This window comes from Streptomyces sp. ISL-43, from assembly GCF_018614195.1.
GTDB lineage: Bacteria > Actinomycetota > Actinomycetes > Streptomycetales > Streptomycetaceae > Streptomyces.
Map to the genome: position 1 here is coordinate 112,798 of NZ_JAGGOT010000010.1, position 57,671 is coordinate 170,468.

Consider the following 57,671-nt stretch of genomic DNA (forward strand, 5'->3'; position numbering starts at 1 on the left):
GCTGGCCGTGTTCGTCCGCGTCGAGCTGCGCAGCAAGATGCCGAGCTTCGATCCCCGGCTGCTCGCCCAGCGCGCGTTCGGCGGCAGCAACGTGGCGCTCGGACTGCTCCTGTTCGCCATGTCCGCGGTGACCTTCTACAACGCGTTCTACCTCCAGGGCGCGCGCGGCTTCTCACCGATCGAGGCGGGCCTGGCCGGCCTCCCGACCGCGCTCGGCGCGATCTTCGGCGCGCCCGTCGGCGCCCGCCTGGTGCACCGCTGGTCGCTGCGGCTCGTCGCCGTGCCGGCGCTGACCGTGGCGGCGCTGACGATGGGCGCGTACGGGCTCTTCGGGCTGGGCACGCCCCTCGTCGGGATCGAGATCGTGCTGCTGGTCCAGGGCCTGTCCATCGGCATGGTGATCGGCCCGGTGACCGCGGCGCTGATCAGCACGCTGCCGCTGGAGCGGGCCGGTGCCGGGGCGGCCGTCACCAACACCGTGCGCCAGACCGGCAGCGTGATCGGTATCGCCGTCGGCGGCACGATCATGTCGATCGTGTACCGGCGCGCGATCGAACCCTCGCTGGACAGTGTGCCCGGACCGGTGCGGGAGCAGGCGCGGGTCTCCGCCGAACAGGCGCGGCACGCCGCCACCACGTCCCACCTGCCCGCGCTCGGGCACGCCGCCGACGACGCGTTCGTCCACGCCATGCATGTCGGCGCGGTCTGGATCATGTTCATCGCGCTCTTCGGCGCGGCCGTGCTCCTGGTCGCCCTGCGCTCGGTCCGCAAGCCCGCGGCCGCCGGCGGCGAGCCGGAGCCCGCGCGGGTCGGCGGCCCGGCCACGGACGAGGCGGCCCCCCGGGCCGGTGCCGAGAGCCGGCCCGCCCGCGAGGGCGACGACGTGGGCACCCGCTGACGCCATGGGAAGCAGCCGGAAGAAACTCCCCGAGGCGCGGTCGGACAGTCAGGCCACGTACCTGCCCGACCGGCACATGTTCGCCCTGTGGACCTGGGCCGACGGCGCCGTGGGGGCGGCCCCGCCGGTCGGTGACGTCGAGACCGTTCCCCTGGTCGTCCCGACGCCGGACCTCGGCAGGCTCAAGGTGTCCGACGTCGACTGCGTGCTGATCGAGCCGGACCGGCTCGTGTCCGTGCCCCTCGATTGGCCCGGCCGGTCGGTGGACGTGTGGCGGTCGTGGATCGCGGGCGGCGAGTCGGCGCTGCCGATCGCCGCGCACGCGGTTCCCGACGCCACGGGTGTCGCCGTGACGACGGCGGAGCACGCGGGAGGCGTCTTCCGCCGCACCACGTCGGTGGGGGCCGAGATGCGCACGGCACTCAACGCCAAGCTGCGGCCGTATCAGGTGCGCGGGGTGAGCTGGCTGCGCGAGACCATCGACACGCACGGCGGCGCGGTACTGGCCGACGAGATGGGACTCGGCAAGACCCTGCAGACCATCGGCTGTGTCGCCGGACGCGCCGAGAAACTGCCGCAACTGGTGGTGTGTCCCACGTCGTTGGTGGGGAACTGGGCGCACGAGATCGCGCGGTTCGCACCCGCCCTGCGGACCATGATCTGGCGCGGCGGGCCGCTGCCCGCGGTGGAGAGCGGCACGGTGGTGCTCACCGGCTACCCCACGCTGCGCACGCACAGCCAGGCCATGGCGGGGATCCACTGGAGCACCGCGGTCTTCGACGAGGCACAGGTCCTGAAGAACCCCCGCACGCTGGTGTCGAAGGCCGCGCGCACCATCGCGGCCGACGCGCGGATCGCCCTGACCGGAACCCCCGTCGAGAATCACCTCGAGGAGCTGTGGGCCCTGCTCAATCTGGTCGCACCGCACCTGTTCGGGAACCGGACGCAGTTCCGCCGTCGCTTCGTCCGGCCGATCGCGGACGGCTCCCCGGCCGCTTCCGCCCGGCTGCGCGGGGCCATCGAGCCGGTCGTACTGATGCGGAAGAAGTCCCAGGTCGCGGGGTCACTCCCACCCAAGATCCACGCCGATCTCCTCTGCGACCTCACCGAGGAGCAGGAGCAGCTGTACGACCGGCTGCTGGAGCAGGTCATCGACGACGGCTTCGGCAGCGGCGCCCAGCGGCAGACCAGGGTGCTCGCGGTCCTGACCTCGCTCAAGCAGGTCTGCAACCATCCGGGCCTGGTCACTGACGACCTCGGTGAGCTGCCGGGCAGGTCGGGAAAGCTCGACCTGTGCACCGACATCGTGGCCAACAACCTGGAGAACGACTCTCCGACCCTCGTCTTCACCCAGTACCGGCGGACCGGTGAGCTGCTGGTCCGGCACTTCGCCGAACAGTTCGGGGTGAGTACGCCGTTCTTCCACGGCGGCCTGAACCAGGAGCAACGGGCCGACATCGTCCGCCGGTTCCAGTCCGACGACGGTCCGAAGGTGCTCATCCTCAGCCTGAAGGCCGGGGGCACCGGGCTCACGCTCACGCGCGCGGCCGACGTCATCCACTTCGACCGGTGGTGGAACCCGGCCGTGGAGGCCCAGGCGTCCGACCGGGTCCACCGGATCGGTCAGACTCGCACGGTCACCGTCACCACCCTGACCACGGGGACCACCGTCGAGGAGCACATCGCGGCCATGCACAACCGTAAGTCCGCGCTGTCGGACATCGCCGACATGTCCAGCGTCGCCGAGCTGACCCGCCTGGACGACGACCGTCTCATCGGGGTCCTGCGCCGGAAGCGAGTCAACTGACCATGGCCGACCGCGACTACGGTTACACGAAGTGGGGCAAGGACTGGGTCCGGTTCGCCGAGTCGTTGCAGCAGACCCGTCCCGATTCCCAGCTGCCGAGCGCGCGGCGCATGGCGCGCGACGGGAAGGTGCAGATCACGTTCGACGACCGGACCGTACGCGCCGTCGTGCACCGAGGCCGCGGCACCTCGGTGGTCACGATCGAGGTCGCGCCGATGTCCTCGGGGGCGACGGCCGAGATCTCCCGCCGGCTGAGCGGCATCCAGCCCCTGCTCACCGACGATCTGTACCGCGCGATCGCCGACGCGGGCCATCCGCCCGCGCCGGCCCTCGACAGCGTCGACTGCTCCTGCCCGGCCGCCACCCCGCGGTGCGTCCACGAGCTGGCCGTCTACTACGACATGGCGCGGCGCATCGACGACGATCCCCGCATCGCTCTCGACGTGCAGGGCTTCTTCCGCGCTTCGGCGGGCGGCGGCCAGGCGCCCGCCGAGGCGACGGAGCGGCGCTGGATCGCGCTCAACTCCCTTGACCAGGCCGCCTACTTCACGGCGGCCGAGTGACAGGGTCGGCCTGAGGGGGAGCGGTGCGTGCCCGCCTGGCGGGCACGCACCCTCACCACCGGCTGAGCCCGCGGACGCCTCCGCATCCTCCAGCCGTCACGGCCCCGCTCTCCCGCTCCGCCCGCGCCGTGGCGTCGACCGGAAGTCCTTCGAGAAAGGACGTGATCTCGCCGTACACCTGCTCGGTCTGTTGCGTGTGGCAGAAATGGTCGGAATCTTGTTGGCGCTCATGTCCGCACCTGCCGTCGACAGGTATATCTCGCACACGGCCATCATCGCTTGAGGGCCCGCACGGTCGTAGAACTTCCCGGCGATGTGGTCGAGGATCTCCGGATCGATGCTCTTCATCCGCTCCAGTACCGACAGTCCGGATCGTATGGAGTCCGCCCGGTAGTACGGGGAGACGAGAACGATCGCGTCGACGTCCCGGTCCACGTCGGCCACGAGCCACCGCAGCACCGCGGCGGCGCCCATGGAATGGGCCATGACGACGGAGACCCGGCTCGGCACCGCTTCGATCACCCGGTCGACCCACTGAGCCGCCGTGGCGGCCAGGCCCCACCGATAGTCGTTCCCCGCGTGCCAGGGCAGCCGGGGAATATGACAGCGATAGTCGTCGCCCATCATCTTCGCCAGCGGCGCCCAGTGTTCGCGACGCCACGGTTCCCGACGGGTACACGGCCGCCGTCACCCTGTTCGGTGACCCCTCTCTCACGTCCGCAGCAGCGCGGTCCCGTTGAGCTGGCTCCTGGGCCCTGAGCCGCCCAATCCACCCTGTGCCAGCCCGTCCGCTCACGGAGCGCTCACGCATGCGATCGACATCCGTGGGCGGCGACAACGGTCTGTGAGCACACGCCCGGGCTGATCACTCTTCACAGTGGACTGCGCTCCGGGGCAGAACCCCGAGCCTACAAAAGGAGTTCCTGCCTGTAGAGATACTCCGCCAGAAGGGGACACGAACGGGCAAGCGTCTCACACCGCGAATCATCGCCGCTCTCGCCACGACAGCCACGTTCGCCGTCTTACCCCCCGCCCAAGCACATGCCGGCGCCATCGGCTCGACACCCGTGGCGACCTTCGACTACCAGGTCGGGGGTGTGACCATGAAGATCCCGACAGGCTGCATGTTCACCCACATCATCCGCGGCGAGGGCAAGAACATCACCTACCAGAACGCGGGCGTCGACTGCGGCTTCGTAGGGGCCCTCAACGCCGGCTTCTGCAACTGGCGCATCGACTTCACCTACGCGGACACCGACAACAAGATCTACCGAACGTCCCGCGGCAAGACCCACACCGAGTGCAAGATCAACCCGATGCGGGACAACGCACCTCAGCAACTCCCCCGCTACGGCAGGGCGTGCGCACAGATCCACGTCAATGGTGTCCAGCGAGCCAGCCAGTGCCACCACATCACGAAGTGAGCCGCACATGAGCCCCGAGAGCATGCCCGAAGACCGCGCCTGGGACACCAGACTCCGCCGCGCCGGCATCAGCGCCTTCCTCACGGGCACCGCTGCGGGCCTCGCCTTCTTCGCCTTCTTCCCCGGGCTGCCCCACGTCATCGACTGGGGCGCGATCCTCACCTCCCTGGCCGTCGGCGCCCTCGCCCGCTGGGCCTGGCGGTCCCGAATCAGGAAGAAGTACGCCGGCCTCGGGTAGCGCCCCTACCGACGCGACGCGACGCGTCCCGGGTCCGGGGACGGCCGTCCGGACACCGCGCTCACCCGCCAGAATCTGTTTCGATTATTTCGATTGCTGCGGTGCCGACTTCGCGGCCCGGGCACTGAAGCCGGTGAAGAGGTCCCTTGCCCGCTCCCCGCGTACCGAGCGGATCCGGTTCCGGATCGAGGACGGAAATGCCGATCTCGAGTTGCCCCGCGAAGCCGTGGAACTGCTGGCGACCGTACTGAGCCACATTGCAGCCGGCCGTGCCGTCTCCATCGTTCCCGAGCACGCGGAGCTGACCACACAGCAGGCCGCCGACATGCTGAACGTCTCGCGGCCGTTCCTGATCGGACTGCGCGCCAGGACGATCAGAAGCGACGGGCAGCAGCGGACGAGCTCACTGCCCTGAACCAGGAGATGGGGCTGATCTGACCCCGTGGCGTTCACCGTCGTCTGCGACGCCTGCGTCCTGTACCCGAGCACGCTGCGCGACCTACGGATCCGCATAGCCCAGGCAGGGCTCGTGCAGGCGAAGTGGACCGATCGAATCCGGGACTTCCCCAACGCGACACTGGAGGCATGGAACGTCGAAGCCGTCTCCGCCGACGACTTCGTTCTCGCCCAGATCGATCTCGATCGACAACGAGTCTTCGCCGCCGTCCAGCAGATCGCCGACTCCTGGCGGAGTCCTCCCGGCACCACCGGCGATGTGCTTGACCGCTTGGAGCGAGACGGCCTCCTGGCAAAACCCCCAGGTCACGGCGAGTGAGTCCTGGGGGTTCTACAGAGCCGCCTTCGGGATTCGAACCCGAGACCTACGCATTACGAGGCCCCACAAGATCATCCCAGTTGGTGCCGGGCGGTGTCACCGAATCCTGTTTCCCCAGGTCAGGAACGTACGGCCCGGCCCCCGCATGCCGCCCAATCCGCCCCGTGCCACCCCGTCCGCTCACGCACCGCTCACGCAGAACGGGTGGCCCTCAGACAAAGAGAACCGACATGCGGTGGCGCCCTGGCATGAGGTCAGATCTGGTGGAGGTCGACCTCCACCGGGAAGGGGGCCGAGACCTTGACGACACCGGTGAACACGTCCCCATCCCGGTAAAGCCTGGTCGCGGGGTCGAGAACATAGGTGTATACGAGGGGGGCGCCGGTCACGGCGTGCTCCACCCGCCAGTAGAAGGCAATGCCGGACTTGGCGTACTGGTCCGTCTTCACGATCCGATCGGTCGTCTCCGATCCCGGTGAGACAACCTCCACGACCAGCAGTACGTGCTCGGGACGGGTGGGAGTGATGTCGATCGTGTCCGCGCGATACACAACGACATCCGGACGGCGGTTGGTGAGCGGGACGTCCTGAAGCCGGACGTCGAAGTCGGTATCGGCGTTCCAGTCCGGTCCCGCGGCGACCTCCAAGGCATTCGCCAAGATCCGAGCCAGTCGATTGTGGCGCTTGGACGCGCTGGGACTCACGACGACCATCCCGTCCACGATCTCGATTCCCGCACACTGCTCCTCGGACCAGGAGTCGTACTGCTCCGCCGTGATCTGCTCGTGCATCCACGCAGGGGCTGCGGTCTCGGCAGTCATGACGCACCTCCTGGACACCATGCGGGCGGGCCCGATCCCGCTGAGTTCAGCGTACTGTCCTTGCGCGTCCGGCACGCTGGGCTCGACACCTGTGGTGACCTTCAACTACCGGGGCCCGGCTTCGCCGGCACGCTGCCGGTACCACGCGCATCAGCCGAGGTCCGAGAGGAGTTCGGTCAGCAGTCGTTCCTCCATGACGGCCTGGCCCGACGCCCTCAGGGCGGAAGCGAGGGCGGGGTCCCAGGGGCTGGCGGCGGGCGGTCCGGTCAGCGGAGTCGTCTCGCCTCCCGCCAGGGCGCTGCGGTAGTCGGCGGTGCTCATGCGCCAGGGCCGGGCGCCGTGGCGCTCCACTGCGGCGGCGGTGATCCGCAGGCCGGTCCAGTCGAAGTCGGCGCGCCAGTGCAGGCGGGCGCCGGACCGGGCAGCGTCGGCGAGGAGCTTGTGGCAGGCGGCCGACGGGATGCCTTCGGTGCAGACCAGGGCGGCGGCGCGGTCTGCGAGTTCGGCGGCGGCCGCACGCAGCACGGCGGGGTTCTCGCAGACGTGGATCTCACGGGCGGCGGGGACGACGTCGGCAGCCGTCAGCTGGTGGAGGGTGAGGCGGAAGGGGATGCCGAAGCCGGTGGCGTCGCGCAGCCAGTCGCACACCACGTCTTCGCCGCGGGCACCGATGTTGAGGACGAGGACCTGACTGGCGAGGTCGTCGGCGACGGCTCCGGCGCTCTCCCACAGGGCGCGGCGGCCGGCCCGGTCGCGAGGAACGGCCCGGACCGGCTGCCCGTCGCCTGCCGCGGCGCGCTGGGCGAGGGCACGCAGGACGAGCTGTTCGAGCCGGCCGCCCGGCAGCAGTGCCTTGGTGTCGCCGGTGGCCCACTCGGCGAGGACCGGCAGCGGCAGGGGGCTCCGGCCCCCGTCGCCCCGTACCCCGGGGAGTTTCTCCAGGACGCGGACGGCGGCCTGGAGCAGGGCCGCGTCGCCGCGTCGCAGGAGACGGGTGAGGGTGCCGTCGGCGGCGATCTGTTCCAGCCAGGCCGGGTACCAGTCCAGGGCGGCGAGGGGTGAGGCGTGAGCGGCTTCGAGGGCCTGAGCGCGGGCGGACACCTCGTCGGCGCGCTCGGCCGGCCGGTCGCGCAGGGGTCCGTGCAGCCGGCCCAGGGTCTTGAGCAGGCCGGTTCCGTAGCGTCCGTGAAGGTAGGCGTCGAGGTCGGCGAGGGGGACGGTGAGGCGTTTCACGGTTTCGGGTCGATAGCGGCCGGTGACGCCGATGACGGTGCGGCGTTCGGCTTCGGTGGGGGCGGTGAGGCCGATGTCGCCGTGGAGGGTTCCGCCGGTGCGCTCCAGGCGGCGGCGGGCAGCGGCCAGGAGGCGCGGCCAGCCCTCGTCGTGGAGTTCGGTGTACGGCGGCGGGGACGGCTGGTCAGTCGACAAGTTGGGCCTCCTGTTCCCGCCGGTCCAGCCGTCGTACGGAGCGGGTGCCCGGTGAGCCGAGCAGGCTGCTCAGGGTGCCGGTGCCGTCGGCGTGCAGGCGTTCGCCGTCCCACAGGAGCAGCAGCGCGGAGACGGTGTGCTCGACGGCGGAGTGCGCGAGGTCGTAGTGGGCGGCGGCACGCACCGCGCCGTGCACGGCCCACAGGTCGTACCCGGTCATGAACAGGTCGAGGTCGAACTGGGCAGCCAGTGACATGAGTTCGCCGCGCCCCGTGTCGTCGACACCGGCGAACGCCTCGTCGAGGGCGAGCAGACGCGGGGCGTCGGGGTGCGCGGAGTTGAGCATGGCGTGGGCGGCGGCGAACAGCGGCAGGTGCAGGGAGACGGACTGCTCGCCGCCGGAGAGGCGGCTGTGCCGGGCCCGGGTGAGGCGTTCCTCGTCGCCGCCGGGGCGTACCAGCTGGAAGGCGAACTGGCGCCAGCGCCGGTAGTCCAGGACCTCGGCGAGCAGCTGCCGGTAGGGGGTCTCGCGCTGCCGGGCGCGGGCGTTCTTGATCTGCGCGGCGAAGTGCGTGCGCATGCGGGCCAGCTTCTCGGGGCCGAGGCGGGCGGCGTCGGCGTCCAGGAGGGCGCAGACGGCGCGCTGTTCGTCGTCGAGGCCGTCGGCGAGCAGCCAGCTGACACCGACCGTGGTGCCCGAGGACATGCGGCGCTCGCGCATGTCGGTGTTCATGCGCCGGATCAGGTCGCGGGCGTCGACGGTGCGGTCGTGGATCTGCTGGGCGAGGCGAGTGAGCAGGGCGTCCTCAAGAATGCGCTGCTCGGAGTCGGAGAGAAGTTCGGCCTGGTCACGGCGGTGGGAGGCGATCTTCTCGGCGAAGGAGGCGATGGGAAGCGGGCCCTGTTCGTCAGCGACGGTGACGGTGATGACGCCGCTGGAGCTGTCCCAGGCGGGCTGGTAGTCCTGCCCGGCGGCGGCGAGATGGGCGTGCAGGTCCTCCAGGGCCGTGGTGAGGCGGGTGACGGACTGCTTGACACTCGACTCGGTGGGCGCGAGTTCACGGGTGGCCGTCAGGATCGCCTCGTGGACGGTGACGGCGGCGGGCGGCAGACGCTCGCCCGTCCAGTCGGCCTCCTGAGCGGGCCAGGCCAGGCCGTGCGGGCAGCGCAGCAGGTCGAGGAGTTCGCGGGCCGCGTACGGGGCCAGGCCGCGGGCGGTGTCCTTCTCCTCGGTGACGGCGACCCGCAGCGCTTCGGCGGCGGCGGTGCGGCGGGCCTCGGCGGCGGCCAGACAGCCGATCGCCTCATCCTTGGCACCGCGGGCGGCGTCCGTCTCCCGCGCGGCGGCCTCCAGGCTGCTCTCGGTGTCCTCGACGCGGGCCATGACCTGCTGCGCCTCGGCGCCGACGGCCTCGCGCAGCGCCTGGAGCCCGGCGGCCTCCTCGGCGTGGCGGCGGCGGGCAGCGCGTTCCGCCTCGGCAGCGGCCTCCTCGTCCTCGGCCGCGGCCGTGAGCCGGTCCGCGGCGGCGGTGGCGGTCTCGGTCTGCCGGGTGTGCTCCCGACGCCGGGTGGCCAGTTCGCCCGCCTCCCGTTCGAAGGCGCGCGTGGCGGACTCGATGTCGTCAGCGTCCTGGGCGGTGACACCGTGCTCGGACTCGGCGCGGTGCAGGGCGCGTGCCGCGACCGCGCAGGCGGCCTGCGTCTCGTCGTAGACGGACTGGGCGGCATCGGCGGCCGTGCGGGTGGCGCGCAGGGCGGCGACAGCGCGGTCCAGGGCGCGCAGGTACGGGGCGAGGGCGGCGGTGCGGGGCAGAGCGGCGCGGGCGGTGTCGTACTCCTGAAGGCTCTGCTCACAGCCGGACCCGGCCCTCGCCACCTCCTCCAGTTGGACGGTCAGTTCGGAGATGAGGGCATCGCAGGCGGCGATGCGTGCGGCGCGGCGGCGCATCCGGGCGGTGGCGCCGACGTACTCGGCGTGCGGTTTGCAGTGGGAGCCGACGAGGATTCCGGCGGCGTAACGGCCGTCCGGGCAGACGGTGGTGGCCACGCCCACTGTGTCGGCGACGGAGACCGACCTGAGTACGGCGGTGATCCGCGCGGCCGGGATGGCCGTACCGGTCTCGGGTCGCAGCAGGTCGGCGAGGCTGGGGCCGTCGACGGGGGCGGTGGCGCGCAGGTATCCGTCGCCGTCACCGGTGGGGGGCTCCTCGGCGGTGACGAGCGCGTCGAGCAGGCCGGAGGCCTCCAGGGCCGCCTCCACGCCGGCGCGTTCCGTGTCGTCGAGGTCATCGGCGAAGTCGACCAGCCGCCACAGCGGGAGAGCGCCTTCCAGGCTGTCACGGTCGGCGGTGCGGCCGCGGGCGGCAGGCGGTGCGTCGTCGCGTTCGGCGGCGATCCGAGTCCGTTCGGCCTCGGTCTCGGCCTGCCGGTCCTCCAGCGCGCCGCGCTCGCCGCGCAGGGCGGCGAGCCGGTCGCGCAGGCCCTGCACGGCGGGGGCGGTGGCCTCGGTGAACAGGTCGGCGAGTACGGGGGCGCCGGCTTCCGGGCCGTCCGGTCCGGCGGCGGCGTCGAGGGCCCGCGCGAGCGGCTCGGACGCGCCTTCGGGCAGCAGCTGCCCGTACTGGTCCTGCCACCGTGCGAGTTCCTCCCGGGTCCGCGTGTGGGCGGCACCGAGCGCGTCCTGGGCCGCTCGCTCCTCCGTCTCGGCGGCCCGGGCCGCCTCCTGGGCGCGCTCTTGCCCGGCGCGGGCCGCGTCCCGGCCGCGCTCGGCGTCCCGCAGGTGTACAGCGGCGGCCCGTACCGCCCGTACGCCTTCGTGGCGGGCGGCGGAGCGGGCCGAGGCGCGGACGGCAAGAGCGGAGGGGACAGCGTCGGCAGGGGTCCAGGGGATGCCGGCGCGGTGCGCGTGATCGGCGAGGGCGGCGGCCGAGCCGCTGACGGCGGTGGCGAGTTCGGCGCCCAGCTGCCCGGCGCGTTCGGCCTCGGCGCGGGCCCGGCCGGTGGCGGCGGTGCGTCGTTCGCGCTCGGCGGTGGCCTGGCGGGCGGTCTGTTCGCAGGTACGCACCAGGCGTTCCAGATCAGCGAGTTGCTCGACGGCCTGGTAGGCAGTCGAGGAACGCAGCTGCTCCAGGCGGGCGCGCAGCGCGGCGAGCGCGGTCTCGGCCTCGCCGGCCCGTGCTCCGGCCGCCGCGCGCTGCTCGCGGGCTTCGTCGAACTCCGTTTCCGACGTCGCGAGGGCGCGTTCACGCTCGCCGCTCTCGGCCCGCCGGGCGCTGAGCCGGTCGGCGGCGACGCGGGCGTTGACCCGCAGGTACGTCGAGTACGCGGCGAGGAAGGACCGGGTGGCCTCGTCGGCGGCGACCAGGCCCTCCAGGGTGCGCTGCACGGACTCCATGTCGTCGAAGGAGCGGGCGGCCTCACCGATCAGGTCCTCGTCCAGCGGGCGCAGGCCTTCGGTGAGGGTGTCGGAGAGCTTGCCCGGGTCGAGGTTCTTGGCGAGCTGCGGGCGGCGCAGCGTGAGGATGAGGGTGAGCAGCTGTTCGTAGCGCTCCCGGCCGAGGCCGAACAGACGCTGGTCGACGGCGGTGCGGTAGTCCGTGGCGGAGGCGATCACCTCGGCGCTCAGCGGGGCGAGTTCGGCTGTCAGCTGCTTCTTCGTCAGCGGCCGGTCGTCGTCGGTGAGCAGGGAGAAGTCCTCGCCGATGCGGCCGTCGGCGACGAAGTGCCAGCGGGCCGGGGTGTCCCGGTGTTTCTGGGCGTGCAGGCCGACGCCGCAGGTGACGGCCTGCCCGGTGGTGCGGTGGGTGAATTCGATCCATACGTAGCCGAGCGCGCCTTCCTGCCCGCGAAAGAGCAGGTTGGACTTCATGGTGCGGTCCTCGGCCGCGAACGGGTTGAGCCGCTTGGGGTCGATCCGCCCGTCCAGAACGAACGGGAAGAGCACTTCGAGGGCCTTGGTCTTGCCGGACCCGTTGGGGCCGCGCAGCACCAGCCAGCCGCCGGCGAAGGAGAACTCCTCGTCGCGGTAGTCCCACAGGTTGATGATCCCGGCGCGGGTGGGCACGAACCGGGGCTGGAGGTCGGTCGGCGGGGTGCTCACTTGGCGGGGTCCTTCACGTCGTCTGCGGGGAACAGGGCGTCGGGGGCCCCTGCTTCGGGGCCCCCGGTGCTCCCGGGGCTTTGGGTGGTACGAATGCGCGGGCGCGCCTTCACCTCGGCCGTCACACCGCGGTAGCGGGCCAGCAGCGGCAGCGCGAGAACCCCGCCCGCGACCCGCACGACGAGCGACATGGCAGCCAGCAGGTCCAAGGCCTGGTCGAGGAGCCGGTCGGGGTCGCCGCGCAGGTCGGCTGCGAACCCGGCACCGTACCGCTCGGTGATCTCCTTGGTCCGGGCGCGCAGCCAGGAGGTGGTGACGAAGGGATAGCGGACCTCCGGGGCGGCCGGCGCCTCGTTCTCCCCCTCCGCCTCTTCCTCCGTGGCCTCCTGGTCTGCCGTGGCCTGTTCGAACACACCCTGCGCGGGGAGAGCAAGGTCGATCCGGCCGGCCCGGTCCGCGAGGCGCTCGGCGGCAGTCGGCGCGGGCAGCAGCTCGGCCGCGCGGCGCCCGGTGCGCGCCGCGGCCTCGCTGATCCGCGCGCCGAGCAGCAGCGCGGCCTGCGCGACGGTGCCGCCGCCGGGGAACCGCGTATCGGAGAGGCGGCCCGAGGTGTCCACCAGGGCGATGCCCTCCGCGCGCCGCTCGATGGTGAGGCCGGTGAGGCGGGTGAGGTCCTCGGCGAGCGCGGGGGCCCGCAGCTGGCCGGTCAGCTCCGGGTCGGCGTCGGCGTAGTAGGCGACCGGATGCTCCAGGACCAGGCGCCTCGCCCGCCGGGACGCGGAAAGCCGCTGGGCCCGGCGCCCCTCGGACAGACTCCGCGCACCCGCCGAGTCGAGGAGCGCGGTCACCGACGTGACGTGCTGGAGGACGCGGGTGGGCTGGTGGACGGCGGTGAGCACCTCCCGGTCGATGTCGTACAGAGCCTCGGCCCGCTCCGGATCGGAGGCCCAGGAGGCGGCGGAGCCGTCGGCCAGGCGCAGTGCGCCACGTTCGGTGAGCCAGCTGACGGCGTCGACGAAGGCGTCCCGGTCGTGCTTGCGGCCGGTGTCCAGGCCGAGCCCGTCGATTCTGGCGGCGTCCGCGGCGATGGCGTCGGCGAGTTCGCCGAGCGCGACCTGCGCGCCGTGCCGGCCCAGCGTGGCCAGGGTGAGGGCGAGGTAGGCGTAACGGCGCCGGTCGAAGGGGCGACCGGACCGGCTCAGCGCCGGCCGGGTGGGGTCCAACTGGTCCTGGGCGCGCTGGAGGCGGGCGGTGTCGGCGGTGGTGATCAGCCGGTAGCCGAGCACCTCCATCAGATCGGTGCGCAACTGCTCGGCCCAGCGCCGCACGGTCGCCAGCGCGCCGCCGTCCGGGTACACCGGCGTGATCAGCGGATGCCGCAGCACGAGACGTACGGCCTTCTGATAGTCGGCCAGTTCCAGAGCCGATACGTTCTCGGCGACGCGGGTGCTCATCCGGTGACCTCCAGGCACAGTCCGTCCAGGTGCAGATCGCCCCGCACGGTGCGCACCGTGGTGAACGCCTCGCCGGGCCCCGTCGGGACGAGGGTGAGCCGCACCCCGTGCGCCGAACCGGAGGCCATCGGCCCCGCGACACCCCGGGTGACCGGCACCCGCGCGGCCAGCGCCACGTCCATCAGGGACAGCAGTGCCCGGGTCTCGGCCTCGTCCAGGACCCTGCCGTACGCGCCGTCGCGGGCCAGCGCGAGCGCCGCCCCCCGGCGCTCGGCCTGCTCCTTGATCTGCGCGGCCCGCAGCCCGGCCCGCTCGGCGTCGTTGCGCTCGATCCGTCCCGGCCCCTTGAGGGCAGGGGTGCGGCCGGACTGCACCAGGGTGCGGGCCAGCTCCACCGGCTCGGCCTCCCACCACGAGGTACGCCCGGAAATCAGCTCGGGGTCCGGATAGGGAACGGCGATGTGCCGGGGCGCACCGAGCCCGAACACCGCCTGGAACAGGGCATGCGCGTCGTCGTCGCTGACACATGAGGTGAACCACTGGGCGAGGTGGCGCAGCTGGCTCTCCCGGCTGACTCCGCCGCGCCGCGCTTCGGTGACCCGCCGCAGCAGCGCGAGGACCGAGCGGATCGCGGTGACCGTGGCGTCCTGCAGCCGCTCGGCCTCGCTGTGCTCACGCTCCCCGAACCAGTGCACGATGCCGCCCCACCGCTGCCGCCAGTCGTCCAGACGGGCGGCCGGGGTACGGAAGAGCCGCTCGTCGGCCTCCGCGGCGTACTCGACCATCCGGTCCACGCCGCTTGCCGCGGCCTTCTCCACCGCCTCGGCGAGCAGCGGAGCGTAGCGCCCCAGTTCGGCGGTGAACTCCCGCATGTGCCCGAGCAGCGCGTCCTTGTGCGCGAGGAACACCTCGGGCCGGGTGTCGTTGGTCCGCGCCAGGTCGCCGAGCATCAGATAGAAGCGGGCAGCCCGCTGCGCCATCTCGTTCAGCACGGAGTCCAGGCGGCCCAGCTTCCGATAGACCTCCTCGGCGTCGCCCGCGGCGTTCGCCTCTGCAAGCGCGGCCAGGTCGGCGAGGATGTCGGGGAAGACGAGCCGGGAGAGCTGCGCGTCCTCCAGGGAGGCACCGAGCACGTCCTCCACTGCGCGGTAGGCCCGGTATCCGGCCTGGGTGAACTGGTACACGTAGTGCCGGTTGCGGTACTCCGCCAGGTTCGCCGCCCGCGTCCCGTCGTAACTGCGGTCCAGGACACGCCACTCGGCGAGCGCGTCCAGCAGCGGCTGCACGTCGCCCACGGCCGCCCCTGGATGGTCCGCGACCAGCCTGCCCACCAGGGCGGCCGCGTCGGAAGCATGCAGCAGCACCTGGTAGTTGGCCCGGCCCCTCTCGAAGGCACGCAGCAGCCACAGGTACTCGTGACGCTTCTCGGCAGCCGCGAAGTGGAAAAGCCGCAGCCGGTCGTCGAGGGTGAAGGCATCGATCCCGAAAGCATCCGCGTCTCCGCCCTCCGAGGGCGTGGGGCCCGGGGACACAGAGCCTGTCGGCGCAGCCGGGGGCGGGGTCAGGGAATCGTCACTCACGGGCGTCAGCGGCTTCCTCGTACGACGGGACAGGACCAGTTCTCACCTCAGTCTGCCGCCTGGCCACCAGAGTGGGAAACCCCGCCCAATGCATCCATCAGCGCAGGTAAACTGCGCGCCCGTGCAGATCCATCCCCGCGCCGCGGAACGGCTTGACCGCCTGGTGCGAGACAGCCTCCTGGAGCCGGCCGCCGCTCTTCGCGCCGTTGATCCCGACACAGTTCCCCGCATCCGGCCCTCAGGCGCGCTCACGCACGGGGTCCCGAACCCCGGCCACCGCATGCCCGCATGGGTAAGGGGCATGAAAAAGCCCCAGGTCACGGCGAGTGAGTCCTGGGGCTAATCCGAGCCGCCTTCGGGATTCGAACCCGAGACCTACGCATTACGAGGCCCCACAAGATCATCCCATCCACTGCCGGGCCGTGCCACCGAATCCTGATTCCCCAGGCCAGGGCGGTGCGGCCCGGCCCCGACATGCCGCCCAATCCACCCTGTGCCACCTCGTCCGCTCACGCACCGCTCACGCAAGCCAGGCCGCCCGCCCGGGGCGCCATGAGGGGCTCAAGCGCGCCGTGGGGTCAAATCTGACCAAGGTCGACCTCCACCAAGGAGGGAGCGGAGCCGCCTGGCCAGCTTCGACGCCGCCTCCATTTATGACGAGACCTGCGACCAAAACGATATCTCTCACGGCAAACAAATGCTATCGTTTCGTTGGCAAGGGCATCTGTGGAGGGACCATCAACATGGCCAGAACTGTCATCGACCTCGACGAAGACATGGTCACCGAGGCCATGCGCATCTTCGGCACCAAAACGAAGGCCAAAGCCGTCCGCCTCGCCATGGAGGACGCCGTCAAGAGGCACCTGCGGCAGGAGTTCTTCGACGCCATGGACGCCGGCGAACTCGACTTCAGCGAGATCGTCGAGAACACCGGCCCCCGCAACACCGACGGAACGCTCAAGCGCGACGGCGGCCGGGCCGCCTGATGCAGGACCGCTACCTGATCGACAAGTCCGCCCTCGCCCGCTGGACGAAACCCAGCGTCAGAGAGGTACTCAAGCCGCTCCACGAGCGGTACCTCCTCGCCGTCTGCCAACCCACCGAGTACGAGATGATCCACTCGGCCCGGGACAACGCGGAGGCGACACGCATCAGCACCTGGCTCCACGCCTTCGACTACCTGCACGGCGGCGACGACACCTTCACTCGCGCACTGGAAATCCAGCGCCACGCCCTCAACGCAGGTTTCCACCGCGCCCTGTCGCTCCCCGACCTTCTCATCGCCGCCACAGCGGAACTGAACCGGCGAACGGTCCTCCACTACGACGGAGACTTCGACATGATCGCCTCCCTCACCGGCCAGCCCACCGAATGGGTCGTCCCGCCCGGCAGCGCCGACCGATGAGAATGCCGATCCTCCCCAACCCCGACGAGTCGTCTGGTGTCCCCCATCGAGTGGTCGCGGGGGTGCAGCTGGCCTGCGGCAGCGCACTCGTCGCCCTGTAGAGCCTGGCTCTGCGCGGATCCCTGCAGGTCCTGGGCGGGGCCGACGGAGGCACCGCCTCGAATTGACCCTCGCCGTCTTCCTCCTGATTCCGATCGCAAACACCCCTCGACCCTCTCTTCCTGCTCGGGACAGCGACGGGGCCGCGTCGCCGGCATGCCGCTCCATAGCGCGATAAGGCCGCTGAGCCGGGAATCCGCAGTCATCCGTTCCGCGGCGGCATCAGCCATGCCAGGTCCGCCGCGGCCTGGCGGCGGACCGTCCGCTCACGGGTGAACAGGTCCTCTGTCTTCGTCAGCACCAGCGTGTACGGGCATCCCTGCCGCCTGGTCTGGTGAAACACCGGCAGCTCGGCCGAGTCGATCCCCGTGTGCACATGGCGTCGCCCCTCCTTCGCCAGCGGCCATTCCAGGACCCGCCGCGACCGGGAGCCGAGGAATGCACCGAGGGCACCGCACAGCTCGCAGCCGCACCCGGTCCAGGCCACGGACCAGTCGTCAGCAGCGCGCGGCGCCCGCTCGCACACCACGCGGAGCCGGTCCGCGCAGTCCCGCGCGATCACGTCGAGACCCGCTGCGCCCCACTCGGCCGCCGGCAACGCCTCCTCGGCGCTGCGCAGCATCGGCATCAGGCACTCGAGCACCGTGTCCCGGTACTCGCGCAGTGCTGCCGCGATCCCGTCCCGCTGCTCTGCGTCGGCCGCCGCCAGGACGCATCGCAGCGGCAGGGCCAGCTGCCGCAGCTGCGCACGGCGGATGTCGGCCGACCTGGTCGTGGTCCACAGCCGCAGGTCTCGGTCCACCGCAGCCCAGACCCCGTCGGCCAGCAGCCGCGCCACCGCTGGCGCGCGACGGGCACGCAGCGCGGTACACAGCTCCGGCAACCGCTCCGTCCACTGGTAATGCTGCGAGTCGAGGCGGTGGGCCGACGCGAACCAGACCTCGACGACCCGGCGCGTCCACGCGGTTCCGTACCGCTCGGCTGCCGCCGACAGTGCGCCCGCGCACTCCGGGCCGAGCGCGCTTGCTTGGAACGGCTCCAGCAGCATCGCCGCGGTCTCGGCCGCCTCCAGGCCCGCAGCCACCTGCAGCGCGCAGCCCAGCAACTCACGTTGCGGACGGGTGTGCTTCCAGAACGGGGCGAGGGACAGGGCCCGCTCACGCGCCCGGTGCAGGTCGCCCCGGGCGATGCCGACGCGCAGTTTCTCCAGTGCCCACCCCGATCCGGCCTCGCCGCGTGCCACGAAGGCCCGCTCACGCGGCCACACGACGACCGCGGCCCGCCGGTACCACCGGTCCAGCGTGTTGCCGTAGTTGCCCATGTAACCCTCGTACTGGGAGTCGTAGGGCGTCAGGTCCGCGCTCGCGGTACTCGCGCACACCTCGTAGTCGTCAACCCGCAAGGAGATCTGCTCGCCGCCGGTGCCGTCCGGACCGGTCCACCAGCCCAGGGTGATCTCGTCGTCGACCAGCTCTTGGAGAACGTAGTCCCCGTCCGCGCCCGCGTCACCGCCCTCACCGTCGTCGTCGTACCCGTAGTCGTCCCAGGGATCGTCCCCTTCGGGATAGGCATCCCAGGTCTCCTTCACCTCGGCCAGGGCGAGCACCGACTCGCACCCGGCCTGCTCGGCAGCGGCGCGCAGCAGCGCTGCACGTCCCGCGTCTGCGCCCTTGAGCCGTTCCCAGCTCAGACCCCGCTGGGTGTACTCGTGATCGAGCAGGTATACGAGCCGGTTCGGCGGATCGGACTCGCGGCTGCCGTAGCGCGGCGTGACGGGCGACCCGAAGTGCTGCTCCAGACTGTGTGCCAGCTCCGCCGGCGGTCCGGACAGCTCTGTCGAAGTCCCCGGCGCGGCCATCAGGTTGAAGGTGAGCGTCACCCGGTACCCGGATCGGACCGGAGTGACCTCGTGCCGGCAGTCGGCGTAGAAGGCGACAAGGGTCAGATCCGTCTTCGAGGCACGGTAGGCACACTCCTGCCCAGCGTGCTCGATGACCAGCTCTCCCCCCGTGTGCGCCGAAGGCAGGGACAGCACCAGCGTGCCCACCATGGCGTCGTCCTTCTCCGAATCCTGGTGCGGAAGGAAGAACTGTCCCTTCCCGTACACCAGCATCGCGTGCGGCTCAGCCCACAGCCGGGTCGCCGCCGGGAGACCGAGAGCGTCCCGGAAATGCTCCAGTGCGCCACTCAGCAGCGACGACCAGGAAGGATCGCCAAGGCTGAGCTGATCCGGCGAGATCTGCCAGGTGTCCCGCACGCTGGTGTCGTCCAGCGTCTCCTCGCCCTTTCCGAACAACGCCGGCCGTGACACCGAGATCAGCCGCTTCGCCTGGGGCGCCCGCAACGGAAGGCGCACCGGCCCGACCCCGGCCACCTCAAGGTTCAGGCTGGCCGCAGGCACTTCCAGCCGGGCGCTGAAAGCCCCCGCTGTCTTCGCCCCGCCGAGCAGCCCAGCCAGTCGTTCCCTCGGTGCAACCACCACGCCCCTGCCCTCCGCCCCTACGGACCTGCCGTCCACGGCCCGAATTCTACGAACCCGACGGCGCCACCGGACCACGACCGTGCACGGGCTCACCCGAACGTCGCGTACCACCCCCGAACCCCGTCGAGTAACGGCGCCTGGCGGTAGCATGCACGGCCGTGAGCCAGTACCAGTACTACGAGTTCCAAGCCATCGAGCGACCCTTGACCAAGGACGAGCTCGAGCATGTCCGGGCCCTGTCGAGCCGGGCCCGGATCAGCGCGACGCACTTCGTCAACGAGTACCACTACGGCGACTTTCGCGGCGACGAGCGCAAACTGATGGAACAGCTGTATGACGCCCACTTGTACTTCGCCGACTGGGGCTCGCGGCGCCTGATGCTGCGCCTGCCCACTGCACTGCTGCCCGCCCGTAGCGCCGAACCGTACTGCGCGGAAGACGCCTTGTCCTGCTGGACCAGGAAAGGGCACCTGCTGCTCGATTTCCCCTACTCGGCCGAGGACGGCGGCGAGTGGGACTTCGAGCGGTCCTACACCCTCGCCTCCTTCACCACCCTGCGTACCGAACTCGCCGCAGGCGACCTGCGCCCCCTCTATCTAGCCTGGCTCTCCGCGCTCACCCGGTGGGAGTTGGAGGAGGACGTCGACGAGGACGAGTACACCGCCACCATCGAGCCGCCCGTACCCGCCGGCCTTGCCCAACTCACCGGTGCGCAACAGACCTTGGCGGACTTCCTGCACATCGACCCGCACCTGCTCACCGCGGCTGCCCGCGCCAGCGGTGCCGCCCCTTCACAGACAGTCGACAAGGACGCACTCGCCGCCTGGATCCGCGCCCTGCCCGGGCGCGACAAGGACACCCTGCTGCTTAACGCCGCCCTGGGCAGCGCCCCACAGCCGGGCCCCGCGCTGCTGGCCCGCCACCGCGCCGCGTCCCACGGCACAGCCGAACCCTCCACCACCACCCGGCGCCGCTCAGCCGCGGAGCTCCTCGACGCCGCCCACGGGGTGCGCAACGAGCACACCCAGCAGCAGGAACAGGCCCGCGCCCAGGCCCGCCGGGCCCAACAGCAGGCCCGGGAGAGCCACCTGGACCACCTGGCCGAGAACGCCGAGCGATCCTGGCAGGACATCGCCGACCTGATCGGGCAGAAGCAGCCCGGCCCCTACAACGCCGCCGTCACCCTCCTGAAAGATCTCCGCGAGGTCCACGACCGGGCCGGCACCCCCGAGGAGTTCGCGCGGCGCCTGCACGACCTGCGCGAGCAGCACCGCGGCAAGCCCTCGCTGATGCGGCGCCTCACCGACGCCGGGCTGACAGCCCGCTGAGCCGCGCTCAGATGCGGCCGCTTGGGCCCTCGGCCAGGAGGCGGAGGGCGGCGAGGGCTGCCGGGCGGCCCGTGGCGGACAGGGAGATCGGAGCGCCGCTGGACCGCTCCGGCTCGAGGTAACCGAGTTCGCGGCCGATGTGCCAGAACCTCCACAGCAGCCGCTCGGTTTCATTCCCCTCCATCGCGGTGCCATCGCCATGGGTGAAACCCGCAGCGAGCACCGGATGTACAACATCGCGCAGGTCCTCGCGGAGCCGGGGCTCCGCCCACAAGGCGCACAGGGCGGACTCGGCTACCTGCCGCTCAGCTGCCGTGGTGCCCAGCCAGGCCAGCGCGGCCGTGTGCTCGCGCAGGCGAGGATCCGTCAGCTGAACACGGCCGGCAGCCGACAGCTTGAGCACACGATGACGCTTGGTCACCAGTCGGTGAGTGCGGGCGAGTTCATGCAGATCAGCCAGCTGGTAGAGGTCCGCCTCCGAGCGCGGTCCCTTGCCGATCGGGTACCAGTGCGGGTAGCGGGCAAACGCGGCAGCCACCAGTTCCCGCGGCAGGTAGCCGGCCTGCGTCAAGGTGACGCCGTCACCGATCTGCTCCAGCAGCCACCGCAGCGGCTCAGCCGTGTCCACGGGCGCCGCAGAAGACACCGCCAAGGCAGGCAGGACGGCGGCGAGCAGGACGCGACGCTCAGTCGGGGGCGCCGCGGCCCACAACTCGCGCCGTTCGCTGCGGACGGCCTCCAGCGGGGCACGGCCCCCGAACACGGGCTGCGCGGTGGTGAGCCAGTGCTGGACGAGACGTCGACGCGCGGCCGGGAACGTACGTGCGTCCGGGTCGAGGTCGCCCTCGTCCAGGGCCTGCTCCAGTCGGCGTTCGAGGTTGGCACGGGCCAACGCTTCCTGGATGCCCATGACCTCCCCCCAGCTCAGCTCGGCCACGTCCGGCGGGCTCGTGGGCGAGGCAGCCGCAGCCTTTCGGTAGGCTGCGAAGCCCGCCTCCTCGGAGCGCTGCCAGGCCGCCAGCACCTGAGCGGTGGTCGCGCTCGTGCACACCGCGACGGCCCGAACGCGACCGACCCCCGCCAGCAGGTCCGCCAGGACAGCGACGGCCCACTGCTGCTCAGATGTGTCCGCAGGCCACTTGCGAGGCAGCTCATACCAGCAGAATCGTTCGACCGCAGCCACCGAGAGCGCGACGAGCGGGTCGCCGTCCGGCACCAGCCAACGCAGCAGGCGCTGTGCCATCGCCTCGTCCGCCGCCAGCACCGTCACCTCCACCGCGCTCTGAATCTACTGGCCGATCCTCCCACGGACGGGGGTTCCCGTCCGTGGGCGACGCTACGGCGACCGGCATCAGGCCGCCGGCAAGGCCTTTGGGCGTCACCGAACACCTCCGCGCAGAGGGCTGCCCCTTGCACCACGACCGCTGGAAGCCGGGAACCGTCCGGTCACCTCCTTCTCCCACACCCTCGCCGACCTCGACCATCTCCTCGACGCAGTCCGCCGGCATACGCACTGACCGTGCATCCAGGGGCGGGGTGGCGCTTCCCAACGCGACACTGGAGGCACGGAACGTCGAAGCCGTCTCCGCCGACGACTTCGTTCTGGCCCAGATCGATCTCGATCGACAGCGGGTCTTCGCCGCCGTCCAACAGATCGCCGACTCCTGGCGAAAGCCACCCGGCACCACGGGCGATGCGCTTGACCGACTGGAGCGAGACGGCCTCCTGGAGTCGGCCGCCGCTCTCCACGGCGGCCGGTAGTCCCGACACAATTCCCGCATCCAGCGCTCACGCACGGGGTCCCGTACCCCAGCTGCGGTGTGCGCCGACAGGCTCCGGAAATAGCAAAACCCCCAGGTCACGGCGAGTGAGTCCTGGGGGTTCTACAGAGCCGCCTTCGGGATTCGAACCCGAGACCTACGCATTACGAGTGCGTTGCTCTGGCCAGCTGAGCTAAGGCGGCACCGCTGGGATGACAAGAATTTCCCTGGTGGGAGGCTCTCATCAGCAGCGGCGCCAAGTCTACAGGGTTAAACGGGGTGCCCCGAACCGGGTCCCGCGGCAGGTCCGGAGGGCCGTTCCGGGGCCCGTTCCGGGCCGGTGTCAGCACTTCTTGCCGTCCGCCGGAGCGGTGCCCTCCAGGAGGTAGCGGTTGATCGCCGAGTCGATGCAGTCGCTGCCCCGGCCGTACGCCGTGTGGCCGTCCCCGTCGTACGTCAGCAGCACGCCCGACTCGAGCTGGCCGGCCAGAGCCTGGGCCCACTTGTACGGGGTGGCCGGGTCGCGGGTGGTGCCGACCACCACGATCGGCGGGGCGCCCTTCGCGTTCAGCGCGCGGGCCTCGCCGGTGGACTTGGCCGGCCAGTACGTGCAGTTCAGCGAGGCCCAGGCGAGGCCCGCGCCGAAGACCGGGGAGGCCTTCTCGAAGGACGGCAGCGCCTTGTCGACCGCCGCGGGGCCGTCGAAGGCCGGGGGCTGGTCCAGGCAGTTGACGGCGGCGTTCGCGGACATGAGGTTGGCGTACTTGCCGTCCGCCTCACGCTCGTAATAGCTGTCGGCGAGCGCGAGCAGGCCGTTGCCGTCGTCCTCCTTGATCGCGGCCGTGAGCGCCTCGCGCAGCTGCGGCCAGGCGTTCTCGTCGTACAGCGCGGCGATCACACCGGTCGTGGCCAACGACTCGCCGACACCGTTGCGGGCCCGGTCCGTGGTGGGTACGGGCACGGCGTCGACTTTGCGGAAGAACTCCTTCAGGCGCGCCGCCACCTGGTCCGGGCTGCCCTGGCCGAGCGGGCAGTCGGGCTGCTTGGCGCAGTCCTGAGCGAAGGCGCGGAAGGCGGTCTCGAAGCCCTCGGTCTGGTCCCGGTTCAGTTCGAGCGCGGGCCTGGAGGGGTCCATCGCCCCGTCCAGGACCAGCCGGCCGGTCCGGCCTGGGAAGAGGTCGGCGTACGTCGCCCCGAGGAAGGTGCCGTACGAGGCTCCGACGTACGTCAGCTTCTCGTCGCCCAGCGCCGCACGGAGCACGTCCATGTCGCGGGCGGCGTCGACGGTGGACACGTGGGGCAGGATCCGCTGCGAGCGCGCCTGGCAGGCGGCCGCGAACTCCTTGAAGGCCGACACCAGCAGGGCCTGCTCCGCCGGGGTGTCCGGCGTCTGGTCCACCTGCGTGTACCGGTCCATGGCCGGGCCGGTCAGGCATTCCACGGGGCTGCTGCGGTCCACGCCGCGCGGGTCGAAGGAGACCATGTCGTAGGCGGCGCGCACCTTCGCCGGGTACCCGATGCCGGCGTACGCCTGGAGGTACCCGATGCCGGAGCCGCCCGGGCCGCCCGGGTTGACCACCAGCGAGCCGAGCCGCTCGCCGGGTCCGGTGGCCTTGCGGCGGGCCACCGCGATGTCGATGTCACCGGACTCGGGGTGCTCGTAGTCCAGCGGGGCCTTCATGGTGGTGCAGTCGAAGCCGGGGACACCGCAGTCGCGCCAGCTCAGCTTCTGGTCGTAGTACGGGCGCAGCGCGGCCGGGACGGCGCCCGGCTCGGCCGACGGCGCGGCGGAACCCCCGCCGGAGGAGGCGGCGGCGCTCGGTCCCCCCGGACCTCCCGACGTGCACCCTGAGAGCAGCAGCCCCGCGGCGGCGATCACGGTCCCGGTGGTGCGCAGCAGGCGACTGGTGTCCATCCTTGGAGCCTACGGCCTGCGGGCCTGCCCGGGGCCGCGGCCCTCACGCCCGGCGGCGGGCGGCCGCACGGGGCCGGGCCGCCGCCCCGCACGGACCGGCCCCGTCCGGCAGGCGCCGCCCGGATCGCTCGAACGGGTGAAGCGGTCAACGGGGGTTGAAGCACCGGACACCTGCGAGCGGGGTGCCCTCGGGCCGGACACCCGTGAGCGACGCAGCGGCACCCTCGGGCAGGGCACCCGTGCGCGGCTCCCCGGACGGTTCAGCCCGCGCGCAGGGACATCGTCATCGCCTCGACCGCGAGCAGCGGGGCCACATTGCGGTCCAGTGCCTGCCGGCACGCGATGATCGCCTCGATACGCCGCAACGTGCGCTCGGGGCCCGAGGCCCGGGCGATCCGGTCCAGGTCCTGGCGTATCTCCTCGTTCGCGATGGCCAGCGAGGAGCCGAGCTGCAGGGCCAGCACGTCCCGGTAGAACCCGGTGAGATCGGTCAGCGCCAGGTCGAGGCTGTCGCGCTGCGTGCGCGTGCGCCGGCGCTTCTGCCGGTCCTCCAGCTCCTTCATCACGCCCGCCGTACCGCGCGGCATCCGCCCGCCCGTGCCGGCTCCGGCTCCGAGCGCGGCCCTCAGCTCCTCGGTCTCCTTGGTGTCCACCTCTTCCGCGACCTGCTTGGCGTCCTCGGCGGCGGCGTCCACCAGCTCCTGCGCGGCCTTGAGGCAGCCGCCCACGTCGTCCACGCGCATCGGCAGCTTCAGCACGGTGGTCCGGCGGGAGCGGGCCGCCTCGTCGGTGGCGAGCCGGCGGGCCCGGCCGATGTGCCCCTGGGTCGCGCGGGCCGCGGCCTGCGCCACGGCCGGGTCGATGCCGTCGCGCCGGACCAGGACCTCCGCGACGGCGGACACCGGCGGGGTGCGCAGCGTCAGGTGGCGGCAGCGGGAGCGGATGGTGGGCAGCACGTCCTCCAGCGAGGGCGCGCACAGCAGCCACACGGTCCGCGGGGCGGGCTCCTCCACGGCCTTGAGCAGCACGTTGCCCGCGCCCTCCGTCAGCCGGTCGGCGTCCTCCAGGACGATGACCTGCCAGCGTCCGACGGCCGGGGAGAGCTGCGCCCGGCGGACCAGTTCGCGGGTCTCCTTCACACCGATGGACAGCAGGTCGGTGCGGACGATCTCCACATCGGAGTGCGTGCCGATCACGGTGGTGTGGCAGCCGTCGCAGAACCCGCAGCCCGGCTCACCGCCGAGGGCCCGGTCCGGACTGGTGCACTGGAGCGCGGCCGCGAAGGCGCGCGCGGCGGTGGACCGGCCGGAGCCGGGCGGGCCGGTGAACAGCCAGGCGTGCGTCATCTTGGAGGCGGCCGGCGGCTCCGTCCGCGCCTCGATGGCGGTGACCAGGGCGGCGGCGTCGCGGGCGGCGGCGGCCAGCTGCGTCTGGACCCGCTCCTGTCCCACCAGGTCGTCCCATACGGGCATCCCGCCCACCGCCTTTCCCTCGCGTACCGTCCATGCCTGCTCACCCAGTGTGGCGGCTCCCACTGACAATCCCCGTCAGCCCGCCCCCACCCACCCGGTCACCCACCGCGCCGTCAGCCGCGGCGAGGACCCCGGCCTTCGTCGTCCTCGGCGTCCCGGCGCGGGCCCAGCAGCTCGTCCGCCAGCGTCGGCAGATCGTCCAGCGGGGTCTCCTCCGCCCAGTCCGAGCGGGCCCGGCGCGGCCGGCCGTCATCGCCGAGGACGGGCAGCTCGCGGGTCGCGTCGTTGCCCGAGTCGCGGAAGATGCCCGGCGGGACCCGGTCGGCCGGGTTCTCCTCGGGGCGCTGGGCCGTCGGGCGCGAGGCGGAGTAGGAGCCCCGGGACGACGGCGACCGCGTCGCCGCCCCACCCGCCGGACCCGTCGCGCGGACCGGCGGCAGCACGGAGGTTTCCGCCGCCGGATCCGCGGGGTCGAACTTCGGGACCGGCACCGTCTGGGTGACGTCGTCCGGCTGCACGACCCGCTTGACGGTCGGAGTCTCGATCGTCACTGCGTCATCGGGGTGCGGACCCTTGCGCAGGCCGGCGCCGGGCGCGGGTGCGGAAGGCGCGGCCGGCGCAGGGGCCACAGGCGCGGCGGTCGGTGCGGCAGTCGGTGCGGCCGCGGCCGGCAGGGCCGCGGAAGCCGCCGAAGCCGCCGCCGCCGCTGCCTTCGCCGCCGTCTCGGCCGCCGCGGCCTCGGCCAGCCGGCGCGCCTGCTCGGCCTTCAGCAGGGCCTCCTCGGCCCGGCGCTGCTTCTCCAGCCGGCGCTCCTCGGCCTCGGCGCGCAGCCGCGACTCCTCCTCCGCCTGCTTGCGCAGCCGCTCCTCCTCGGCCGCGCGGGCCTTCTCCTCGGCTTCCAGCCGCAGCCGCTCGGCCTCGGCCCGCTCCCTGGCCTCTTCCTCGGCGCGCAGCCGCTCCTCGCGGGCCTTGCGGGCTGCCTCTGCCTCGGCCTGGATGCGGGCTTCCTCCGCCTCGCGGGCCTTGCGGGCTTCCTCCTCGGCCAGCAGCCGGGCTTCCTCGGCCTTGCGCGCCGCCTCTTCCTGGGCCTTGCGCTCTGCCTCCTCCTCGGCACGGCGCCGGGCCTCCGCCTGCGCGGCGACCTCAGCCTCCGAGAGCGGCAGCATCCGGTCCAGGCGGTGGCGCACGACGGTGCTGACCGACTCCGGGTCCTGGCCCGCGTCGACCACCAGGTAGCGCCCGGGGTCGGCCGCGGCCAGCGTGAGGAATCCGGCCCGCACCCGCTGGTGGAACTCCGCCGGCTCCGACTCCAGCCGGTCCGGCGCCTCGGTGAACCGCTCCCGGGCCGTCTCCGGCGACACGTCGAGCAGGACGGTCAAGTTGGGTACGAGCCCGTCCGTGGCCCACCGCGAGATACGGGCGATCTCGGTCGGGGACAGATCGCGGCCGGCGCCCTGGTAGGCCACCGAGGAGTCGACGTAGCGGTCGGTGATGACGACGGCGCCGCGCTCCAGGGCGGGCCGCACGACGGTGTCCACGTGCTCGGCGCGGTCGGCCGCGTACAGGAGGGCCTCGGCGCGGTTCGACAGTCCCGCGGAGGACACGTCGAGCAGGATCGAGCGGAGCCGCTTGCCGACAGGGGTGGCCCCGGGCTCGCGCGTGACGACGACCTCGTGGCCCTTCGCCCGTATCCAGTCGGCGAGCGCCTCCACCTGGGTGGACTTGCCGGCCCCGTCGCCGCCCTCCAGGGCGATGAAGAACCCGGCGTCGGACGCGGCCTGCACCGGCTCCCCGCCGCGCAGCGCCTCGCGCAGGTCGCGGCGCAGCGGTACGCCGCTGCGGTCGTCGGCCTTGGCCAGTACGACGACGGCGACCGGCAGCAGTAGGGCGCCGACCAGCATCAGCGTGAAGGCCGCGCCGCCGTGCGCGAAGACGATCCCGGCGCCGTCCAGCCGGTGCGGCCCGATCGCCGCGGCCAGCAGCGGGGCGGCTACGGCGCCGACGCCCACGGCCACCCGGACGCCGGCCTGCAGGTGCTCGGTGACCCGGGCCCGGCGCAGCTCCTCGGTCTCCTGGTCCAGCAGCGTGTGCCCGGTGTTGGCGGCGACGCCGGAGGCGGTGCCGGCGAGCAGCGACAGGAACAGCACGGTCGCGGTGTCCGGGACCAGCCCGGTCAGCAGCAGCGCGAGGCCGGCCACGGCGATGGACAGGGCCAGCAGGCGGCGCCGGGACAGGGCCGGAAGGACCTTGCCGGCCTGGGTGGCGCGGATACCAAGGGCCGTGCCGCCGATCAGGGCCAGTACGGACAGCGAGAACGCGGCCGCTCCGCCCCCCAGGTCGGTGGCGTGCAGAACCGCCACGGCGGCGGCGGAAGCGATCGCTCCGGCGACGGCGGCGCAGGCGAGCACCAGGAGCGGAACGGCCCCGGTGCGCCCCTTCTCGGGCCGGTCCCCCGCCTTGGGGGCGCGCAGACCCTCCAGCGGGGAGCGCGGGCGCGGGGTCTTCGTGTCGGGCAGGACCAGCGGCAGCAGCAGGGACACGGACGCCGCGAAGAGGCCGGCGGCCACGTACGAGCCGAGCGCGGCCTGGTTGTCGGCGAACCAGCCGACTCCGAGTCCGAGGGCCTTGCCGATCAGGGTCGCGGCGAGCAGCGCGGCCGCGGCGATCGGCACGGCCGCGAAGGAGGTACGCAGATTCAGCCGGCGCAGTGCGTCGAGGTGGTCCGGGAGCGGCCGTACGGTCGCGCCCTCCGGCGGCGGCGCGGGCACCAGGCCGGGCGCGGCGCTGTCCTTGGCCAGCGCCCACACCCGCTCGGCCGCGCCGGAGACGAAGACGGTGGCGAGCAGGGCGGTCAGCGCGTGGGCCGGGATCCAGTCGAGCCACAGCGGGGCGACGACGAAGAGGCCGAGCCGGACGCCGTCGGCGCCGATCATCGTCCAGCGGCGGTCCAGCTTGCCGCCGGGGGCGGTGAGCTGGGCCAGGGGGCCCAGGAGCACGGCTCCGAAGAGGAGGGTGGACAGCACCCGGACGCCGAACACGGCGGCGATGGCGAGGGCCCAGCCGGCGTAGCCGCCGCCGAAGGGCTCCTGGTCCACGGCCGCCTGGAAGGCCAGGAGCACCAGGACCAGCAGGGCGAGGGCGTCACCGATTCCGCTCACCAGCTGGGCGCTCCACAGACGGCGTAGCCCGGGGGTGCGCAGCAGTGCGCGCACCGCCCGCTCGCGGGAGTCCGCGGCGAGGGCTTCGTCGTAGGTGGGGGCGGTGGTGGGGGCGGTCACGACCGTTGGCTGCTCGGCTCGCGTCATCCGCCCAGCCTATCCGCTGCGCTTGGCGGGTGCGGAGCCCTGTGGACAACCCTGCGTGTGACCCGTGTGACGCGTGTGACCACGGACTCGGGCGCGTGACGGGCCTCGGCCCGGGGCGCGGTGTCCGCCCCGGAGCGGAGTGCCCGCTGCACGGGGCTCCGCGCCAGACCCGGTCAAACGCCGGACGGGCCGGCAAGACGACCGGACGGACCGGCATGACAAAGGGACAAGGCCCGTGCGCAGTGCACGGGCCCTGTCCCTGGCGTGGCCGAGGTCAGTCGTCCGACGACGGGACGGCCGCGGTGGCCTTCTTCGCCGTCGTCTTCGCCGCCGCGGTCTTCGCCACCGTCTTCTTGGCGACCGTCTTCTTCGCCGCCGTCGTCGTCTTCTTCGCCGCCGTCTTGGTCGCCGTCGCCTTCTTGGCGGGCGCCTTCTTCGCCGGGGCCTTCTTGGCCGTCTTCTTCGCCGGGCCCTTCGCGCGCTTCTCGGCGAGCAGCTCGTAGCCCCGCTCCGGCGTGATCGTCTCGACGTCGTCGTCCCGCCGCAGCGTCGCGTTCGTCTCGCCGTCCGTCACGTACGGGCCGAAGCGGCCGTCCTTCACGACCACCGGCTTCTCGCTCACCGGGTCGGTCCCCAGCTCCTTCAGCGGCGGCTTCGCGGCCGCGCGCCCCCGCTGCTTGGGCTGCGCGTAGATCGCGAGCGCCTGCTCCAGGGTGATCGAGAACAGCTGGTCCTCGGTCTCCAGGGACCGCGAGTCCGTGCCCTTCTTCAGGTACGGGCCGTAGCGGCCGTTCTGGGCGGTGATCTCCGCGCCCTCCGCGTCCGCGCCGACGACCCGCGGCAGGGACATCAGCTTGAGCGCGTCGGCCAGGGTCACCGTGTCCAGGCTCATCGACTGGAACAGCGAGGCCGTCCGCGGCTTCACCGCGTTCTTGCCGGTCTTCGGCGTGCCCTCGGGCAGGATCTCCGTCACGTACGGCCCGTAACGACCGTCCTTCGCGACGATTTCGTTCCCGCTCACCGGGTCCTTGCCGAGCTCGAACTCGCCGCTCGGCTTCGCGAAGAGCTCCTCCGCGTACTCCACCGTCAGCTCGTCCGGCGCCAGCTCCTCCGGGACGTCGGCGCGCTGGTGGCCCTCGGCGTCCTTCTCACCGCGCTCCACGTACGGCCCGTAGCGGCCGACCCGCAGCACGATGCCCTCGCCGACGGGGAAGGAGGAGATCTCCCGGGCGTCGATCGCGCCCAGGTCGGTCACCAGTTCCTTCAGGCCGCCGAGGTGGTCGCCCTCGGCCGGTACGACCTCGCTCGCGTCCTCCGCGCCGAAGTAGAACCGCTTCAGCCACGGCACGGACTGGGCCTCGCCCTGCGCGATGCGGTCGAGGTCGTCCTCCATCCTGGCCGTGAAGTCGTAGTCGACGAGCCGCCCGAAGTGCGTCTCCAGCAGGTTGACCACGGCGAACGACAGGAAGGACGGCACGAGGGCCGTGCCCTTCTTGAAGACGTACCCGCGGTCCAGGATCGTGCCGATGATCGACGCGTACGTCGACGGGCGGCCGATCTCGCGCTCTTCCAGCTCCTTGACCAGCGAGGCCTCGGTGTAGCGGGCCGGCGGCTTGGTCGAGTGGCCGTCGACCGTGATCTCCTCGGCCGACAGCGCGTCGCCCTCCGCGACCTGCGGGAGGCGCTTCTCGCGGTCGTCGAGCTCGGCGTTCGGGTCGTCCGCACCCTCGACGTAGGCCTTCATGAAGCCGTGGAAGGTGATCGTCTTGCCGGACGCGGAGAATTCCGCGTCCCGGCCGTCGCTCGCCCGGCCACCGATCTTCACGGTGACCGAGTTGCCGACCGCGTCCTTCATCTGAGAGGCGACGGTGCGCTTCCAGATGAGCTCGTACAGGCGGAACTGGTCGCCGGTCAGACCCGTCTCGGCGGGAGTGCGGAAACGATCACCCGAGGGACGGATCGCCTCGTGCGCCTCCTGCGCGTTCTTGACCTTGCCGGCGTAGACGCGCGGCTTCTCCGGCAGGTACTCGGACCCGTAGAGCTGCGTGACCTGCGCGCGGGCCGCCGTGATCGCCGTCTCCGACAGCGTCGTGGAGTCGGTACGCATATAGGTGATGAAGCCGTTCTCGTACAGCTTCTGCGCCACCTGCATCGTCGCCTTCGCACCGAAGCCGAGCTTGCGCGAGGCCTCCTGCTGGAGCGTCGTCGTACGGAACGGGGCGTACGGAGAGCGGCGGTACGGCTTGGACTCGACCGACCTGACGGCGAACGAGGTCTGCTCCAGCGCGGCGGCCAGCGCCCGCGCGTTCGCCTCGTCGAGGTGCAGCACCTCGCTCTTGAGCTGCCCGGTCGAGCCGAAGTCGCGGCCCTGCGCCACGCGCTTGCCGTCCACCGTGTTCAGGCGGGCGACCAGCGTGGAGGGGTCGGAGGCGTCACCGGCGCGGCCGGTGGCGAAGGTGCCGGTCAGGTCCCAGTACTCGGCGGTGCGGAAGGCGATGCGCTCGCGCTCCCGCTCGACGACGAGACGGGTGGCCACGGACTGGACGCGGCCCGCCGAAAGCTTCGGCATGACCTTCTTCCACAGGACCGGCGAGACCTCGTAGCCGTAGAGGCGGTCGAGGATGCGGCGGGTCTCCTGGGCGTCGACCATGCGCTGGTTGAGCTCGCGCGGGTTGGCGACGGCGTCGCGGATCGCGTCCTTGGTGATCTCGTGGAAGACCATCCGGTGGACCGGGACCTTGGGCTTGAGGACTTCCTGCAGGTGCCACGCGATGGCTTCGCCCTCGCGGTCCTCATCGGTGGCGAGGAAGAGTTCGTCGGACTCGGCCAGCAGCTCCTTGAGCTTCCTGACCTGGGCCTTCTTATCGGCGTTGACGACGTAGATCGGCGCGAAGTCGTGCTCGACGTCCACGCCGAGCCGGCGGACCTCGCCGGTGTACTTGTCGGGAACCTCGGCCGCGCCGCTGGGGAGGTCGCGGATGTGCCCGACGCTCGCCTCGACGACGTATCCGGGGCCGAGGTAGCCCTTGATCGTCTTCGCCTTGGCAGGGGACTCGACGATGACGAGTCGGCGGCCGCCCTTTGCGGTCTCGCTAGTCGGGGACAACTTGGCTCTTCTCTCCGGTTCGGCACTCGGTCGCGGTACGGCGACGCTGCGGAGTGTGACGGTACAACCCGCCCCCGTGTCAAACGGCAGAAGCCCGCAACGGCCACTCGAACGGTAACCCGACAAGTGCCATTTCTGCCGCCCGGATGCCGCGCCGGGCCCTCCGCGATCACTGGGCAGAGTGGCCGAAGGGCCGTCTGGCCCCGCCCCCGCACCCCTCTTCACGTCGGTGTTTGAGACCGGACGCACATCCGGAGGGTCCGGCGAAAACCGGCGTGCCCCTCGCGAGCACGCCCGCGCACCCGTCCCGGCCGGCCGCGGGGCCGGATCCACGCGGGCACCGCGCGGGCGTTTCGCGAGCCCGGCGCGGGCGCTGCCCGGACGACTCGCGGCGCCCGGCGCGGGTCCTGCCCGGACGGCCCCGCGGGCGGGCGGCGCCGACGGTGGGACACAGCGGCGCCGACGACGGAACACGACGGGGCGCACACCCTCGGCCACCGGCGCGCCGTGCCGGGCACGCGCCCCCGTCAAGCCTGTGGAGTGGCCCCGAACAGCGGGAACACGGTCGCCGCGAAGATCGCGGACCGCCTCCCACACCATTCCCCTTGATGCCCCGGGGCCACTCCCGGGATCCCCCCGGATCCCGATGTCCCGGAGCTTTTCAGCCGAGGGCATACAGCGGGCGAACCCCGGGTTGAATCCTGGTTCGCACTGCCCGGCGGGCTCCCGGGCGGGGACCGGCGGACGGGACGGACTACTCCCCGGCCGGCGTCCCCGCCTGCGTCACGGGCTCCAGGAACCCCTGCTCCACCAGCATCCGGATCGCTTCCGGCGTCCGGTCCCGCAGGACGACCGGGTCCTCCTCCACCAGCTGCGCGATGGCGTCCAGGATCTGCCCCGCGCTCAGTGATCCGTCACACACTCCGGCGAAGCCGGCCCCGACGGTGTCGACCTTGGTGGCGCGCCGCATCCCGCGGTTCTGCCGCAGCACCACGTGTTCCGGATCCTCCGCGCCGGGGGCGCCGACCTGCTCCTGCACGACCTCCTCGGCCAGCCGGAAGTAGCCCGCCAGCAGGGCCGCGTCGTCGTGGTCGCGGAGGTAGTCCTGCCGGGCGAAATGCGCGAGGACGGTCTCGCCGAGCGGCTGTTCCACCGAGTGCGGCCACTCCTCGACCACGATCGAGGGCTCGGCCGCCTCACTGCGGCGCAGCGTGATCCAGCCGAAGCCGATCGCCTTGGTCTTGCGGGCCTCGAACTCGTCCAGCCAGTCCTCGTAACGCTGCTCGTACTCGGCCGGGTCGGTGCGGTGGTCGCCCGCGTCGCGCAGCCACAGCTCCGCGTACTGCGTGACGTCCTGCACGTCGCGCTGCACGATCCAGGCGTCGCAGCCGCGCGGCACCCAGGCCCGTACCCGGTCGTGCCAGTCCTCCCCGTCCACGTGCTGCCAGTTGCCGAGGAACTGCGCGAACCCGCCCGGGTTGAGCCGGGCGCCGGCCTCCTGGACCAGGGTCCGGCACAGGTCGTCGCCGCCCATCCCGCCGTCCCGGTACGTGAGCCGGGCCCCGGGGGAGATCACGAACGGCGGATTCGACACGATCAGGTCGTACGTGGCTCCGCCGACCGGCTCGAACAGCGATCCGGTCAGCAGCTCCGCCTCCGGGGCCCCGGAGAGCGCCAGCGTCAACCGGGTGAATTCCAGGGCCCGGGGGTTGACGTCGGTCGCCGTGACCCGGGTCGCGTGCTGCGCGGCGTGCAGCGCCTGGATCCCGGAGCCGGTGCCGACGTCGAGGGCCGAGCCGACCGGGGTGCGGACGGTGATCCCGGCCAGGGTGGTGGAGGCCCCGCCGACGCCGAGGACCACACCCTCCTCGCGGCTGCCGATGCCCCCGGCCCCGCCGACGGCGCAGCCGAGGTCCGAGACGATGAACCAGTCCTCGCCCTCCGGACCGCCGTACGGGCGTACGTCCACGGTGGCGTGGACCTCGTCGCCCTCCCGGCGCAGCCAGCCGTCGGCCAGCGCCGCGTCGACGGGCAGCGCGGACGCGGCGTGCACGTACGGAACCGGCTGCCGCAGCAGGAACAGCCGGACCAGGCTCGCGAGCGGCCCGTCGCCACGGCTGCGCGTGGCGCGCAGGGCGGGGACCGTCTCGCTGCGGGCGAGCGCCGCGTAGGCCGGGGCGCCGAGCATGTCGAGCAGCCCGTCGGCGGTGAAGCCCGCGTCGAGCAGCGCGGCGCGGAGCTCGGCGGCGCGGTCGTACGAGGGGAGGCGGGCGGGCAGACCGGAGGGAAGGCTGGTGGTACTCACCCGACCATTGTGGCCGCTGCCGCCGGCATTCCCCGCGCCACACGGCCTTCGGCGTGGACGCCCGTCGGCGCCGGCGCCACCGTCGGGGCGCACAAGCCCGGGACGCTCCCCGGCCGGGCGCAGCTCCGTACGGCCCGCGCACTCACCCGCGGGGCGCCGTGCGCGGGCTGCTCGACATGCTCGGCGCCCCGGCGTACGCGGCGCGGACGCCACCGGCCCGGCCTCGGAGCGCGCCGTGACGGCCCCGGACGCGGCAGGGCGGCCGGAGTCCCGAAGGACCCCGGCCGCCCCGGTCCGCGTGCCGCCGCGTCAGAGCGGCGGTACGCCCTACGACTTCGCTGGCGACGGCGTCGTCACCTGGCAGCCCTTCTGGCTGTTCATCGCCTTGTCCAGCCCGCCCGCCTTGAGCTGGTCGAGCGCGTCCTTGCCGCCCTTGGTGGCTTCCTCCAGACCGCCCGCCACGTCCTTGAGTCCCTCGGCGAACTTGCCCTGGTCCTTGGGGTCGAGGGCGTCCATCTTCGCCTTCAGCGCGGTGTAGCCCTGCGCCGTCTCCTCGAAGCCCTTGACCGCCGCGGTCTGGGTCTTCTCGCCGTCCTTGACCGGCGGAACACCCGCCCCCTGCAGGGCCGTACCCATCGCCTTGTACGACTCCGACATGGTCCCGAAGGCCGCCGAGTCGGTCGACTGGACCTCCTCGGGCTTGCTGCTCTCGGTCGCCACCCGCTTGATGTCGGCGTTGGCCTGCTCGATCTTCTTGAGCTCGGGCTGCCAGCTGTCGCAGACCTTCTTGGCCCAGGCGTCGGTCTTCTCGTCGCCGTCGTCCCCGCCGCAGCCGGACAGGACGAGCATCAGCACGGCACCGCCCGACACCGCGGCCGCAAGCTTCTTGTTCACCGGATTGGTCCCTTCGAAGGCTCTCGGCCCGGAAGATACACGCCCGCCATCCGGGAAACGCAAAGGCGGACGGACGGCGCGTCAGTCCGCGCCGCCCGTCCGCCGTTCGGGCGTACGATCGAGTCCTTCCGATCACCGGTCGGGAACCGTGTTCAGGAACCCCGTTCAAGACCCCGCTCAGAGCCCCGCTCAGAGCCCCGTTCAGGACCGTCGGCCGGCGACCTCCGCCCCGAGCCTCCGTCAGGAGACCCGGGGCCCGGAATTCAGGAGGAGACCGCCGCCGGGTCGACCTGCGGGGCCACCCGCTCCGCGGGCGCGTTCCCGCTCTCGCCCTCGCCGTCGTCGCCGACCGCGATGCCGCGGCGCTTGGAGACGTAGACGGCGCCGACGATGACCCCGATCGCGAGGATCGCGACGATCGCCCGCACGGTCGGGTTGGCGTCCTCGCCGTAGCTGAACTGCACGACGGCCGGAGCGATCAGCAGCGCCACGAGGTTCATGACCTTGAGCAGCGGGTTGATGGCCGGACCGGCGGTGTCCTTGAACGGGTCGCCGACCGTGTCGCCGATGACGACCGCCTCGTGGGCCGCGCTGCCCTTCCCGCCGTGGTGCCCGTCCTCGACGAGCTTCTTGGCGTTGTCCCACGCGCCACCGGAGTTGGCGAGGAAGACCGCCATCAGGGTGCCGGTGCCGATGGCTCCGGCCAGGAAGGACCCGAGCGCGCCGACGCCGAGCGAGAACCCGACGGCGATCGGCGTGAGGACGGCGAGCAGGCCGGGCGTGGCCAGTTCGCGCAGGGCGTCCTTGGTGCAGATGTCCACGACGCGCCCGTACTCGGGCTTCTCGGTGTAGTCCATGATCCCGGGGTGCTCCCGGAACTGGCGGCGCACCTCGTAGACGACCGCGCCGGCCGAGCGGGAGACGGCGTTGATGGCGAGGCCCGAGAACAGGAACACGACCGCCGCGCCCAGGATCAGGCCGACCAGGTTGTTGGGCTGCGCGATGTCCAGGCTGAGGTTCATCTCCCCGGCCTTGGCGCCGACTTCCTTGACCGCGTTCGCGATGGCGTCGTTGTACGAGCCGAAGAGCGCGGCCGCGGCGAGCACGGCGGTGGCGATGGCGATGCCCTTGGTGATGGCCTTGGTGGTGTTGCCCACCGCGTCCAGGTCGGTCAGCACCTGCGCGCCCGCGCCCTGGACGTCGCCGGACATCTCCGCGATGCCCTGGGCGTTGTCCGAGACCGGCCCGAAGGTGTCCATGGCGACGATGACGCCGACCGTGGTGAGCAGGCCGGTACCGGCCAGGGCCACCGCGAAGAGCGCCAGCATGATCGAGGTGCCGCCGAGCAGGAACGCCCCGTAGACGCCGAGGCCGATGAGCAGCGCCGTGTAGACGGCGGACTCCAGGCCGACGGAGATGCCGGCGAGGACCACGGTGGCCGCGCCGGTCAGGGAGGACTTGCCGATGTCCCGGACGGGACGGCGGTTGGTCTCGGTGAAGTAGCCGGTGAGCTGCTGGATCAGCGCCGCGAGCACGATGCCGATGGCGACGGCGACCAGGGCCAGGACGCGCGGGTCGCCGGAGTGCCCGGAGATCGCGGCGTCGTCGACTCCGACGAGCTCCTTGTAGGTGGCCGGCAGGTACGCGTAGACGGCGATCCCGACGAGCACCAGCGAGATGACGGCGGAGATGAAGAAGCCGCGGTTGATGGCGGTCATCCCGCTGCGGTCGGTGCGCCGCGGGGAGACCGCGAAGATGCCGATCATCGCGGTGACGACCCCGATGGCTGGGACGATCAGCGGGAAGGCCAGGCCCAGGTCGCCGAAGGCGGCCTTGCCGAGGATCAGGGCCGCCACGAGGGTGACGGCGTACGACTCGAAGAGGTCCGCGGCCATTCCCGCGCAGTCTCCGACGTTGTCGCCCACGTTGTCGGCGATGGTCGCGGCATTGCGCGGGTCGTCCTCCGGAATGCCCTGCTCGACCTTGCCGACCAGGTCGGCGCCGACGTCGGCGGCCTTGGTGAAGATGCCGCCGCCCACGCGCATGAACATCGCGATCAGGGCGGCGCCGAGGCCGAAGCCCTCCAGGACCTTGGGGGCGTCGGCGGCGTAGACCAGGACGACGCAGGAAGCGCCGAGCAGGCCGAGGCCGACGGTGAACATGCCCACCACGCCGCCGGTGCGGAACGCGATCCGCATGGCCTTGTGGGAGACCTCGGTCAGGTCCTTGGCGGGCTGCCCCTCGGCGGGGGTGGCCTCCCGGGCCGCGGCGGCGACGCGGACGTTGGCGCGAACCGCGAGCCGCATGCCGATGTAGCCGGTGGCGGCGGAGAAGAGGGCGCCGACGAGGAAGAAGGCGGAACGTCCCGCCCGCTGCGTCCAGTCGTCGGCGGGGAGCAGGAAGAGCAGGAAGAAAACGACGACGGCGAATACGCCGAGCGTGCGCAGCTGTCGGCCGAGGTAGGCGTTGGCGCCCTCCTGGACGGCGGCGGCGATCTCCTTCATGGCGTCGGTTCCCTCGTCGGCGGCGAGGACCTGGCGGACCAGGATCTGCGCGACGACGAGCGCGGCGATGGCGACGGCCGCGATGATGATCACGATGAGCCGATTGTCATCAGTGAGTACTGCGGATGCCAGGTCAGTGGTGCGACCGGGCGCGATAGGGGTGAAGAGCCCCGTCATTCGTCCTCCTTGACGTGATGAGCTCAAGATGTGGACGGATTGTAGGGAGCAAGACCCGATCAAAACAGTACGCAGGAAACGGAATTGGCCTGCACTTGCTCCTCACCAATAGATCCGGTCACTCCAGTACCCCCGAAAGTGGTAACGGGACAAAGGCATTGACGCCTGATCATCGATCTAGGAAATCGCCCGAGCCGGTAGGGATTTCGATCCAGGGACGCAGAAAAGGCCCTGCTCGGCAGGGCCTTGAATAAGATCAAATGGCGAACGGAGATCGGAAGAGGATCAGAAGAAGATCGGACGATACGTCGCCACGCGCGGCCGACACCCCCGGGACCCACGGGACCGGGGCCTCACCGCCTTACCGGCACCCACCCGGCCCCCGATCGGCAGACGGCCCCGCCGGCGGACTCACGGCAGCCCCCGTCCACCCGGGGACGCGAAGGCGCGGGGGGCACGAAGGCGCAGGGGCGCGGAGGAACCCCCGGGGACACGAAGGCGCAGGGGCGCGGAGAAACGCCCGGGGACACGAAGGCGCGGAAGAGCGCCCGGGGAACACCGGGAACACCGGACCCCAGGGAGCACCGCTACGGCCGCTACGGCCGCTACGGCAGTTCGGAGGTACCCGAGACGGGCCACCTCATCCGGATGGTCCCGCCCGCCTCGCCGCTGATCACCTCGACGTCATCGACCAGGCCGCTGATCACGGCGAGGCCCATCTCGTCCTCGCCGTCGTTGTCGGGGTCCAGGACGGCTTCGATTCCGGACACGCCGGAGGACGGACCGCCGGCCGGTCCGGGCACTTCGTCGCCGACCTCGATGGAGAACACCTTCTCCTCCTCGGTCAGCACCACCCGGACGGGCGCGGTCAGCCCGTTGCTGCGGTGCAGTCCGACGGCGCGCGAACAGGCCTCGCCCACGGCGAGGCGAACCTCGTCGAGGACGGCTTCCTCCACACCGGCCCGGCGCGCCACGGCGGCCGCGACCAGGCGGGCCGTCCGGACGTGTTCGGGCTGGGCGCTGAAGCGGAGTTCAACGGTGGCCATGCGCGTCCCCCTCGGACTACGGGCGTGCCTTACAGGGGCCCGGACCGCCTGTGGCCCGGTACCCCCCGCTCCTCATCGGCCGTTTCGCCGCCGAGAGCCTCAGTCGGTGGCGTTGACGGCCTCTTCCACCGAGTTGTGGATCGGAAACACCTTGGTCAGACCGGTGATTCGGAAGATCTTCAGGATGCGCTCCTGGTTGCAGACCAGACGCAGCGAGCCCTCGTGCGCGCGGACGCGCTTGAGGCCTCCCACGAGCACACCAAGCCCGGTGGAGTCGAGGAAGTCCACTCGCTCCATGTCGACAACCAAGTGGTAGCTGCCGTCGTTCACCAACTCGACCAACTGCTCGCGCAGCTTGGGCGCGGTATACACATCAATCTCGCCACCGACCTCCACGACCGTACGGTCGCCGACAGTGCGAGTCGACAGGGACAGGTCCACGGATCCTCCAGCACCTTGCTATCGAGCGGCGCCCCCCAGGGGCCTCCCCACCCGAAGGTAGGCGAGGGATTGGCTGCCGCGATGGCATTCAATCACTTACCGGCAGGCGCGCACGACGCCTTGGGACCATTGTCCCGCACGCCAGTGACACACTCGCTTCCAATGGCCAACACTCACCGTCCCGGTCCGCCCACGGCTCCCGCGGACGTCAGACCCACCCCCGGCACGGTCCTGGACCGGCTGTCACGGGGGCCTTCCCGGGCTGCGCGCATCACCCATACGGAGCACTTGCCCCCTCGGGAGGGTCGTCATGCGGTCTGGCCGGACCGCATCCGAACGGATGTCGTAGCCGCCATCCAGGCGGCCGGGATCGACCATCCGTGGGAACACCAGGCCGCGGCCGCCGAGCACGCCCTCGACGGCGAGTCCGTGGTCGTCGCCACGGGCACCGCCTCGGGCAAGTCGCTGTCCTACCTCGCGCCCGTGCTCTCCGCCCTCGTGGACGGCTCCGAAGCCCCCAACGGGCGGGGCGCGACCGCCCTGTACCTGGCCCCCACCAAGGCCCTGGCCGCCGACCAGCGGCGCGCCGTGCGGGAACTGGCCGGTCCGCTCGGCAACGCCGTGCGTCCCGCCGTGTACGACGGTGACACCCCCTTCGAGGAACGCGAGTGGGTGCGCCAGTACGCCAACTACGTCCTCACCAACCCCGACATGCTGCACCGGGGGATACTCCCGGCCCACCCGCGCTGGGCCTCATTCCTTCGGGCCCTGCGCTACGTCGTCATCGACGAGTGCCACACCTACCGGGGCGTCTTCGGCTCCCACGTCGCCCAGGTCCTGCGCCGGCTGCGGCGGCTGTGCGCCCGCTACGGCTCCGAGCCCGTCTTCCTGCTGGCCTCCGCCACCGCGAGCGACCCGGCGGCCGCCGCGTCCCGGCTGACGGGCGTGCCGGTCGTGGAGGTCGCCGACGACGCCTCCCCGCGCGGCGAGGTCGTCTTCGCCCTGTGGGAGCCGCCCCTGACCGACCTCAAGGGCGAGAGGGGCGCCCCTGTACGCCGTACGGCCACCGCCGAGACCGCCGACCTCCTCGCCGACCTGGTCGTCCAGGGCGTCCGCACGGTCGCCTTCGTCCGCTCCCGGCGCGGCGCCGAGCTGATCGCGGTGATCGCCCAGGAGCGGCTCGCCGCGGTCGACCGCTCGCTGCCCGGGCGCGTCGCGGCCTACCGGGGCGGCTACCTGCCCGAGGAGCGCCGGGCTCTGGAGCGGGCCCTGCACTCCGGCGAGCTGCTGGGGCTGGCTGCCACGACCGCCCTGGAGCTGGGCGTGGACGTCTCCGGCCTCGACGCCGTCCTGATCACCGGCTACCCGGGCACCCGTTCCTCCCTGTGGCAGCAGGCGGGCCGCGCCGGGCGCTCGGGCCAGGGCGCCCTGGCCATCCTGGTCGCCCGTGACGACCCGCTGGACACCTACCTCGTCCACCACCCGGATGCGTTGTTCCGCCGGCCCGTGGAGGCCACGGTCCTGGACCCGGACAACCCGTACGTCCTGGCCCCCCACCTGTGCGCGGCCGCGGCCGAGCTGCCCCTGACGGAGGCCGACCTCGCCCTCTTCGGCCCTGCTACGGCCGAGCTCCTCCCCCAGCTCGAGGCGGCCAAGCTGCTGCGCCGCCGGGCGACGGCCTGGCACTGGACCCGCCGGGAACGGGCCTGCGACCTCACCGACATCCGGGGCGGCGGCGGCCGCCCCGTCCAGATCGTGGAGGCGACCACGGGCCGGCTGCTCGGCACGGTCGACGAGCCGGCCTCGCACGCCGCCGTCCACGACGGGGCCGTCCACCTGCACCAGGGCCGCACGTATCTCGTGAAGCACCTGGACCTGGAGGATTCGGTCGCGCTCGTCGAGGAGGCGAACCCGCCGTTCTCCACCACCGCCCGCGACACCACCTCCATCTCCGTCCTGGAGACCGAGACGGAGATCGCCTGGGGCAGGGGGCGGCTCTGCTTCGGCTCCGTCGAGGTCACCAACCAGGTAATCTCCTACCTGCGCCGCAAACTGATCACCGGCGAGGTGCTGGGCGAGGCCAAGCTGGACCTGCCGCCCCGCACCCTGCGCACCCGGGCCGTGTGGTGGACGGTCACCGAGGACCAGCTCGACGAGGCCCGGATCAACCCGGAGATCCTCGGCGGCGCCCTGCACGCCGCCGAGCACGCCTCCATCGGCCTGCTCCCGCTCTTCGCCACCTGCGACCGCTGGGACATCGGCGGGGTCTCCGTCCCGCTGCATCCCGACACCCTCCTCCCTACGGTCTTCGTCTACGACGGCCACCCCGGCGGCGCCGGCTTCGCGGAGCGCGCCTTCCACACGGCCCGCGCCTGGCTGACGGCGACCCGCGACGCGATCGCCGCCTGCGAGTGCGAGGCCGGCTGCCCGTCCTGCATCCAGTCCCCCAAGTGCGGCAACGGCAACGACCCCCTCCACAAACGCGGCGCCCTCCGCCTCCTCACCCGCCTCCTGGCCGAGGCCCCCGACGCCACCGAGACCGCCGCCGACGCCACCCAGACCGCCCGGGCGGCCCCCGACGCCACCGAGACCGCCCAGGCCGCCCCTGAGGGGACCTGAGGCCGCCGCTGAGGCACCCGAGGAACCCGAAACCTGACCGTGGCTCGGGCTCGCGCACCAGCCCGGCGATTGGCTGGTTCTCGACCCCACCGACGGCCGGGTCCCGGCCCGGCGGGCCCTCTTCGGGACCCCGGGTCGACCCCGGACCGGCCGGCCGTCACCTCATCGGGGCTCCCGGGGCAGCGGCGGGCCCGCGCGGGAGCGCAGCCCCGGGGCGAAGGGCCCCGTCGGAGCACGGGCCGTGACCTCCACGACCTCGCCCGTCACCACGCATCCCGTGACCCGCGCGGCCTGCGCCACCGCCACCCTTATCGCCGCGGCACAGGCGGCCTCCGGTCCATGGGCCCAGGTCGCCGCCGCGGCGAGGGCGGCCAGGTCGGCGGCCGCGGCGGCACGGTGCCGGGCCACCACCGCCTGCCCGAGCAGGAGCACCCCGCCGAACACCGCCACCAGCACGGTCGCCACCACGACACCCCACACCGTGGCCGACCCCCGGTCCCGAGCCGGCGCCCGAGCCGGCGCCTGGGCCGGCGCCTGGGCCGGCGCCTGGGCCGGTTCTCCGGTCCAGGCCTGGTCCGGTTCTCGGCCCAGCCCGCCGGCCCGTGCCTGGGCCGGCTCCCGCGCCCGAACCCGCACCCGGACCACCACCTGCGCCCCTTCCCGGACGCGCCCCCGCCCCCGGGTCACGGCGGCGGCCCCACGGTGTCCTCGGCCAGGGCGGCCGCCTGCGCGGTGAGACGGACCGGCAGGGCGGCCGGGCCCGGGGCGGGGGCCGAGACGCGGACCTGCCAGAGGTCGCCCGTCCGCGACAGCTCCACCCGCGCCCCGGGCGGGGCGGCGGCCTGCGCCGCCGCCACCGCCGCGCCCGCCGGCTCCGACCGGGCCGCCACCCGGGCACCGGCCCGGGCGGCGTCCACGCACCGGATCTGGGCGGCGGCCGCCATCAGCGCCCACACCAGCAGCGCCGCGAACAGCACCAGCGCCGGAATCACCAAGGCCGCCTCCGCCGTCACATAACCCCCGTCAGAACGGCGCATCGAGGGCCTTCCCGATGGTCGATTGAAGTGCGGTCGAGACCACTTCACTCGTCACCACCTTGTACAGAACCGCCGCGAACGCACACGCCGCGATCGTGCCCATGGCGTATTCCGAAGTGGACATTCCCGCGTCACCTCCACGGCCACTCAGCGCCGCCCGCACGCGAAACCAGATGATCCTCATGGCAACCTCCCGTTGATTCAGCTTTTTGACGTGATCTCAGATCGTGATTTCAGATGGATGTCTCAGGTGCCCGAGAGGAGACCGGAAGCCATTCCGATCACCACGGGCGCCACCCCGATCGCGAGGAAAGCGGGGAGGAAACACAGCCCCACCGGAGCGGTGACCAAAACCGCCGCCCGTTGCGCCGCGGCTCCCGCCCGACGCGTCCGGTCCGCCCGGAGCGTCACCGCGAGGCGGGAGACCGGTTCGGCCGCGGGCGCCCCCGTACGGGCGGAGCGCTCCAGGCATTCGGCCAGCCCGCGGGCGCCGGGTATCTCCGCCAACCTCCCCCACACGGCTCCCGGTTCGCCGCCGAGCCGCAGGTCCGCCCCGGCCGTGGCCAGCCGCTCGCCCACCGGGCCGCCCAGTGACTCCCCCACCACCTCGGCGGCGTCCGCCGGGCCCGCGCCGGCCGCCAGGCACGCGGCCAACAGGTCGGCGGCGAAGGGCAGCTGGCGCTCGACCTCCCCCGGGTCCACCCCGGCGGCCGGCCGGGGCCTCACGAGCCACCTGCGGACCGTGAAGGCCGCCGCGCAGCCGGCCGCCGCGCCCAGGATGCCGCCGATGAGCGCCCAGGCCGCCGCCAGCGCCCCGACCGGTCCGGCCCACGCGGCCACCGCGCTCCGCAGCCGGGGTGCGAGCAGCGGACGCCGCCGCGCCGCTTCCACCGCGAGCAAGGACGTCAGCCTCCGCCGGGCCGCCCGCTCCCGGAGCCGCGCCGCCACCGCCGACGCCGTACACAAGGCCGCCGCGAGACACAGCGCCATCCCCAGCCTGTGGATCGCGAAGCCGTCCATCACCGCTCCCCCACCCGTACGATGCGCCGGCACCACAGCAGCCCGAGCGCCTCCAGCACCCCGCCCGCCAGCAGGCAGCCCCACCCCACCGGCGTGTGCAGCAGCACCCGCAGCGGATCGGCCCCCAGCCCGGTGCCGATCAGCAGACCGACCACCGGCAGCAGGGCCAGCACCCCCGTCGTCGATCTCGCTCCGGCCAGCTGGGCGCGCAGTGACTCCTCCCGGTCCCGCTCGGCCCGCAACGCCCCTTCCAGCCGGTCCAGTCCGGCGGCCAGCCCCGCGCCCCCGTCCACGGAGACCCGCCAGCAGGCCGCCATCCCGGCCAGCCCCTCCGCGCCGGGCTCCCCCGCCGCCTGGCGCAGCGCCCCGGGGACGTCCCCGCCGAAGGCCGCCGCCGCCAGGAGCCCGGCCTGCGCGGCTCCCGGACCGCCCGGGCCCGACACCGTCCGGCGCATCGCCGCGGTCAGCGCCTGGCCGGGCTGCGCGCCGGAGCGCAGCTCGCCCACCACCGCGCCGCACAGGGCCACCACCTCGGCGGCCCGCGCCGCCCGGGCCCGGGCCCGCTGCCTGGCCCGCAGCCACCGGCGCACCAGGGGCAGTGCCGCCGCCCCGGCCAGCAGCGGGATCACCGACCCGCCCAGCAGCGCGAGCAGCAGCCCGGCCCCGAGGCAAGCCCACTCGCGGCGGCGCGCCGCCCCGACCCGCACGGCGAGCACCAGCCGCTTCCAGTGCACGGGCCCGCCCGGCAGCACCGGCCCCGGCCCGGCCAGCACCGCCTTGGCCCGCCGGGACACCCGGTCGCCCCCGGCCAGTGCCCAGGCGGCCGCCCCGGCACACAGCACCCCGGCGAACACCGGCACCGGGACCACCCCGGCCGCGCTCACCGGGCACCTCCCAGCAGCGGGCGCAGCCGCTCCCAGCCCCGCTCCCGTACGAATCCCCGCGCGGCCCAGCGCAGCGCCGGCACGGTGACCACGAGCCCGGCGGGGTCCCGCTCCAGGACGTGCACCTCGGCGACCCGGCGCCGGCCGGCCCGGTCCCGTACGAGGTGGACGACCAGGGTCAGTGCGGCCGCCAACTGGCTGTGCAGGGCGGCCCGGTCGAGTCCGGCAGCCGTCCCGAGGGCCTCCAGCCGGGCCGGTACGTGTGCGGCGGCATTCGCGTGGACCGTGCCGCAGCCTCCTTCGTGGCCCGTGTTGAGGGCGGCCAGCAGGTCGGCGACCTCGGCTCCCCGGACCTCGCCGACGACGAGCCGGTCCGGCCTCATCCGCAGCGCCTGGCGGACCAGGTCGGCGAGGGTGACCAGACCCGCGCCCTCCTGATTGGCCGGTCGGGTCTCCAGCCGCACCACGTGCGGATGGTCCGGCCGCAGTTCGGCCGAGTCCTCGGCGAGCACGATCCGCTCTCCGGGCCCGACCAGTCCCAGCAGGGCGCTGAGCAGGGTGGTCTTGCCCGTGCCCGTCCCGCCCGAGACCAGGAACGACAGGCGGGCCTCCACCATGTCCCGGAGCAGCCGCTGTCCCCCGGGCGGCAGTGTCCCCGCCGCCACCAGTTCCTCCAGCGTGAAGGCGCGCGGCCGGACCACCCGCAGGGACAGGCAGGCCGATCCGACGGAGACCGGGGGCAGTACGGCGTGCAGCCGGGTGCCGTCGGGCATCCGGGCATCCACCCAGGGCCGGGCGTCGTCGAGGCGGCGGCCGGCGACCGAGGCGAGGCGCTGGGCGAGCCTGCGCACGGCATCGGCGTCGACGAAGGTCACGCCGGTCAGTTCCAGCCCGCCGCCGCGGTCCACCCACACCCGGTCGGGGGCCGCGACCAGGACGTCGGTGACCTCGGGGTCGGCGAGCAGCGGTTCCAGCGGGCCCGCGCCGACCAGTTCGGAGCGCAATTCGGCGGCGGCGCCCAGCACTTCCGCGTCGCCCAGCAGCCTGCCCTGGGCCCGCAGGGCGGCCGCGACCCGGGCCGGGGTGGGCTCCGCCCCGCTCTCAGCGAGCCGCTGGCGCACCGCGTCGAGCAGTACGGCGCTCATGCCGTCACCACCCCTTGGGCGGAGCCGAGCGCGCGCTGCCAGAAGCCGTCGCAGAAGCGGGCCAGTGGGCCCCGCCCGTGGGATCCCGGTGGTTCCCCCTCGGCCACCCGGCCGGGGAGGCCCACCTCGACCGGCACCTCGCCGGCCAGCGGGGCCCCCAGCAGCGCGGCGACCGCTTCCGCGTCGAGCCCGCCGGGCACGCGGCCCCGTACGACCACGCGGACGTCGCGGGCCGCCATCCGGACGCCGGCCGCGACCCTGCCCGCCGCGGCCACGGCCCGCAGCTCGCCGTGCACCACCATCAGCACCAGGTCCAGCTGCGCCAGCACCTCGGCCACGGCCTCGTCGACCCGGCGCGGCAGGTCGACCACGACGACCCCGCCCCGCCGGCGCGCGGCGGCCACCACCGACCGCATCGCGGCGGGCGGCACCACCACCCGGTCCCCGCGGTCCCAGCTGAGCACCCGCAGGGCGTGCAGCTCGGGGAGGGATTCGGCGAGGGCTCCGGCGCCGACCCGGCCGCGCGAGCCCGCGAAGTCGGGCCAGCGCAGTCCTTCGGCGGCTTCGCCTCCGAGCAGGACGTCCATGCCGCCGCCGAGCGGGTCGCCGTCGATGAGGATGGTCCGCTCCCCGGCGCGGGCGGCCCGCAGGGCCAGTGCGCAGGCGAGGGTGGAGGCTCCGGCACCGCCGCTGCCGCCGATCACCCCGACCGCGAGGGCGGGCATCCCGGCCCCTTCCACGACGTCGGCGATGCGGTCGACGAGCCGGCTCTCGGCGTCGGGAAGCGTCAGTACCTCCTCGGCGCCGATCTCCAGCGCCCGCTGCCATACGTGGGGGTCGTCCAGGTCCCGGCCGACGAGGAAGACCCCGTCGCGCCGGGGTGCGCCGCGCGCGTGCCGGGCGGCGTCGTCGCCGACCAGGATGAGCGGCGCGGACTCCCATCCGGCACCGGGGGCGCTCCCGCCACCCCCGTCACCACCGGCTCCGCTTTGCTCGGGCACCGCGTGGTGCACATGCGGCTCGACTCCCGCCGCGGCGCACAGCCGCAGCAGATCGTCGAGCAGCAGGGGGTCCTCGGTGATGATCAGCGGCCGTCCGCCGCCGGGCACGGGCACGCCGATACCGGGATGCGGACCGTCCCCGCCCGCCACCACGAGATCCCGGACTTCACACGACTTCGATCCAGCCACGATCTCCGCCTCCTTCTCACCGCATATCCAGCGCCGCGGACTTCGCGGCCGGAATCACCGTGACGGGATCGGGAAAAAGAAGTGGATCTTGCTCGAAGACTGTGGACAACCGACTCATTGTGAATAACCCGCTCACCCCAACAGGTGAGTTCCGGAGCGCGGCGGAACCACTACGCAGAGTTACCAGTTCGAGAGGGTGAGGGTCTTCGTCACGCAGGCCCCTGCAAGAGGAGGAGGCCCGAGGAGTGATCACTTGGGGACGAAGGCTGGGACGCAAACCGCGTCCGGACATGCGACGACCCCCGCCGGGGGGGAGAGCGGGGGTCGTCCCCACGGTCCGACTCGGGGGGGGAGGAGCCAGACCGGGTTAGCACGGTCGCGAACGATCCGTGACTTCCATGGTGTACCCGAGAGGCTTCTCAAGCAAACCCACGCGCCACACTTTACGCCGAATGGTGGGCGCATATGCTCGGGTCGTGGAAAATCAGCCCTTGCCGCACTCCTTGCCTCGCACCGCAGCCTTCTTCGACCTGGACAAGACGGTCATTGCGAAGTCGAGCACTCTGACGTTCAGCAAGTCCTTCTACCAGGGCGGCCTGATCAACCGGCGCGCGGTGCTGCGCACCGCCTACACGCAGTTCATCTATCTGGCCGGCGGCGCCGACCACGATCAGATGGAGCGGATGCGGGAGTACCTGTCCGCTCTCTGCAAGGGGTGGAACGTGCAGCAGGTCCGGGAGATCGTCGCCGAGACCCTGCACGACCTCATCGACCCGTTGATCTACGACGAGGCCGCGTCCCTCATCGAGGCCCACCACACCGCCGGCCGCGACGTGGTCATCGTGTCCACTTCCGGCGCGGAAGTCGTCGAGCCCATCGGGGAGATGCTGGGCGCCGACCGGGTCGTCGCCACGCGGATGGTGGTGGGCGAGGACGGCTGCTTCACGGGCGAGATCGAGTACTACGCCTACGGGCCCACCAAGGCGGAGGCCGTCCGCGAGCTCGCGGAGTCCGAGGGGTACGACCTCTCGCGCTGCTACGCGTACAGCGACTCGGCCACCGACATCCCGATGCTGGAGGCGGTGGGCCACCCGCACGCGGTCAATCCCGACCGCGCGCTGCGACGCGAGGCGCTGGCGCGGGAGTGGCCGGTGCTCGTGTTCAACCGGCCGGTGCGGCTCAAGCAGCGGCTGCCCGGGCTGTCGATGCCCGCACGGCCGGCGCTGGTCGCCGCCGCGGCGGTGGGGGCGGCCGCGGCCACCGCCGGCCTGGTCTGGTACGCGAGCCGGCGCCGGGCGCTCGCCGCTGCCGCGTCGGCCTGACCCCGGATCCGCCGCCCGGGCTCCCGGTCTCCGGCCCGCCCCTCCGCGCACCTGCCGGCGGGCTGGAGACCGCCCTGACCTGTGGCGATATCGGGTGTCCGATACGCACCAGACAGTCCCGAAAAGCAAAGAAATGGGGTCAGGGGTTTCGCTCCGCCCCGAAGCGGAGTACAAAGGAATCAACGGCCCGCGAGACCAAAGAACATCCGAGAGGATCATCTTTAAAACGCAGTAAGGCCCACGGACCGAAGCATGAACGCCGAGCACCCACGCGACGTCGACCCGTCGATTACGGGCCAGCCGCACCAGGTGACGGGCAAAGTTCCCGACCTGATGGGCAACCATCGAGGACGCTTGGTAACTGGGCGTGAATGCCAGCGGCGACACCAGAGCAGTATGGTGTCGCCGCAACCCTTTGTCCGGACCCTGTCGGGCCCCCAGGCCCCTGATCAGGCCACGCTGATCAGGTCACGCCGCTCAGGCCGCGCCGCGCTGGAGCGCCTCGCAGACCGCCGTCGACTCGCGGACTCCGAGTTCGATCGCGCGGCCGCAGTGCGCGATCCAGGCCGACATCCCCTCCGCGGTCCCGGAGACGTAGCCCTCGAAGGCTTCCAGGTAGGCCTTCCGGCCCTGCTCCGCGTGACCGACCTCCGCCGGGCAGATCGCCTTCGGGTCCAGACCGCTGTTGATCAGCACGATCCGCTCCGCGGTGCGCGCCACCAGGCCGTTGTACGAGCCGAAGGGGCGCAGGGCGAGCAGTTCGCCGTGCACCACCGCCGCCGTGATCAGTGCCGGGGCGGAGCCGCCCGCGATGACCAGTCGGGAGAGTCCGTCGAGGCGGCCCGCCACCTCCTCGGCGTCCGGGACGGGGAGGGTGATCAGGGGCTCGTCCACCGGTTCGCCGGCGAGGCGGGGCCGTCCGACGACGTCGCCGTCGGCCGTGGAACCCGAGGCCACCAGGTGGAGCCGGGCCAGGACCCGTAGCGGCGACTGGCGCCAGATGCTCAGCAGTTGGCCCGCCTCCGCCGTCAGGCGCAGGGCGGCGCCCACCGTGCGGGCCTCCGCGTCCGAGCCGAAATCGGTGCGGCGGCGGACCTCTTCCAGCGCCCAGTCGGCCCCGGACAGCGCCGCGCTGCCGCGCGCGCCGCGCAGCGCGGCCTCGGAGGTGATCTCCCCGGCACGGCGGCGCATCACGCGGTGGCCGTAGACCCGGTCCACGGCCTTGCGTACGGAATCCACGGACTCGGCGACGCCCGGAAGACCGGCCAGCGGGGCGAGCGGGTCGGGGGTGGCGGAAGCAGAAGCGCTACTCATAAGTAGGGAGCCTACGCACTGCTCCCCCATAGCACCGACCCCTCCTTGGAGTGGTCTTCTTCACTCAGGCATACAACACAAAGACACCGACCCGCTACGCTTCGTGAACATGAAGATCGCTTTCGTGGGGAAGGGCGGCAGCGGCAAGACCACGCTGTCCTCCCTTTTCATCCGCCACCTCGCCTCCAATGAAGCCCCCGTCGTCGCGGTGGACGCCGACATCAACCAGCACCTGGGCGCCGCGCTCGGGCTCAGCGACGAGGAGGCGGCCGCGCTGCCGGCGCTGGGCGCGCACCTGCCCCTCATCAAGGACTACCTGCGGGGCTCCAACCCGCGCATCACGTCCGCCGACACGATGATCAAGACCACTCCGCCCGGCGCCGGCTCCCGGCTGCTGCGGGTCGACGAGGACAATCCGGTCTACGACGCCTGCGCGCGCACGCTGGTACTCGACGGCGAACCCGTGCGGCTGATGGCCACGGGGCCGTTCACCGAGTCCGATCTGGGGGTGGCCTGCTACCACTCCAAGGTCGGCGCGGTCGAGCTCTGCCTCAACCATCTGGCCGACGGCCCGGACGAGTACGTCGTCGTCGACATGACGGCCGGCTCGGACTCCTTCGCCTCCGGCATGTTCACCCGTTTCGACGTGACCTTCCTCGTCGCCGAACCGACCCGCAAGGGCATCTCCGTCTACCGCCAGTACAAGGAGTACGCGCGGGACTTCGGAATCACGCTCAAGGTCGTCGGCAACAAGGTCCAGGGTCCGGAGGACATCGAGTTCCTGCAGGACGAGGCGGGCGAGGACCTGCTGGTCACCGTCGGGCACTCGGACTGGGTGCGGGCGATGGAGAAGGGCCGCCCGGCCGCCTTCGAGCTCCTGGAGGCGACGAACCGCCTCGCCCTGCAGTCCCTGCAGGACGCGGCCGACGACTCCTACGCGCAGCGCGACTGGGCCCGGTACACGGAGCAGATGGTCCACTTCCACCTGCGCAACGCGCAGAGCTGGGGGAACGCGAAGACCGGGGTCGACCTGGCGGAGCAGGTCGACCCCGGTTTCGTCCTACGGGAGCACGCGGGCCCCGGGGCGGCACGGGCCGCCGGAACCGGGGACGGGTTCCAGGACGGCGCCGGCGGCGATCCAGGGGTCGCCGGGCTGCTCAGTCCTCGCTCCGACTCTCTTCGGCCGGCTCCGCAGCCGGCTTGACCCCGGCGGGGGCGGCCGGCTTCGCCGGCGGCCCCGCCGTCAGGAACTTGTTCCAGCCCTCCTTCGGCGCCTCGCCGACGTCGAGGGTGCGCATCCACTCCAGGGTCTTGGGGTCCTGGGCGTCCAGCCAGTCCGCGAGCTCGCGGAACGGGACGCAGCGGACCTCCTTCTGGGTGCACATGGTCTCGATGGAGTCCTCGACGGCTCGCATGTAGGTGCCGCCGTTCCAGGACTCGAAGTGGTTGCCGATGATCAGCGGTGCGCGGTTGCCCTGGTAGGTCCGCTCGAAGGCCTTGATCAGGCCGTCGCGCATCTGCTCACCCCAGTACGCGTGCTGCGAGGGGTCGCCCTGCGTGGTCGTACCGGACTGGTTCACGAGGTAGTTGTAATCCATGCTGAGCGTTTCGAACGCCCGGCCCGGCATAGGGACCAGCTGCAGGGGGATGTCCCAGAGCCCGTCCGTCTTCTTGGGCCAGATCTGCTTGCTGATGCCGCTGGAGTCGTAGCGGAAGCCGCCCATCTCCTTCGCGGCCAGCATGAAGTTCTTCTGGCCCTCGAGGCAGGGGGTGCGGGCCCCGATCAGCTCCTTGTCGTAATCGAACGGGAGCGCCTCCATGCCCTTGAGGGACGGCGAGTTGGTCTTCCAGTTCCTGACGAAGGACTTCGCCTGGTTGATCTCGCTCTTCCACTCCTCGACGGACCAGGTACCGACGCCGCCCTCGGGCCCGCAGAAGTGGCCGTTGAAGTGGGTGCCGATCTCGTTGCCCTCCAGCCAGGCGGCGCGCACCTGGGTGGCGGTGTCCTTGATGCCCTGCGGGTCGCCGAAGCCGATGTCCGAGCGGCCCGAGGAGTGCTGGGGAGCGGTGTAGAGGGAACTCTTCTCCTCCGGGAGGAGGTACACGCCGCTCAGGAAGTACGTCATACGGGCGTTGTATTTCTTGCCCACTTCGCGGAAATGCGAGAAGAGCTTCTGACTGTCCTCGCCCGCCCCGTCCCAGGAGTAGACGACGAACTGCGGCGGCTTCTCGCCGGGCTTCAGCTTCTGCGGCTTCCGGACGTTCGGCTGCAGGCCGGTGTACGCGGTCGAGCCGTCGCCGATGAGCCGGTTGACGCTGCCCGGGGCCGGGGCCTCCGGGGCGGCGGCGCCCTTCTTGGACCGACCGCCCGGCGCCGGGCGGTCAGCGGGCTCCGAGGTGCTGCACCCGGCCACTCCCAGGACCAGCGCCGTGGCGACCAGGCCGCCGGCGATCTTCTTCGTCGCCGCCTTCTTCGTGGTGGCAGTCATCCGCCCACCTCTTCCCTAGCAGTGCCATCGCAGGACTTCCGCGCCGCAACGTCCCATGTGGTCCGTTTTAAGGAAGGTGTGACAAGCCGTACTAAATGCCTAATCACTCTTGAGCGCTAATTCCTAGACCATTTGCCCCTATTACCCACCACCGACCTTTACTCTCCATTACCGTTCATTTACCGAGTGTTGAGAATCCCGCCGCTTCAACCCTCCCCCGAGGAGACGGGACCTATGACAGCCACCACCGCAGCCACCGCCCCTCCCCCCGCCTCACATCCCCCCTCCGCCAAGGGCTTCCCCGCCGACCTCTCCGCCTCCATCGCCGTCTTCCTGATCGCCCTGCCGCTCTCGCTCGGCATCGCCCTGGCCACCGGCGCCCCGCTCCAGGCGGGACTCGTCGCCGCGGCGGTCGGCGGGATCGTGGCCGGGCGGCTCGGCGGAGTTCCGCTCCAGGTGAGCGGCCCCGCGACCGGACTCACCGTCGTCACCGCCGAGTTGATCCAGCACTACGGATGGCGCACCACCTGCGCCATCACGGTGCTCGCCGGCTGCTGCCAGCTCGGCCTCGCCGCCCTGCGGACCGCCCGGTCCGCGCTGATGGTGAGCCCGGCCATCGTCCACGGCATGCTCGCGGGCATCGGCGTGACGATCGCGCTGGCCCAGCTGCACATCGTGCTCGGCGGCACCCCGCAGAGCTCCGCCCTTGCCAATGTCCTCGGCCTGCCGGGACAGTTGGCCGACCTGCACCCGGCCGCCCTCGGTATCAGCGCGCTCACGCTGGCCGTCCTGCTCGGCTGGCCCCGGCTGCCCGGCCGGGCGGGGCGGGTCCTGCGCAAGGTGCCGGCCGCGCTCGCCGCCGTCGCCACGGCCACGACTTTCGCCTCGCTCGCCGGACTCACACTGCCCCGCGTGGACCTGCCGTCCTGGCGCAGCCACGCGCTGCCCGAACTGCCCGAGGGCCCGGTCCTCGGCATCATCGCGGCCGTACTGACCATCACCCTGGTCGGCAGCGTGGAATCGCTGCTCTCGGCGGTCGCCACCGACAAGCTGATCGCCGCCGAGCGGGGCAGGGGCAACCGTCCCGCCCGGGCCGACCTCAACCGCGAACTGCGCGGCCAGGGCGCGGCGAACATCGTCTCCGGGGCACTGGGCGGCCTGCCCGTCGCGGGCGGCGCCGTCCGCAGCATGGCGAACGTCAAGTCCGGGGCCGTGAGCCGCCGGTCTGTCATGCTGCACGGCCTCTGGGTGCTGCTCGCCGCGGGGCTGCTCGTCCCCGCCCTCGACCTGATCCCGCTCGCAGCGCTGGCCGCCCTGGTGATGGCGGTGGGCGTCCAGATGGTGAGCGCCACGCACCTGCGCACCGTCACCCGGCACGGCGAGGTCCTGGTCTACGCCACGACGATCGCGGCCGTGGTGCTCGGCGGGGTCCTGGAGGGCGTCGCCATCGGCATCGCGGTGGCCGTCGCCACGGCCCTGCACCGCCTCGCCCGGACCCGCATCACCATCGAGCGGCTCGACAGCGGGGTCCACCGGGTCTGGGCGCGGGGGCAGCTGACCTTCCTCGCGGTGCCGAGGCTGAGCCGGGTGCTGAACCAGGTCCCGCACGAGGGTCACGTGGTCATCGAGCTCGACGGCTCCTTCATCGACCACGCCGCCTACGAGACCTTGCTCGACTGGCAGGAGTCCCATCTGGCCCACGGGGGCTCGCTGGAGGTCGCCGGCCGGTCGGGGGCCAAGATCGCCGAAGCCGAGGAGGCACAACGGGCCGAGGGTGCGGAGCGGGCCCATCGGGGTGAGCAGCGCGGGGGCCACCACTGCTGCCGGCCCTGGACACCCTGGCAGAACCACTGCGACCACCGCGGCACGGTTCCCCGTACGGCCCAGGAGGTCGCGAGCCCTGCGGCGCCCCCCGCCCCGGCCACACCGGAGGGTTCCCACAAGCGACGCGGCGCCGGTCAACTGGCCAACGGGATCAGCGCCTTCCAGCGGGACACCGCCCCCCACGTCCGGGACGAACTGGCCCGGCTTGCCCGCGAAGGGCAGCGGCCCTCGCAGCTCTTCCTCACCTGCGCCGACTCCCGCCTGGTGACCAGCATGATCACGGCCAGCGGTCCCGGTGACCTGTTCACCGTGCGCAACGTCGGCAACCTCGTCCCGCTTCCGGGCGTGGAGTCCACGGACGACTCGGTCGCGGCGGCCATCGAGTACGCCGTGGACGTCCTCAAGGTCGACAGCATCACGGTGTGCGGGCACTCGGGCTGCGGCGCCATGCAGGCGCTGCTCAACTCCTCGCCCGGCGCCCCGATGACACCGCTGCGGCGCTGGCTGCGGCACGGGCTGCCGAGCCTGGAGCGGATGGCCAGCCGCCAGCACGCCTGGGCGCGGATCTCGGGCCGGCTGCCGGCGGACGCCGTGGAGCAGCTGTGCCTGACCAATGTGGTGCAGCAGCTGGAGCACCTGCGGTCCCACGAATCGGTGGCCCGCCGCCTCGCGGAGGGCACGCTGGAGCTGCACGGGATGTACTTCCACGTCGGCGAGGCGCAGGCGTACCTGCTGTCGGAGGGGGAGGACTTCTTCGACTGCCGGGTCTTCGACACGCCCGGCGCGGGTGCGCTGCTCGGCTGAAGCCGTTCCGCCGGGCGGAGCCTCCGCCCGCCGGGGCCTTGATCCGGGCCACCGTCCCCGTCCGCCCGCGCTCCCGGGCCGGGCGGGGCCGTTCGAACCGATACCCTCCCGTATCCGTGCCACTGGGTGGCCCCTCTCCGCACCCTGCAGCGGGAAGGGGCCGCTCGTGCGTGGGCCCAGCTGCCGAATAATAGGTCTACACCAATTTCCGGCAACCCCTTGTCACCTGGGCCATTGCCTGATGAGCTATGCCCGGGGACACAACGGACACCCTGGGAAAGGGAGATGTCGTGAGCAATGAAAGCCTGGCCAACCTGTTGAAGGAGGAGCGTCGGTTCGCTCCTCCTGCCGACCTGGCCGCCGCTGCCAATGTGACAGGGGCTGCGTACGCACAGGCCGACGCGGACCGGCTGGGCTTCTGGGCCGAGCAGGCGCGGCGGCTGAGCTGGGCCACCGAGCCGACCGAGACGCTCGACTGGACCAACCCGCCCTTCGCGAAGTGGTTCGCGGACGGCAAGCTGAACGTCGCGTACAACTGCGTGGACCGCCACGTCGAGGCCGGCAACGGCGACCGCGTGGCCATCCACTTCGAGGGCGAGCCCGGCGACAGCCGCTCGATCACCTACGCCGAGCTCAAGGACGAGGTCTCCAAGGCCGCCAACGCCCTGACCGAGCTGGGCGTCCAGGCCGGCGACCGGGTCGCCGTCTACCTGCCGATGATCCCCGAGGCGGTCGTCGCGATGCTCGCGTGCGCCCGCGTCGGCGCCGCGCACTCCGTCGTCTTCGGCGGTTTCTCCGCCGACGCCGTGGCTTCCCGCATCCAGGACGCCGACGCCAAGCTGGTCATCACCGCCGACGGCGGCTACCGCCGCGGCAAGCCCACCGCCCTGAAGCCCGCCATCGACGAGGCCGTCGCCAAGTGCCCGCAGGTCGAGCACGTCCTGGTGGTGCGCCGCACCGGCCAGGACACCGCCTTCACCGAGGGCCGCGACGTCTGGTGGCACGAGATCGTCGAACGGCAGAGCGCCGAGCACGCGCCGCAGGCCTTCGACGCCGAGCACCCCCTCTTCATCCTCTACACCTCGGGGACCACGGGTAAGCCCAAGGGCATCCTGCACACCTCCGGCGGCTACCTCACGCAGGCGGCGTACACCCACCACGCGGTCTTCGACCTGAAGCCGGAGAGCGACGTCTACTGGTGCACCGCCGACATCGGCTGGGTGACCGGGCACTCCTACATCGTCTACGGGCCGCTCGCCAACGGCGCCACCCAGGTGATGTACGAAGGCACGCCGGACACGCCGCACCAGGGCCGCTTCTGGGAGGTCGTGCAGAAGTACGGCGTCACCATCCTCTACACCGCGCCCACGGCGATCCGTACGTTCATGAAGTGGGGCGACGACATCCCCGCGAAGTTCGACCTGTCGAGCCTGCGCGTACTGGGCTCGGTCGGCGAGCCGATCAACCCCGAGGCCTGGATCTGGTACCGCAAGCACATCGGCGGCGACCGCTGCCCGATCGTGGACACGTGGTGGCAGACCGAGACCGGCGCGATGATGATCTCGCCGCTGCCGGGCGTCACCGAGACCAAGCCCGGCTCGGCCCAGCGCGCACTGCCCGGCATCGGCGCCACCGTCGTGGACGACGAGGCGAACGAGGTTCCGAACGGCGGTGGCGGCTACCTGGTCCTCACCGAGCCGTGGCCCTCGATGCTGCGCACCATCTGGGGCGACGACCAGCGGTACATCGACACCTACTGGTCGCGCTTCGAGGGCAAGTACTTCGCGGGCGACGGCGCCAAGAAGGACGAGGACGGCGACATCTGGCTGCTCGGCCGGGTGGACGACGTGATGCTGGTGTCCGGCCACAACATCTCGACCACCGAGGTCGAGTCGGCGCTCGTCTCGCACCCCTCGGTCGCCGAGGCGGCGGTCGTCGGCGCGAACGACGAGACCACGGGCCAGGCCATCGTGGCCTTCGTCATCCTGCGCGGCAGCGCCTCCGAGACGGATTCGCTGGTGGGCGAGCTGCGCAACCACGTGGGTGCCACGCTCGGCCCGATCGCCAAGCCGAAGCGGATCCTGCCGGTGCAGGAGCTGCCGAAGACCCGCTCAGGCAAGATCATGCGCCGTCTGCTGCGCGACGTGGCCGAGAACCGCGCGGTCGGTGACGTCACCACGCTCGCGGACTCCTCGGTCATGGACCTGATCCAGAGCAAGCTGCCGGCCGCCGGCAGCGAGGACTGAGGTCCCGGCACGACCCGCGGGACCCGTACGACACGGCGGGAAGGGGCATTCGGCGCGGCGCGCCGGATGCCCTTTTCGCACATAAAGTGATGATCGCCGGATACACCCTTGCGTACACCCTGTAAAGTATCGGAAACGTTAATAATTGCTCCACAGGGTGCGCCGGGAAGTCTGGTCGGCAACGTGCTTCGTCATGCCGTCCAACCCACCCCGGAGGTGCCACCCGTGGCCGCGCCCACCCCCACCGACAGCCAGAGCCGCAAGCTCCTCGGCCGCCTCTCGCTGCCGGAGCGCCGCTTCGTGGCCGACGCCCTGCGCGCCGAGACGATCGGCGGCGTACTGCTCCTCGTGGCGGCGATCGCGGCCCTCGTCTGGGCGAACGTTCCGGCGATCTCGGCCGGCTACGACAGCGTCCGCTCCTTCCACATCGGCCCCGCCTTCCTCGGCCTGG

42 protein-coding genes, 1 tRNA gene and 1 pseudogene (2 of these 44 only partly in view) are annotated in these 57,671 nt (G+C 72.2%); 17 read left to right on the forward strand and 27 right to left on the reverse strand.

All coding sequences use genetic code 11. From position 1 onward, the window contains the following. The 3 genes in view from J7F03_RS06350 to J7F03_RS06360 are tightly spaced (at most 4 nt apart) and all read left to right on the forward strand, a layout consistent with a single transcriptional unit that may run on beyond the window. Window positions 1-898: the 3' portion of an MFS transporter gene (locus tag J7F03_RS06350; RefSeq protein WP_251071491.1), read on the forward strand. 680 nt of this gene lie to the left of the window's left edge; the window shows 898 of its 1,578 coding nt (coding positions 681-1,578); its start codon lies beyond the left edge, outside the window; its stop codon occupies window positions 896-898. A gap of 4 nt (window positions 899-902) precedes the next feature. Beyond that, on the forward strand, window positions 903-2,705 hold the full coding sequence (locus J7F03_RS06355) for a DEAD/DEAH box helicase (RefSeq protein ID WP_214947659.1): 1,803 nt from the start codon (window positions 903-905) through the stop codon (window positions 2,703-2,705). Between the two features lie 2 nt (window positions 2,706-2,707). Next, window positions 2,708-3,268 (forward strand): hypothetical protein, encoded by a 561-nt coding sequence (locus J7F03_RS06360; protein WP_214947660.1) that lies wholly within the window; start codon window positions 2,708-2,710, stop codon window positions 3,266-3,268. Between the two features lie 96 nt (window positions 3,269-3,364). Here the strand turns inward: J7F03_RS06360 and J7F03_RS06365 are convergent. Further along, window positions 3,365-3,919: pseudogene (locus J7F03_RS06365) on the reverse strand (alpha/beta hydrolase); the annotation flags it as partial. A 452-nt stretch (window positions 3,920-4,371) separates the two neighbouring features. On the opposite strand from J7F03_RS06365, the gene J7F03_RS06370 reads away from it, so the two are divergent. From J7F03_RS06370 to J7F03_RS06385, 4 genes are all read left to right on the forward strand, one after another. Next, a complete protein-coding gene (locus J7F03_RS06370) occupies window positions 4,372-4,692 on the forward strand; it encodes a hypothetical protein (protein WP_214947662.1) in 321 nt (106 codons plus the stop codon). A 7-nt stretch (window positions 4,693-4,699) separates the two neighbouring features. Next, window positions 4,700-4,930, forward strand: a complete 231-nt coding sequence (locus J7F03_RS06375) for a hypothetical protein (protein WP_214947663.1) — start codon at window positions 4,700-4,702, stop codon at window positions 4,928-4,930. A gap of 133 nt (window positions 4,931-5,063) precedes the next feature. Next, the gene (locus tag J7F03_RS06380; RefSeq protein ID WP_251071492.1) at window positions 5,064-5,345 is read left to right on the forward strand and encodes a hypothetical protein; all 282 of its coding nucleotides are present in this window, start codon (window positions 5,064-5,066) and stop codon (window positions 5,343-5,345) included. Window positions 5,346-5,372: 27 nt separating this feature from the next. Beyond that, entirely contained in the window at window positions 5,373-5,705 is a 333-nt protein-coding gene (locus J7F03_RS06385) for a hypothetical protein (RefSeq protein WP_214947664.1), read from the forward strand. Between the two features lie 254 nt (window positions 5,706-5,959). On the opposite strand, the gene J7F03_RS06390 is transcribed toward J7F03_RS06385, so the two are convergent. The 5 genes from J7F03_RS06390 to J7F03_RS06410 form a co-directional block, all read right to left on the reverse strand. Next, window positions 5,960-6,526 (reverse strand): Uma2 family endonuclease, encoded by a 567-nt coding sequence (locus J7F03_RS06390; protein ID WP_214947665.1) that lies wholly within the window; start codon window positions 6,524-6,526, stop codon window positions 5,960-5,962. A gap of 150 nt (window positions 6,527-6,676) precedes the next feature. After that, window positions 6,677-7,954, reverse strand: a complete 1,278-nt coding sequence (locus J7F03_RS06395) for a TIGR02679 family protein (protein ID WP_214947666.1) — start codon at window positions 7,952-7,954, stop codon at window positions 6,677-6,679. Further along, the gene (locus tag J7F03_RS06400; protein WP_214947667.1) at window positions 7,944-12,053 is read right to left on the reverse strand and encodes a TIGR02680 family protein; all 4,110 of its coding nucleotides are present in this window, start codon (window positions 12,051-12,053) and stop codon (window positions 7,944-7,946) included. The genes J7F03_RS06395 and J7F03_RS06400 overlap by 11 nt, the downstream gene beginning before the upstream one ends. Beyond that, window positions 12,050-13,507, reverse strand: a complete 1,458-nt coding sequence (locus tag J7F03_RS06405; RefSeq protein ID WP_214947668.1) for a TIGR02678 family protein — start codon at window positions 13,505-13,507, stop codon at window positions 12,050-12,052. Before J7F03_RS06405 ends, J7F03_RS06400 begins: the two co-directional genes overlap by 4 nt. Further along, the gene (locus J7F03_RS06410) at window positions 13,504-15,087 is read right to left on the reverse strand and encodes a TIGR02677 family protein (protein ID WP_308379165.1); all 1,584 of its coding nucleotides are present in this window, start codon (window positions 15,085-15,087) and stop codon (window positions 13,504-13,506) included. The genes J7F03_RS06405 and J7F03_RS06410 overlap by 4 nt, the downstream gene beginning before the upstream one ends. 743 nt (window positions 15,088-15,830) lie before the next feature. Here J7F03_RS06410 and J7F03_RS06415 point away from each other — a divergent pair. After that, entirely contained in the window at window positions 15,831-16,073 is a 243-nt protein-coding gene (locus tag J7F03_RS06415) for a type II toxin-antitoxin system VapB family antitoxin (RefSeq protein WP_214947669.1), read from the forward strand. Then, window positions 16,073-16,492 carry a PIN domain nuclease gene (locus tag J7F03_RS06420; RefSeq protein ID WP_214930450.1) on the forward strand — a complete coding sequence of 140 codons (420 nt, stop codon included), beginning with the start codon at window positions 16,073-16,075 and terminating at the stop codon, window positions 16,490-16,492. The genes J7F03_RS06415 and J7F03_RS06420 overlap by 1 nt, the downstream gene beginning before the upstream one ends. Window positions 16,493-16,793: 301 nt before the next feature. Here the strand turns inward: J7F03_RS06420 and J7F03_RS06425 are convergent, their stop codons facing one another. After that, complete coding sequence (locus J7F03_RS06425; RefSeq protein WP_308379167.1) at window positions 16,794-19,109, reverse strand: 2OG-Fe(II) oxygenase; 2,316 nt, start codon at window positions 19,107-19,109, stop codon at window positions 16,794-16,796. Between the two features lie 122 nt (window positions 19,110-19,231). On the opposite strand from J7F03_RS06425, the gene J7F03_RS06430 reads away from it, so the two are divergent. Further along, window positions 19,232-20,401, forward strand: coding sequence for a hypothetical protein (locus tag J7F03_RS06430; RefSeq protein WP_214947670.1), 1,170 nt, complete (start codon window positions 19,232-19,234; stop codon window positions 20,399-20,401). Between the two features lie 7 nt (window positions 20,402-20,408). Here the strand turns inward: J7F03_RS06430 and J7F03_RS06435 are convergent, their stop codons facing one another. After that, window positions 20,409-21,677 carry a hypothetical protein gene (locus tag J7F03_RS06435; RefSeq protein ID WP_214947671.1) on the reverse strand — a complete coding sequence of 423 codons (1,269 nt, stop codon included), beginning with the start codon at window positions 21,675-21,677 and terminating at the stop codon, window positions 20,409-20,411. 50 nt (window positions 21,678-21,727) lie between these two features. Between J7F03_RS06435 and J7F03_RS06440 the strand changes: the two genes are divergently transcribed. Then, window positions 21,728-22,162: a hypothetical protein gene (locus tag J7F03_RS06440; protein WP_214947672.1), complete on the forward strand. Its 435-nt coding sequence runs from the start codon at window positions 21,728-21,730 to the stop codon at window positions 22,160-22,162. Window positions 22,163-22,290: 128 nt separating this feature from the next. On the opposite strand, the gene J7F03_RS06445 is transcribed toward J7F03_RS06440, so the two are convergent. The 10 genes from J7F03_RS06445 to bldG form a co-directional block, all read right to left on the reverse strand. Then, window positions 22,291-22,364 (reverse strand) — tRNA-Thr (locus J7F03_RS06445). Between the two features lie 140 nt (window positions 22,365-22,504). Beyond that, window positions 22,505-24,076, reverse strand: coding sequence for an alpha/beta hydrolase (locus J7F03_RS06450; protein WP_214947673.1), 1,572 nt, complete (start codon window positions 24,074-24,076; stop codon window positions 22,505-22,507). A 260-nt stretch (window positions 24,077-24,336) separates the two neighbouring features. After that, window positions 24,337-25,548, reverse strand: coding sequence for a DNA polymerase III subunit delta' (locus J7F03_RS06455; RefSeq protein ID WP_214947729.1), 1,212 nt, complete (start codon window positions 25,546-25,548; stop codon window positions 24,337-24,339). A 113-nt stretch (window positions 25,549-25,661) separates the two neighbouring features. Further along, entirely contained in the window at window positions 25,662-28,853 is a 3,192-nt protein-coding gene (tmk, locus tag J7F03_RS06460; protein WP_214947674.1) for a dTMP kinase, read from the reverse strand. Window positions 28,854-29,127: 274 nt separating this feature from the next. Beyond that, a complete protein-coding gene (gene topA, locus J7F03_RS06465; protein ID WP_214947675.1) occupies window positions 29,128-31,959 on the reverse strand; it encodes a type I DNA topoisomerase in 2,832 nt (943 codons plus the stop codon). A 754-nt stretch (window positions 31,960-32,713) separates the two neighbouring features. Then, window positions 32,714-34,264 (reverse strand): methyltransferase, encoded by a 1,551-nt coding sequence (locus J7F03_RS06470; RefSeq protein ID WP_214947676.1) that lies wholly within the window; start codon window positions 34,262-34,264, stop codon window positions 32,714-32,716. A 327-nt stretch (window positions 34,265-34,591) separates the two neighbouring features. Continuing rightward, complete coding sequence (locus tag J7F03_RS06475) at window positions 34,592-35,158, reverse strand: small secreted protein (protein WP_214947677.1); 567 nt, start codon at window positions 35,156-35,158, stop codon at window positions 34,592-34,594. 263 nt (window positions 35,159-35,421) lie between these two features. After that, window positions 35,422-37,839, reverse strand: a complete 2,418-nt coding sequence (locus J7F03_RS06480; RefSeq protein ID WP_214947678.1) for a sodium-translocating pyrophosphatase — start codon at window positions 37,837-37,839, stop codon at window positions 35,422-35,424. Window positions 37,840-38,444: 605 nt separating this feature from the next. Further along, window positions 38,445-38,885 carry an ATP-binding protein gene (locus J7F03_RS06485; RefSeq protein ID WP_214947679.1) on the reverse strand — a complete coding sequence of 147 codons (441 nt, stop codon included), beginning with the start codon at window positions 38,883-38,885 and terminating at the stop codon, window positions 38,445-38,447. Window positions 38,886-38,984: 99 nt separating this feature from the next. After that, window positions 38,985-39,326 carry an anti-sigma factor antagonist BldG gene (gene bldG, locus J7F03_RS06490; protein WP_112451865.1) on the reverse strand — a complete coding sequence of 114 codons (342 nt, stop codon included), beginning with the start codon at window positions 39,324-39,326 and terminating at the stop codon, window positions 38,985-38,987. Between the two features lie 81 nt (window positions 39,327-39,407). Here bldG and J7F03_RS06495 point away from each other — a divergent pair, with 81 nt between their 5' ends. Continuing rightward, complete coding sequence (locus tag J7F03_RS06495; protein ID WP_214947680.1) at window positions 39,408-41,945, forward strand: DEAD/DEAH box helicase; 2,538 nt, start codon at window positions 39,408-39,410, stop codon at window positions 41,943-41,945. A 162-nt stretch (window positions 41,946-42,107) separates the two neighbouring features. On the opposite strand, the gene J7F03_RS42605 is transcribed toward J7F03_RS06495, so the two are convergent. The 7 genes from J7F03_RS42605 to ssd all read right to left on the reverse strand — a co-directional run bounded on the left by J7F03_RS42605 (window position 42,108) and on the right by ssd (window position 47,185). Then, a complete protein-coding gene (locus tag J7F03_RS42605; RefSeq protein WP_374104278.1) occupies window positions 42,108-42,413 on the reverse strand; it encodes an Rv3654c family TadE-like protein in 306 nt (101 codons plus the stop codon). A 215-nt stretch (window positions 42,414-42,628) separates the two neighbouring features. Beyond that, window positions 42,629-42,982, reverse strand: coding sequence for a TadE family type IV pilus minor pilin (locus J7F03_RS06505; protein ID WP_214947681.1), 354 nt, complete (start codon window positions 42,980-42,982; stop codon window positions 42,629-42,631). Further along, on the reverse strand, window positions 42,969-43,166 hold the full coding sequence (locus J7F03_RS06510; protein WP_214947682.1) for a DUF4244 domain-containing protein: 198 nt from the start codon (window positions 43,164-43,166) through the stop codon (window positions 42,969-42,971). Before J7F03_RS06510 ends, J7F03_RS06505 begins: the two co-directional genes overlap by 14 nt. 62 nt (window positions 43,167-43,228) lie before the next feature. After that, window positions 43,229-44,002: a type II secretion system F family protein gene (locus J7F03_RS06515; protein ID WP_214947683.1), complete on the reverse strand. Its 774-nt coding sequence runs from the start codon at window positions 44,000-44,002 to the stop codon at window positions 43,229-43,231. Next, window positions 44,002-44,886, reverse strand: coding sequence for a type II secretion system F family protein (locus tag J7F03_RS06520; protein ID WP_214947684.1), 885 nt, complete (start codon window positions 44,884-44,886; stop codon window positions 44,002-44,004). Before J7F03_RS06520 ends, J7F03_RS06515 begins: the two co-directional genes overlap by 1 nt. Then, window positions 44,883-46,031, reverse strand: a complete 1,149-nt coding sequence (locus J7F03_RS06525; RefSeq protein WP_214947685.1) for a TadA family conjugal transfer-associated ATPase — start codon at window positions 46,029-46,031, stop codon at window positions 44,883-44,885. The genes J7F03_RS06520 and J7F03_RS06525 overlap by 4 nt, the downstream gene beginning before the upstream one ends. After that, window positions 46,028-47,185 carry a septum site-determining protein Ssd gene (gene ssd / locus J7F03_RS06530; protein ID WP_374104280.1) on the reverse strand — a complete coding sequence of 386 codons (1,158 nt, stop codon included), beginning with the start codon at window positions 47,183-47,185 and terminating at the stop codon, window positions 46,028-46,030. Before ssd ends, J7F03_RS06525 begins: the two co-directional genes overlap by 4 nt. A gap of 488 nt (window positions 47,186-47,673) precedes the next feature. Between ssd and J7F03_RS06535 the strand changes: the two genes are divergently transcribed. After that, entirely contained in the window at window positions 47,674-48,543 is an 870-nt protein-coding gene (locus J7F03_RS06535; protein WP_214947686.1) for an HAD family phosphatase, read from the forward strand. Between the two features lie 477 nt (window positions 48,544-49,020). Here the strand turns inward: J7F03_RS06535 and J7F03_RS06540 are convergent, their stop codons facing one another. Next, window positions 49,021-49,857 (reverse strand): oxidoreductase, encoded by an 837-nt coding sequence (locus J7F03_RS06540; protein WP_214947687.1) that lies wholly within the window; start codon window positions 49,855-49,857, stop codon window positions 49,021-49,023. A gap of 109 nt (window positions 49,858-49,966) precedes the next feature. Here J7F03_RS06540 and J7F03_RS06545 point away from each other — a divergent pair, with 109 nt between their 5' ends. Continuing rightward, window positions 49,967-51,061, forward strand: coding sequence for an ATP-binding protein (locus tag J7F03_RS06545; RefSeq protein ID WP_251071493.1), 1,095 nt, complete (start codon window positions 49,967-49,969; stop codon window positions 51,059-51,061). Here the strand turns inward: J7F03_RS06545 and J7F03_RS06550 are convergent. Beyond that, a complete protein-coding gene (locus J7F03_RS06550; RefSeq protein WP_214947688.1) occupies window positions 51,015-52,346 on the reverse strand; it encodes a hypothetical protein in 1,332 nt (443 codons plus the stop codon). The genes J7F03_RS06545 and J7F03_RS06550 overlap by 47 nt on opposite strands. Window positions 52,347-52,580: 234 nt before the next feature. Between J7F03_RS06550 and J7F03_RS06555 the strand changes: the two genes are divergently transcribed. The 3 genes from J7F03_RS06555 to nhaA form a co-directional block, all read left to right on the forward strand. Next, entirely contained in the window at window positions 52,581-54,974 is a 2,394-nt protein-coding gene (locus J7F03_RS06555; RefSeq protein ID WP_214947689.1) for a SulP family inorganic anion transporter, read from the forward strand. Between the two features lie 248 nt (window positions 54,975-55,222). Continuing rightward, on the forward strand, window positions 55,223-57,220 hold the full coding sequence (gene acs / locus J7F03_RS06560; RefSeq protein ID WP_214947690.1) for an acetate--CoA ligase: 1,998 nt from the start codon (window positions 55,223-55,225) through the stop codon (window positions 57,218-57,220). Between the two features lie 225 nt (window positions 57,221-57,445). Next, window positions 57,446-57,671, forward strand: partial view of a Na+/H+ antiporter NhaA gene (nhaA, locus tag J7F03_RS06565; protein ID WP_214947691.1) — the beginning only. The gene runs 1,232 nt beyond the window's last position; 226 of the gene's 1,458 nt are visible here — the first part of the coding sequence; it begins with the start codon at window positions 57,446-57,448; its stop codon lies beyond the right edge, outside the window.

Excerpts from the sequence above, each read along its gene's own strand:
- J7F03_RS06355 (WP_214947659.1), top strand. The coding sequence starts at position 903 with ATGGGAAGCAGCCGGAAGAAACTCCCCGAGGCGCGGTCGGACAGTCAG.
- J7F03_RS06360 (WP_214947660.1), top strand. The coding sequence starts at position 2,708 with ATGGCCGACCGCGACTACGGTTACACGAAGTGGGGCAAGGACTGGGTC.
- J7F03_RS06370 (WP_214947662.1), top strand. The coding sequence starts at position 4,372 with ATGAAGATCCCGACAGGCTGCATGTTCACCCACATCATCCGCGGCGAG.
- J7F03_RS06375 (WP_214947663.1), top strand. The coding sequence starts at position 4,700 with ATGAGCCCCGAGAGCATGCCCGAAGACCGCGCCTGGGACACCAGACTC.
- J7F03_RS06390 (WP_214947665.1), bottom strand. The coding sequence starts at position 6,526 with ATGACTGCCGAGACCGCAGCCCCTGCGTGGATGCACGAGCAGATCACG.
- J7F03_RS06405 (WP_214947668.1), bottom strand. The coding sequence starts at position 13,507 with ATGAGCACCCGCGTCGCCGAGAACGTATCGGCTCTGGAACTGGCCGAC.
- J7F03_RS06415 (WP_214947669.1), top strand. The coding sequence starts at position 15,831 with ATGGCCAGAACTGTCATCGACCTCGACGAAGACATGGTCACCGAGGCC.
- J7F03_RS06420 (WP_214930450.1), top strand. The coding sequence starts at position 16,073 with ATGCAGGACCGCTACCTGATCGACAAGTCCGCCCTCGCCCGCTGGACG.
- J7F03_RS06450 (WP_214947673.1), bottom strand. The coding sequence starts at position 24,076 with ATGGACACCAGTCGCCTGCTGCGCACCACCGGGACCGTGATCGCCGCC.
- J7F03_RS06455 (WP_214947729.1), bottom strand. The coding sequence starts at position 25,548 with ATGCCCGTATGGGACGACCTGGTGGGACAGGAGCGGGTCCAGACGCAG.
- tmk (WP_214947674.1), bottom strand. The coding sequence starts at position 28,853 with ATGACGCGAGCCGAGCAGCCAACGGTCGTGACCGCCCCCACCACCGCC.
- J7F03_RS06480 (WP_214947678.1), bottom strand. The coding sequence starts at position 37,839 with ATGACGGGGCTCTTCACCCCTATCGCGCCCGGTCGCACCACTGACCTG.
- J7F03_RS06485 (WP_214947679.1), bottom strand. The coding sequence starts at position 38,885 with ATGGCCACCGTTGAACTCCGCTTCAGCGCCCAGCCCGAACACGTCCGG.
- J7F03_RS06495 (WP_214947680.1), top strand. The coding sequence starts at position 39,408 with ATGGCATTCAATCACTTACCGGCAGGCGCGCACGACGCCTTGGGACCA.
- J7F03_RS06505 (WP_214947681.1), bottom strand. The coding sequence starts at position 42,982 with ATGCGCCGTTCTGACGGGGGTTATGTGACGGCGGAGGCGGCCTTGGTG.
- J7F03_RS06510 (WP_214947682.1), bottom strand. The coding sequence starts at position 43,166 with ATGAGGATCATCTGGTTTCGCGTGCGGGCGGCGCTGAGTGGCCGTGGA.
- J7F03_RS06515 (WP_214947683.1), bottom strand. The coding sequence starts at position 44,002 with ATGGACGGCTTCGCGATCCACAGGCTGGGGATGGCGCTGTGTCTCGCG.
- J7F03_RS06525 (WP_214947685.1), bottom strand. The coding sequence starts at position 46,031 with ATGAGCGCCGTACTGCTCGACGCGGTGCGCCAGCGGCTCGCTGAGAGC.
- J7F03_RS06535 (WP_214947686.1), top strand. The coding sequence starts at position 47,674 with ATGGTGGGCGCATATGCTCGGGTCGTGGAAAATCAGCCCTTGCCGCAC.
- J7F03_RS06540 (WP_214947687.1), bottom strand. The coding sequence starts at position 49,857 with ATGAGTAGCGCTTCTGCTTCCGCCACCCCCGACCCGCTCGCCCCGCTG.
- J7F03_RS06545 (WP_251071493.1), top strand. The coding sequence starts at position 49,967 with ATGAAGATCGCTTTCGTGGGGAAGGGCGGCAGCGGCAAGACCACGCTG.
- J7F03_RS06550 (WP_214947688.1), bottom strand. The coding sequence starts at position 52,346 with ATGACTGCCACCACGAAGAAGGCGGCGACGAAGAAGATCGCCGGCGGC.
- J7F03_RS06555 (WP_214947689.1), top strand. The coding sequence starts at position 52,581 with ATGACAGCCACCACCGCAGCCACCGCCCCTCCCCCCGCCTCACATCCC.
- acs (WP_214947690.1), top strand. The coding sequence starts at position 55,223 with ATGCCCGGGGACACAACGGACACCCTGGGAAAGGGAGATGTCGTGAGC.